Annotated in this window: 57 protein-coding genes and 1 tRNA gene (2 of these 58 running past the window's edge); 16 read left to right on the top strand and 42 right to left on the bottom strand. The window is 41.0% G+C overall.

Going from position 1 to position 57,671, the window contains the following annotated elements; translation table 11 throughout:
• The 20 genes from L1994_RS01385 to L1994_RS01290 form a co-directional block, all read right to left on the bottom strand.
• Nucleotides 1-597, bottom strand: the beginning of a protein-coding gene (locus L1994_RS01385) for a PAS domain S-box protein (protein ID WP_278099914.1). 1,197 nt of this gene lie to the left of the window's left edge; 597 of the gene's 1,794 nt are visible here — the first part of the coding sequence; the start codon lies at nucleotides 595-597; the stop codon falls past the left edge of the window.
• Nucleotides 598-679: 82 nt separating this feature from the next.
• Entirely contained in the window at nucleotides 680-3,337 is a 2,658-nt protein-coding gene (locus tag L1994_RS01380) for a PAS domain S-box protein (protein ID WP_278099913.1), read from the bottom strand.
• A 403-nt stretch (nucleotides 3,338-3,740) separates the two neighbouring features.
• Nucleotides 3,741-5,039, bottom strand: coding sequence for a serpin family protein (locus tag L1994_RS01375; RefSeq protein ID WP_278099912.1), 1,299 nt, complete (start codon nucleotides 5,037-5,039; stop codon nucleotides 3,741-3,743).
• 209 nt (nucleotides 5,040-5,248) lie between these two features.
• A tRNA-Glu gene (locus L1994_RS01370) sits at nucleotides 5,249-5,321 on the bottom strand.
• A gap of 206 nt (nucleotides 5,322-5,527) precedes the next feature.
• On the bottom strand, nucleotides 5,528-6,565 hold the full coding sequence (gene mtrH / locus L1994_RS01365) for a tetrahydromethanopterin S-methyltransferase subunit H (RefSeq protein WP_278099911.1): 1,038 nt from the start codon (nucleotides 6,563-6,565) through the stop codon (nucleotides 5,528-5,530).
• 15 nt (nucleotides 6,566-6,580) lie between these two features.
• Nucleotides 6,581-7,318 carry a tetrahydromethanopterin S-methyltransferase subunit A gene (gene mtrA, locus L1994_RS01360; protein ID WP_278099910.1) on the bottom strand — a complete coding sequence of 246 codons (738 nt, stop codon included), beginning with the start codon at nucleotides 7,316-7,318 and terminating at the stop codon, nucleotides 6,581-6,583.
• 1 nt (nucleotide 7,319) lies between these two features.
• Nucleotides 7,320-7,532: a tetrahydromethanopterin S-methyltransferase subunit F gene (locus L1994_RS01355; protein WP_278099909.1), complete on the bottom strand. Its 213-nt coding sequence runs from the start codon at nucleotides 7,530-7,532 to the stop codon at nucleotides 7,320-7,322.
• Nucleotides 7,533-7,537: 5 nt separating this feature from the next.
• Complete coding sequence (gene mtrA, locus L1994_RS01350; protein WP_278099908.1) at nucleotides 7,538-8,260, bottom strand: tetrahydromethanopterin S-methyltransferase subunit A; 723 nt, start codon at nucleotides 8,258-8,260, stop codon at nucleotides 7,538-7,540.
• A gap of 10 nt (nucleotides 8,261-8,270) precedes the next feature.
• Complete coding sequence (gene mtrB / locus L1994_RS01345; protein ID WP_278099907.1) at nucleotides 8,271-8,555, bottom strand: tetrahydromethanopterin S-methyltransferase subunit MtrB; 285 nt, start codon at nucleotides 8,553-8,555, stop codon at nucleotides 8,271-8,273.
• 3 nt (nucleotides 8,556-8,558) lie between these two features.
• A complete protein-coding gene (gene mtrC / locus L1994_RS01340; protein ID WP_278099906.1) occupies nucleotides 8,559-9,431 on the bottom strand; it encodes a tetrahydromethanopterin S-methyltransferase subunit MtrC in 873 nt (290 codons plus the stop codon).
• 12 nt (nucleotides 9,432-9,443) lie between these two features.
• Nucleotides 9,444-10,277, bottom strand: coding sequence for a tetrahydromethanopterin S-methyltransferase subunit D (gene mtrD / locus L1994_RS01335; RefSeq protein ID WP_278099905.1), 834 nt, complete (start codon nucleotides 10,275-10,277; stop codon nucleotides 9,444-9,446).
• Entirely contained in the window at nucleotides 10,274-11,179 is a 906-nt protein-coding gene (mtrE, locus tag L1994_RS01330; protein WP_278099904.1) for a tetrahydromethanopterin S-methyltransferase subunit E, read from the bottom strand. The genes mtrD and mtrE overlap by 4 nt, the downstream gene beginning before the upstream one ends.
• Nucleotides 11,180-11,381: 202 nt before the next feature.
• Nucleotides 11,382-13,088 (bottom strand): coenzyme-B sulfoethylthiotransferase subunit alpha, encoded by a 1,707-nt coding sequence (gene mcrA / locus L1994_RS01325; protein ID WP_278099903.1) that lies wholly within the window; start codon nucleotides 13,086-13,088, stop codon nucleotides 11,382-11,384.
• Between the two features lie 5 nt (nucleotides 13,089-13,093).
• On the bottom strand, nucleotides 13,094-13,858 hold the full coding sequence (mcrG, locus tag L1994_RS01320) for a coenzyme-B sulfoethylthiotransferase subunit gamma (RefSeq protein WP_278099902.1): 765 nt from the start codon (nucleotides 13,856-13,858) through the stop codon (nucleotides 13,094-13,096).
• Nucleotides 13,859-13,869: 11 nt separating this feature from the next.
• Nucleotides 13,870-14,496 carry a methyl-coenzyme M reductase I operon protein C gene (mcrC, locus tag L1994_RS01315; RefSeq protein WP_278099901.1) on the bottom strand — a complete coding sequence of 209 codons (627 nt, stop codon included), beginning with the start codon at nucleotides 14,494-14,496 and terminating at the stop codon, nucleotides 13,870-13,872.
• Nucleotide 14,497: 1 nt separating this feature from the next.
• Nucleotides 14,498-14,968, bottom strand: a complete 471-nt coding sequence (gene mcrD, locus L1994_RS01310; protein ID WP_278099900.1) for a methyl-coenzyme M reductase operon protein D — start codon at nucleotides 14,966-14,968, stop codon at nucleotides 14,498-14,500.
• A 24-nt stretch (nucleotides 14,969-14,992) separates the two neighbouring features.
• Entirely contained in the window at nucleotides 14,993-16,297 is a 1,305-nt protein-coding gene (mcrB, locus tag L1994_RS01305) for a coenzyme-B sulfoethylthiotransferase subunit beta (protein WP_278099899.1), read from the bottom strand.
• A 579-nt stretch (nucleotides 16,298-16,876) separates the two neighbouring features.
• The gene (locus L1994_RS01300; RefSeq protein ID WP_278099898.1) at nucleotides 16,877-17,005 is read right to left on the bottom strand and encodes a hypothetical protein; all 129 of its coding nucleotides are present in this window, start codon (nucleotides 17,003-17,005) and stop codon (nucleotides 16,877-16,879) included.
• 93 nt (nucleotides 17,006-17,098) lie between these two features.
• Nucleotides 17,099-18,073: a proline iminopeptidase-family hydrolase gene (locus tag L1994_RS01295; protein ID WP_278099897.1), complete on the bottom strand. Its 975-nt coding sequence runs from the start codon at nucleotides 18,071-18,073 to the stop codon at nucleotides 17,099-17,101.
• Between the two features lie 72 nt (nucleotides 18,074-18,145).
• On the bottom strand, nucleotides 18,146-18,952 hold the full coding sequence (locus L1994_RS01290; RefSeq protein WP_278099896.1) for an amino acid kinase family protein: 807 nt from the start codon (nucleotides 18,950-18,952) through the stop codon (nucleotides 18,146-18,148).
• A 98-nt stretch (nucleotides 18,953-19,050) separates the two neighbouring features.
• Here L1994_RS01290 and L1994_RS01285 point away from each other — a divergent pair, with 98 nt between their 5' ends.
• Together L1994_RS01285 and L1994_RS01280 are read left to right on the top strand one after the other, a co-directional pair.
• A complete protein-coding gene (locus tag L1994_RS01285) occupies nucleotides 19,051-19,272 on the top strand; it encodes a hypothetical protein (protein WP_278099895.1) in 222 nt (73 codons plus the stop codon).
• A gap of 35 nt (nucleotides 19,273-19,307) precedes the next feature.
• Nucleotides 19,308-19,643, top strand: a complete 336-nt coding sequence (locus L1994_RS01280) for a hypothetical protein (RefSeq protein ID WP_278099894.1) — start codon at nucleotides 19,308-19,310, stop codon at nucleotides 19,641-19,643.
• Nucleotides 19,644-19,651: 8 nt separating this feature from the next.
• Here L1994_RS01280 and L1994_RS01275 read toward each other — a convergent pair whose 3' ends face one another.
• From L1994_RS01275 to modA, 5 genes are all read right to left on the bottom strand, one after another.
• Nucleotides 19,652-20,710: an ABC transporter ATP-binding protein gene (locus tag L1994_RS01275; RefSeq protein WP_278099893.1), complete on the bottom strand. Its 1,059-nt coding sequence runs from the start codon at nucleotides 20,708-20,710 to the stop codon at nucleotides 19,652-19,654.
• A gap of 18 nt (nucleotides 20,711-20,728) precedes the next feature.
• On the bottom strand, nucleotides 20,729-21,499 hold the full coding sequence (locus L1994_RS01270; protein ID WP_278100860.1) for an ABC transporter permease: 771 nt from the start codon (nucleotides 21,497-21,499) through the stop codon (nucleotides 20,729-20,731).
• Nucleotides 21,500-21,620: 121 nt separating this feature from the next.
• Nucleotides 21,621-23,048 (bottom strand): IS1634 family transposase, encoded by a 1,428-nt coding sequence (locus L1994_RS01265; RefSeq protein WP_278098696.1) that lies wholly within the window; start codon nucleotides 23,046-23,048, stop codon nucleotides 21,621-21,623.
• Between the two features lie 150 nt (nucleotides 23,049-23,198).
• Complete coding sequence (tsaA, locus tag L1994_RS01260) at nucleotides 23,199-23,741, bottom strand: tRNA (N6-threonylcarbamoyladenosine(37)-N6)-methyltransferase TrmO (protein ID WP_278099892.1); 543 nt, start codon at nucleotides 23,739-23,741, stop codon at nucleotides 23,199-23,201.
• A gap of 43 nt (nucleotides 23,742-23,784) precedes the next feature.
• Nucleotides 23,785-24,609: a molybdate ABC transporter substrate-binding protein gene (gene modA, locus L1994_RS01255; RefSeq protein ID WP_278099891.1), complete on the bottom strand. Its 825-nt coding sequence runs from the start codon at nucleotides 24,607-24,609 to the stop codon at nucleotides 23,785-23,787.
• A gap of 229 nt (nucleotides 24,610-24,838) precedes the next feature.
• Between modA and L1994_RS01250 the strand changes: the two genes are divergently transcribed.
• On the top strand, nucleotides 24,839-25,957 hold the full coding sequence (locus L1994_RS01250; RefSeq protein WP_278099890.1) for a putative sulfate/molybdate transporter: 1,119 nt from the start codon (nucleotides 24,839-24,841) through the stop codon (nucleotides 25,955-25,957).
• An 85-nt stretch (nucleotides 25,958-26,042) separates the two neighbouring features.
• Here the strand turns inward: L1994_RS01250 and L1994_RS01245 are convergent, their stop codons facing one another.
• The 7 genes from L1994_RS01245 to L1994_RS01215 all read right to left on the bottom strand — a co-directional run bounded on the left by L1994_RS01245 (nucleotide 26,043) and on the right by L1994_RS01215 (nucleotide 32,769).
• The gene (locus tag L1994_RS01245; RefSeq protein ID WP_278099889.1) at nucleotides 26,043-27,110 is read right to left on the bottom strand and encodes an ATP-binding cassette domain-containing protein; all 1,068 of its coding nucleotides are present in this window, start codon (nucleotides 27,108-27,110) and stop codon (nucleotides 26,043-26,045) included.
• Nucleotides 27,097-27,909, bottom strand: coding sequence for an ABC transporter permease (locus L1994_RS01240; RefSeq protein WP_278099888.1), 813 nt, complete (start codon nucleotides 27,907-27,909; stop codon nucleotides 27,097-27,099). The genes L1994_RS01245 and L1994_RS01240 overlap by 14 nt, the downstream gene beginning before the upstream one ends.
• A 22-nt stretch (nucleotides 27,910-27,931) precedes the next feature.
• Nucleotides 27,932-28,993, bottom strand: a complete 1,062-nt coding sequence (gene wtpA, locus L1994_RS01235; protein ID WP_278099887.1) for a tungstate ABC transporter substrate-binding protein WtpA — start codon at nucleotides 28,991-28,993, stop codon at nucleotides 27,932-27,934.
• 73 nt (nucleotides 28,994-29,066) lie between these two features.
• Nucleotides 29,067-30,182: an ABC transporter ATP-binding protein gene (locus tag L1994_RS01230; protein ID WP_278099886.1), complete on the bottom strand. Its 1,116-nt coding sequence runs from the start codon at nucleotides 30,180-30,182 to the stop codon at nucleotides 29,067-29,069.
• A 5-nt stretch (nucleotides 30,183-30,187) separates the two neighbouring features.
• On the bottom strand, nucleotides 30,188-30,874 hold the full coding sequence (locus tag L1994_RS01225; RefSeq protein ID WP_278099885.1) for an ABC transporter permease: 687 nt from the start codon (nucleotides 30,872-30,874) through the stop codon (nucleotides 30,188-30,190).
• Nucleotides 30,875-30,922: 48 nt separating this feature from the next.
• Nucleotides 30,923-31,921, bottom strand: coding sequence for an ABC transporter substrate-binding protein (locus L1994_RS01220; RefSeq protein ID WP_278099884.1), 999 nt, complete (start codon nucleotides 31,919-31,921; stop codon nucleotides 30,923-30,925).
• Between the two features lie 104 nt (nucleotides 31,922-32,025).
• Nucleotides 32,026-32,769 (bottom strand): PEGA domain-containing protein, encoded by a 744-nt coding sequence (locus L1994_RS01215; RefSeq protein WP_278099883.1) that lies wholly within the window; start codon nucleotides 32,767-32,769, stop codon nucleotides 32,026-32,028.
• Between the two features lie 59 nt (nucleotides 32,770-32,828).
• On the opposite strand from L1994_RS01215, the gene L1994_RS01210 reads away from it, so the two are divergent.
• The 9 genes from L1994_RS01210 to L1994_RS01170 all read left to right on the top strand — a co-directional run bounded on the left by L1994_RS01210 (nucleotide 32,829) and on the right by L1994_RS01170 (nucleotide 43,315).
• Complete coding sequence (locus L1994_RS01210) at nucleotides 32,829-33,824, top strand: hypothetical protein (RefSeq protein WP_278099882.1); 996 nt, start codon at nucleotides 32,829-32,831, stop codon at nucleotides 33,822-33,824.
• A 547-nt stretch (nucleotides 33,825-34,371) separates the two neighbouring features.
• The gene (locus tag L1994_RS01205; RefSeq protein ID WP_278099881.1) at nucleotides 34,372-34,557 is read left to right on the top strand and encodes a hypothetical protein; all 186 of its coding nucleotides are present in this window, start codon (nucleotides 34,372-34,374) and stop codon (nucleotides 34,555-34,557) included.
• A complete protein-coding gene (locus L1994_RS01200; RefSeq protein WP_278099880.1) occupies nucleotides 34,554-35,756 on the top strand; it encodes a molybdopterin molybdotransferase MoeA in 1,203 nt (400 codons plus the stop codon). Before L1994_RS01205 ends, L1994_RS01200 begins: the two co-directional genes overlap by 4 nt.
• A complete protein-coding gene (locus L1994_RS01195; protein WP_341275820.1) occupies nucleotides 35,753-37,603 on the top strand; it encodes a molybdopterin biosynthesis protein in 1,851 nt (616 codons plus the stop codon). The genes L1994_RS01200 and L1994_RS01195 overlap by 4 nt, the downstream gene beginning before the upstream one ends.
• Nucleotides 37,604-38,107: 504 nt before the next feature.
• Complete coding sequence (locus tag L1994_RS01190; RefSeq protein WP_278099878.1) at nucleotides 38,108-38,491, top strand: molybdopterin dinucleotide binding domain-containing protein; 384 nt, start codon at nucleotides 38,108-38,110, stop codon at nucleotides 38,489-38,491.
• Nucleotides 38,488-39,780 carry a formylmethanofuran dehydrogenase subunit B gene (locus tag L1994_RS01185; RefSeq protein WP_278099877.1) on the top strand — a complete coding sequence of 431 codons (1,293 nt, stop codon included), beginning with the start codon at nucleotides 38,488-38,490 and terminating at the stop codon, nucleotides 39,778-39,780. Before L1994_RS01190 ends, L1994_RS01185 begins: the two co-directional genes overlap by 4 nt.
• The gene (locus tag L1994_RS01180; protein ID WP_278099876.1) at nucleotides 39,773-41,476 is read left to right on the top strand and encodes a formylmethanofuran dehydrogenase subunit A; all 1,704 of its coding nucleotides are present in this window, start codon (nucleotides 39,773-39,775) and stop codon (nucleotides 41,474-41,476) included. The genes L1994_RS01185 and L1994_RS01180 overlap by 8 nt, the downstream gene beginning before the upstream one ends.
• Entirely contained in the window at nucleotides 41,473-42,258 is a 786-nt protein-coding gene (locus L1994_RS01175; protein ID WP_278099875.1) for a formylmethanofuran dehydrogenase subunit C, read from the top strand. The genes L1994_RS01180 and L1994_RS01175 overlap by 4 nt, the downstream gene beginning before the upstream one ends.
• A gap of 154 nt (nucleotides 42,259-42,412) precedes the next feature.
• Nucleotides 42,413-43,315, top strand: a complete 903-nt coding sequence (locus tag L1994_RS01170; RefSeq protein ID WP_278100859.1) for a DDE-type integrase/transposase/recombinase — start codon at nucleotides 42,413-42,415, stop codon at nucleotides 43,313-43,315.
• 62 nt (nucleotides 43,316-43,377) lie between these two features.
• On the opposite strand, the gene L1994_RS01165 is transcribed toward L1994_RS01170, so the two are convergent.
• The 10 genes from L1994_RS01165 to L1994_RS01120 are packed head-to-tail and all read right to left on the bottom strand — an operon-like array spanning nucleotide 43,378 to nucleotide 53,087.
• On the bottom strand, nucleotides 43,378-44,178 hold the full coding sequence (locus tag L1994_RS01165; RefSeq protein ID WP_278099874.1) for a formylmethanofuran dehydrogenase subunit C: 801 nt from the start codon (nucleotides 44,176-44,178) through the stop codon (nucleotides 43,378-43,380).
• A 17-nt stretch (nucleotides 44,179-44,195) separates the two neighbouring features.
• Nucleotides 44,196-45,908, bottom strand: coding sequence for a formylmethanofuran dehydrogenase subunit A (locus tag L1994_RS01160; protein WP_278099873.1), 1,713 nt, complete (start codon nucleotides 45,906-45,908; stop codon nucleotides 44,196-44,198).
• A gap of 5 nt (nucleotides 45,909-45,913) precedes the next feature.
• The gene (locus tag L1994_RS01155) at nucleotides 45,914-47,227 is read right to left on the bottom strand and encodes a formylmethanofuran dehydrogenase subunit B (RefSeq protein ID WP_278099872.1); all 1,314 of its coding nucleotides are present in this window, start codon (nucleotides 47,225-47,227) and stop codon (nucleotides 45,914-45,916) included.
• Nucleotides 47,228-47,239: 12 nt separating this feature from the next.
• Nucleotides 47,240-47,638 (bottom strand): molybdopterin dinucleotide binding domain-containing protein, encoded by a 399-nt coding sequence (locus tag L1994_RS01150; protein WP_278099871.1) that lies wholly within the window; start codon nucleotides 47,636-47,638, stop codon nucleotides 47,240-47,242.
• A 26-nt stretch (nucleotides 47,639-47,664) separates the two neighbouring features.
• Complete coding sequence (locus L1994_RS01145; protein WP_278099870.1) at nucleotides 47,665-48,090, bottom strand: hydrogenase iron-sulfur subunit; 426 nt, start codon at nucleotides 48,088-48,090, stop codon at nucleotides 47,665-47,667.
• Nucleotides 48,090-50,117, bottom strand: coding sequence for a CoB--CoM heterodisulfide reductase iron-sulfur subunit A family protein (locus L1994_RS01140; RefSeq protein WP_278099869.1), 2,028 nt, complete (start codon nucleotides 50,115-50,117; stop codon nucleotides 48,090-48,092). Before L1994_RS01140 ends, L1994_RS01145 begins: the two co-directional genes overlap by 1 nt.
• Nucleotides 50,118-50,130: 13 nt before the next feature.
• Nucleotides 50,131-51,036, bottom strand: coding sequence for a CoB--CoM heterodisulfide reductase subunit B (gene hdrB, locus L1994_RS01135; protein WP_278099868.1), 906 nt, complete (start codon nucleotides 51,034-51,036; stop codon nucleotides 50,131-50,133).
• Between the two features lie 8 nt (nucleotides 51,037-51,044).
• Nucleotides 51,045-51,623, bottom strand: a complete 579-nt coding sequence (gene hdrC, locus L1994_RS01130) for a CoB--CoM heterodisulfide reductase subunit C (RefSeq protein ID WP_278099867.1) — start codon at nucleotides 51,621-51,623, stop codon at nucleotides 51,045-51,047.
• A 5-nt stretch (nucleotides 51,624-51,628) separates the two neighbouring features.
• Nucleotides 51,629-52,795, bottom strand: a complete 1,167-nt coding sequence (locus L1994_RS01125; protein ID WP_278099866.1) for a 4Fe-4S binding protein — start codon at nucleotides 52,793-52,795, stop codon at nucleotides 51,629-51,631.
• A gap of 22 nt (nucleotides 52,796-52,817) precedes the next feature.
• On the bottom strand, nucleotides 52,818-53,087 hold the full coding sequence (locus L1994_RS01120) for a 4Fe-4S binding protein (protein ID WP_278099865.1): 270 nt from the start codon (nucleotides 53,085-53,087) through the stop codon (nucleotides 52,818-52,820).
• Between the two features lie 1,021 nt (nucleotides 53,088-54,108).
• Here L1994_RS01120 and fhcD point away from each other — a divergent pair.
• The 4 genes from fhcD to L1994_RS01100 form a co-directional block, all read left to right on the top strand.
• Complete coding sequence (gene fhcD, locus L1994_RS01115; RefSeq protein WP_278099864.1) at nucleotides 54,109-54,993, top strand: formylmethanofuran--tetrahydromethanopterin N-formyltransferase; 885 nt, start codon at nucleotides 54,109-54,111, stop codon at nucleotides 54,991-54,993.
• A gap of 212 nt (nucleotides 54,994-55,205) precedes the next feature.
• Nucleotides 55,206-56,159, top strand: a complete 954-nt coding sequence (locus L1994_RS01110; protein WP_278099863.1) for a tRNA(Ile2) 2-agmatinylcytidine synthetase — start codon at nucleotides 55,206-55,208, stop codon at nucleotides 56,157-56,159.
• 35 nt (nucleotides 56,160-56,194) lie between these two features.
• Nucleotides 56,195-57,139 carry a methanogenesis marker protein 11 gene (mmp11, locus tag L1994_RS01105; RefSeq protein WP_278099862.1) on the top strand — a complete coding sequence of 315 codons (945 nt, stop codon included), beginning with the start codon at nucleotides 56,195-56,197 and terminating at the stop codon, nucleotides 57,137-57,139.
• Nucleotides 57,136-57,671, top strand: partial view of a radical SAM protein gene (locus L1994_RS01100; protein ID WP_278099861.1) — the 5' portion only. Its footprint extends 481 nt past the window's final position; the window shows 536 of its 1,017 coding nt (coding positions 1-536); its start codon is at nucleotides 57,136-57,138; its stop codon lies beyond the right edge, outside the window. Before mmp11 ends, L1994_RS01100 begins: the two co-directional genes overlap by 4 nt.

The following is a 57,671-nucleotide window of genomic DNA, read 5'->3' as shown; positions in this document are numbered from 1 at the left end:
AACCTGCTCTTTTGCCTCACGTTTTCCAATTTCTCCGGCAATGTCAAGAGCAGTCATCCGAAGAAACTCTTCGCGGCTGTAGCCTATACTTTCAGATGCACTGCTGTTAACTTCGATAAAAAGACCGGGGAGTCCGTTTTCATCAATTTTATAAAGAAACAGTGAATCACTTATACTTTCAAAGAGCGTGTGATAGCGATCACAACTTAACGCCAGTTTTTCAATTGTATATTTAAGCTCTTTGTTTTTCTCTCTGACTTTATCATTGGCGTATTTTGTTTTTTCAGAAAGAATTGTAATTATACAGGCGATTCCAATGAAGATGAGAGTCCTTGCAATTCCGTTTCCAAACTCATTAAATCCTGCATAGCCAGTCAGAAGACCTAAATAGACAAATGAGAGGATTACAGAGAATAAAAGCCCCCGTCTGAGATAAAAAATGCATGCAAGAATTATTGGGATATAAAAAAAATTTTGAAAAATGATATAAAATCCGGATGATAAGGAGAAAAAGCTTATGACAATACAGAAAATTGTCATTATTATCAGTGCAAAAGCAGTCTTTTTATCTGCCAAAAATTCACTGTTCAGGCTCACTTTGGATATCTATAAGGCGCTTTTTTTATATAAATTGCTATCAAGACAAAAAAAATAATTTCTGAAAAGTTTTAATATTTATTTAGCGCTCATCTGAGTCTTTAATCTTATATCCACCCATAGGAACAGACATCTCAAATCTTGCACCTTCCCCAAATACTCCGGTTTCACAGATTGTAATTTTGGTTATATCAAGAATTTCTCTTGCCAAAAATAATCCAAACCCTGTGTTTTTGCCATATCCCCTTTTAAAAATCTCTTCTTTTTTTGAGTCCTCAATTCCGGGCCCGTTGTCTTCCCATATAATTACCAGATTTGATTCATCAGTTTTTCTGCAATTTATATCTACCACAGCCGCTCTTTTTGCATGACGAAGTGTATTGTCAAAGAGATTGTAAAAAACCTTCTCAAGCATTGCATCAGCATAGATATAAACCCCTTTGCAATTAAAATTCAAACAAACATTAGCGTCAAAAAGACCTTCAGTGATTTTTTCAAGAGAAATCCACAATGGTTCTTTTACGCCTACCTTTTCATACTCACGGGTAAATTCAATCTGGTGCATAATTGAATGCACTGCTTTTTTCGCTTCATCCAGATAAGGCCTCATATCGGAATTTAATTGATTTTCATCCAGTAAGGATATGAAAATTTCAAGTCCGTTTGTCTTATTTGATATATCATGGCAGGTAATGTATGATAAAAGATTTAATTTTTTGTTAACGCTGATAAGTGCTCTCTCAGAGTTCTTCCATGAAGTTATGTCACGACAGATGCAAAGAATCAATTTTTCTCCTGAAAATATAGCGGCGGTTGTGCTGATATCAACATCAATTTCTGTCCCGTCTTTTCTTATATGCCTGGTTTCGAAGTGATCACCTTTTTCATCAACAATCCTTAGCATCTCAAGAGCAATATAATCAGGACCAGTATTATTCCAGTCCCATACATACATTTTTTTGACATCATCAATGCTGTATCCAAGCATATTTGCAAAACTCTCGTTTACCTCAAAAACACTCCCGTCTTCTCTTAAAACCACTATTCCATCGCGAGACTGATCCTGAAGAATTCTTCTTCTTGTAATTTCATCCTTAAGAGCCATCTCAATTTTTTTGCGACCGGTAATATCTCCTATTGAGATTAAAATTGCAGGACTCCCTTCAAAAGTTATAGCCTTTCCAATGCTTTCTATCCAGCGTTCTTCACCTTTAACAGTATTCAGAAGGTATTGTGCAATATATCCGTCAGTTCCCTGTGAGACCTTTTCGAAATCTAACAAAACATCTTCTCTTGAGGCAGGCGCAATGAAATCCATCACGTTTGCCGAACAGGACACATCAGTGCAATCCTCTGGAAAAACGATTCTTCTGGCACTTTCGTTTGCAAACAAAACATTTCCATTAAAGTCAAGAATTAAAATCCCTCCAAGAGAATATTCAACCAGTGTTCTGAATTTCCTCTCGCTTTCAGATAATTCCTCAAGTGCATGAAGACGCTCTATTTCTCCCGATGCCTTGGAAGAAAAAATATCGATGATTTCTCTGGAATATGGGGGAACTTTAAGTTTTTTTCTCGACAATATGCAGATAACACCTAAGTTTCTGCCATCTTTCGCATACAATACAGAACCCAGATATCCTCTCACACAAAATTTATCAACAATATCCTCTATATAAAATTCAGAGGATTTGCAGTCAGGATTTATACAATATTCTTTTTCTAAAAGTTCTTCACATAATGTTCCCTTAAGGCTGAATGATTTATCTAAAATCAGTTTATTGTCAAGATACATTGATATTGCATTTATCTTTTTGTAGCCGGGCATATACTCTCCAAGTATTACACAGTCTGCATCAAAATAGGTGCTTAGTTCTTTTGTTATCCTGTTAAGAGAAGCCCTGCCGCTTGTACCAGACATTCCTGAAACAAGCATCTGAAAAGATTTTTCTGAAGCTTTTAGTTCAGTTATATCTTCAACTGTTGAGATAACATAAGCCTTTTTTTCAATTGTAATTACTCTTGAAAAAAAGCGGTACATCCTTATCTCCCCTGACTTCATCCGGAATCTAAGTTCAAGCCCTGATATATATCCTTTCTTTCGAAGAGTATGTATCATTGAGTAATAATCATCCATATCGACAAAAAAATCAAAGTCAGGCGGACTTTTGCCAACCACTTCATCCCGGCTATAGCCTGTACTTTTTAAGAAAAGATCATTAACTTCGGCAAAAACGACTTCAGGAAGTGAAATTAATACAAAAGGAACAGGCATGTTGTAAAAGAGTGTTCCTTTTCGTGTTTCAAGATTTAAAACTTCTTTTTGATTTTTTTTAACAAGAAAATTTACTTTTTCAGATAAACTGTCAAACAGAGGATAAGATGTGGAGTCCTTCTTTAGATAATAGTCAAAGCCTGCATTTAATGCTTCAATTATCAGACTTTTATTCTCTGATTTTGTAAATAAAATAAAAGGGGTTTTATCATTATTCTCTCTTGTATTTCTAATAAATTCAATCCATTCCTTATCATCGTCAAAAAAACCGGCAATTACACAATCATATTTTAGAGGCGTATAGATTTTTTTGGCTTCATGAAATCCGGCACAGCTATCAGCAAGGATTGATTTTTGTTTGGCAAATTCTAAGAATTCATCACAAAAAGCTTTGTTTTCATCAACATACAGAACAAAAACCGGTTTTATCTCCATTTCATCATGCCTTTTAAATTTGAAATCCAAACCCCTCACTTTTTTTTATTACAGATTTAAATAACGCTAAATTGTTATTTTTTCTTATTTTCCTGACCTTTTTTTATTTGACTTTTTAACTTTTTTTATCTCTTAAACTATTTTTAATTTATGGACTTTTTTATTCCTTATATTTATTTTCTTTTTTTCTTTTTGTCTTATTTGTGTATTACACATACATAAAACATTCATAAAAAACGTCCATGAAATAATATTTCATGCACCGGTTTCATGTAAGTTACAAAGGAACTTTCATGTAAAACCCGCATGATGAGCTTTTTTTCATCACACAAAAAGTGATGATAAGTCTATCAGGGATTTTGACTTTCATAGCAAAAAATGCTATGAATGATTCGATAAGAACCATTAATTAATTGAAAAAAAGGTTGATTGATTATGATTCCGGATTGCAGATTCTTCCAACAAAGAGAATGTTTCCTGTTTTGTCATCCTGAATAGTAAATATAAATGGATGATCTGCCATAAATACAAATGCCGGGTCTTTTTCAATTACAGATGTGAGCTGCATTACAACAGCGGTTGCGGCGGCGGCCTCTGTTCCTTCTTCATCTACATCAACATACGCTTTGTGAACAACGTAACTTATGCTGAGACTTTTTGTCCCGTCCATCCCTGAAAAGTCAGCAGAAGCAGAAAATGAATCGGTCATTCCCATACTTTTTAAGGTATCAGAAAGAGAATATTTTGTTTCAAGCATAAATTTGGGCAGATACACCATGACTTCTTCTTCTGTCATTGAATCTGTTAAATCACTGTATTTATCAAAGGTCAGATAATCTTCTGCTTTTGAGAGAGTATTATCTTTTGGAAGAAGAATTATCATTGAAAGTCCGTTTGAATCACTGCTTTCATAAGGCATCTTTAAAGCCTGAACAGTTTCTGTTTCAGCATAATCAAACAATGCATCTTCATCTGTCCTCTGCATCATATCGACAGCAACAACTTTTCCTGCCGGAGTTGTAAAGTCAGCTTTTGATGTTTTATTTTTGTCAAACTCTTTTACCCAGTCTCCCTTGAAATAAACTGCATTTGTTATTACAAGGCGGGTCATTGAATCAATCATACCCTGAGGGATTAGGTCTTTTATCTTTTCGTTTGTCTTCACCTCAGTCCATTTGTTGATTTCAAGACGTGAATCCTCTGGCTTTTCAATAAAGTTTAAGTTTTTTGTCTCTGCCGAGTAATACTCCTCTGCTGTTTTCATATACGAATCAAGGAAAGGATGTGTCTTTTCAGCCCAGAGTGCGTTTGCAACGCTTAAATCATATGCTGAGTTTTCTTCGTTTATTGCAGTGTTCAAATCTCTAAAACCCTGTCTTAAAATATCGATGCTCTTTGGGAAGTAAAATACAGAACTTATCTCATCCGCAGTATTTTCCTTTGCTCCCTCATAGACAAGTGCAAATGCTGATGATATTGAATACGGAGAGTAGAATATATTTGAATCAACTTCTGTTTCTTTGGAGATTGCGTCATACAAAGAGAACGCAAAGTTTGTGTTTGCCGATGCCACTGCTTTTTCAGATTCAGTGCTGTTTAATTCAGCACCATGTGTTTTATCTGGTGTTTTGTCCCCGCTGTCTTTATTATCAGGGTCAGAAACTCCTGTGCATCCTGCAAATATTGCACAAAATATAAGAAGTGTTACTGCCGCGAATGTAAATTTTTTCATTCTTTTTTTATTTATGAATTCTTTCATGTAGAACTTTATAGTCACGAAAAGTATTAAGTCCGGCGTTGACTTCAAAAATAGTTGTAACTATAAAGATGATTTCAGGATTATGATGATTTCAGAATTATCATAATCTCATATTATCAGGATTTTTATATTTGTAATTCACAAATCTGGCAATAATGAGAATAATTAAAAATAATAAATTATGCTGATACGGGGATTTGAACCCCGGTCGCAGGAGTGAGAGTCCTGCATGATTGGCCCCTACACTATATCAGCAAAAAGTGCCTTTCTATATTGAAGCGCTACACATTTAAAATTAATTATTTTGAAATAAAAAAACCGGCTGTGACCAAAAAAAAAAAACAAAAATTTCTTTTAAAAAAAATCAGAAAATTCAAAAAATTGCAAAAAAATACGTAAATCAAATAAAAAACCAGAAATCGAAGGAAAACAAAATAAAAAAATTATTTTAGGGTTTTCTCTTATACGAGGTGGAAGAGCGGGTGTGTGTCCACCTGCGGTTCAAGACCGAACTCTTTTGCAGCCTCTGCAAGGACAATATCTGTAAATGCAATAGCGGTTGTTGCCGCCTCACAGTTCTCGATAGGTCCGTACATAATAAGGTCAGCTCCAAGAGTTGCCGCCATGATGTTACATCCAATATCAGGTGCTGTCCATGCTGCCTGCTTTAAGCCTTCAAGTCCACCGGAGTGGTGATGACCCATCTGCTCAGCAAGGAGATCCTTTCCTTCGTACTGCTGAAGAAGCAGTGAAGGATTCTTCTTTGAACCTCTCCAGCGCTTTAACCAGGGCCATGAAACAGTCATGTTGTGGTATGCACCGCCGGTTGGAAGACCGTGAATTGCCTTGCATGCAAGAATCTCACGGAATGAACCGCCTGAACCAAGGCCGAGAGGTGTTGCCGCTGTATCGAGAATAGGACGTGTAATTCCACACTCCTCTGCGATTGCAAGCATTGATTTTTCCTGACCTGCAACTCCGCCTGATGTTAAAACCTGTTCACGACCGCGAACACTTGGGTCACCAGGGTTGAATGCAAGAACAATAGCCGCATCTACATCACTGTTCTTCAAAGCCTCAATATTCTCAGGTCCTATTGAACCGTTGATTGAGTTGTAGATAGCACGGTCTGCAAGACCAACTTCAGTGACATATTCACAAGCATGTGCAAGTGCACCAGGGTTGGATGAATCCATTAAGAATGCAGTCTTGTTGTCGACTGAGTCAAACCACTGGAAGTAGCTTTCAAATGCCTCTGGTGTTTCTGAGATTATCTGGCAGAAGTGCTGAATTCCTGACTGATCAGAAAGTTCCAGACATCTGTTCCAGAGCGCCTCTGCTCTATCCTTGTCTATTATGCCCTTCTCATCATCAATAACTGTTTCATGCTTGTTATAGAAGATAGAAGCGCCAAGCACCCTCGGATACTCTCCGGGCTGCCCACCAATCTTGGTACCGTTGAAATCAAGTACCGTCTGCTCTTTTTCAAATTTGAACATTTTTCGTCACTCCTCCTAGATCATTGCCATAAGTTTTGGGAGTAATACCAATAACATCATAAATACAATCAAACCGGCTGTAAGACCATAAAGAATACCGATATCACGGCCAATTTTACGTCCTACACGCTGGGCAATCTCTGCATCTGCAAATTCAAGTTTTGTCTCAATTTCGTTGAGGCGTGCTTCAATTTCAAGGAACTGCGGGTTTGCGGTTGCAACTACTGCTCCGTCTGCTCCACCTTCCTCTTTGACCTCAACAACCATTGCTTCAGCCTCAAATGCACCTGGATCGCGTGCTGTAAGCTCAGAAATCTTTGCTTTGATAGCACCGACATCCTCGGATTCCATGATATCGATTACTTCGATCTGTTCCTGGAAACGCTTGATTGCTTCTGCATTTAGATTTTCAATGAATGGAATTGCACCCTGTGCTCCGACAATCTTACCGCCTTCAACACCACCGGCATGAAGGGCTTTTAAACACTGACCGGAGAGGTGACCCTTAACTTCTGTTCCGCAAGTAATAAGGAAGCGAATGTTTGGGTTTGCAACTACGTTTGCGACAATCTTCTCAAGACCAAGGTTTTCTGTCTTACAGGAACCGCACATTGCCGCTCCTGCGTCACAGATTCCCTGCTCATCAAGATGTGAACCCATTGTTACAACAACAACAGGGCTGTTTGCATCGCCGGTGTGGTAGTCACCCTGTATCTTTGGCCATCCTGAAGCCGGAGATTTTTTGTCAGCCATATTAAATGCCTCCAATTAAAAATACCGGCAGGAGAACCAGAACAAGTGAAATTGCAACACCAATTCCAAATCCGGTAAGACCTGCACTCATGATACCGGACTCTAATTTGTTTGTCCTTGCCAGGATCTGGCTTTTGAAGCGGATGTCATCAACCATGTCTTCAATTGCTGCCATCCTTATAATTGTCGGACCTGATTTTTCCTCATCTGACATTTATATCACCCCATCAACAGGAAGCCAAGTATGGCAAAAGACATGATAAGACCTATCATGAGTCCTTCAACTTTACCTGAGTAAACACCTGCTGCAAAGCGGTTGCGATAGCCTATATCGGTAACCATCATCTGAATTGCCTTCATTCTTGCATGAATGAGAGCAAGTTCAGCAGACATAGGTGCTTCTTCGCCTTCAGCGCCATCTGCACCGCCGTCTTCTTCTTTAACCTCAACAACCATTGCATCAGCTTCAAATGCACCGGGATCGCGTGCTGTAAGCTCAGAAATCTTTGCTTTGATAGCACCCATATCCTCGGATTCCATGATGTCGACTATTTCGATCTGTTCCTGGAAACGCTGGATTGCATCAGCTGAGAGGTTTTCGATGAACGGAATTGCACCTGTTGCTCCGACAATCTTTCCACCCTCAACACCATTTGCGTGAAGGGCTTTTAAGCACTGACCGGAGAGGTGACCCTTAACTTCAGTTCCACATGTAATGAGGAATCTGATGTTTGGGTTTGCAACTACGTTTGCAACAATTTTTTCGAGACCCAGGTTTTCTGTCTTACAGGAACCGCACATTGCTGCTCCTGCATCACAGATTCCCTGCTCGTCAAGGTGTGAACCCACTGTGACAACTACAACCGGACTGTTTGCATCGCCGGTATGATAGTCGCCCTGAATTTTTGGCCATCCTGAGGCCGGAGATTTTTTATCTGCCATTTTTAACACCTCAGAGTAACGCAAACGCGACTATACCCGCGACAATTAGTCCGACTGCTATACCATACCACATTGCTGTGACGCTTCCTGCATAAACAAGAGACTGCTCTCTGTTCGGGAATGAAGATAAGAACTTGCCTTCACCTGAGAGCATGCCGACAACATCGTCTGCAATTAACTCAAGCTCAGTTACCTGTTCCAGAACCGGTGCTAATGATGCGCCTGCGGTGGTGACAAGACCAACCATAGGATCTGCAACAAGTCCGAATTCCGGAAGTACCTGAATATATCCCATACTTTAGGCCTCCTTCTTCTCAAGGATTGGCTTTGCGTCAAGCCACATGAATGCGTCACGCCTGGACAGCTCAATATATTTGCTGTAAGTGTATGCCCATCCGATTACGGAAATTGCAAATGAAAGAATTGCAGATCCAAAACTGATGAATGCAAATGACATGATTGAAACAACAATCATGCTTAAAAATCCACACTCTGCTGCAAGCATGAGTGTTCTGTCCTGTGACTCGTTTGGTCCGAGACATGCGTTGAATGCGTGCTGAACTGCGATTGCACCAAGCATGAAAATGACTGCTATAACTCCTCCTCCGATTAAGGATGCCTGATAATCAGCAACCTGGATACCGAAGAATGTTGTTGAACCTGTAACAAGGTCTGCAAAAACAAAACTGCCTGCTGCCATTGCAGAAAGACCAAGAATTGTAATTGCTCCGACAATACAAAGCTCTGCGAGTGAAACAATCATTACCGGAATATTCATGTTTACGATATTGTTTGCAATGTATCCAAGAATTGCTCCAAGGATTGCTGCAATTACGACACAGCCAATAGGGATTATCAGAACTGATGAGATAAAGCCCATTGTACTGAGTTTTGTTGCAAGAATCATGGCAATTACACCGGAACCAAGTGCAATCATACCTGCAGACGGAACACCTGTACCAAGACCGTAGCTGCAAAGGTGCTTAATTGTATCCGTACCCCACCAGAGGGCTAATACTGCTGCAATACCACCAAAGAACGAGAAAATTTCTGTTCCGGTGATTACGTTTAAGTATGTAAGATACATGCAGACTAATGCGCCGACAAGACCAATAGCCATCACTTTGTTGTGCGGCATTCCGCCTTCTGAAGCTGTAATTTCTACTGACATATCAAAAACACCTCACATAATCACCATTATTATGGCAAGCAGACCGCATACTGCTGATGCAACTGCACAACCAACTACTGCACGAGGGAATCTCTTGAACTTTGGGTCATGAGGTCCTTCAATTGTACCAGTAATATTGTATGCAGCCAAAACTGCGTTTATCAGGAACATACCTACTGCAAAAATGCCTGCCATTCCAACTGCAAGAGGAAGAATTTGCTCTGCAGATGCGTCAAGCACTGTAGGAAGGTAATGTTCATAGACTGCTAATAGTTCAAGGTAAATGAGCGTACCGCCAAGACCACCAAGCATACCGCCAATTACACCGCCTACATAGGAGATGAATGGTAAACCGTGTCCTTCTGTACCCTGTGACTTGTATGCCTCAAATGTATCGCCTGTAATCGGGTCTTTTGCAACCTTACCTGATGCCGCGGGAATACCCATTGCAAAAACGTAGACTACATTGACCATTAAACAGGTGATTGCCATCATAAGACCGCCACCAATTGCTCCGCCTGCGAGTGCGACACCAAAGCCAAGCTCGGCTGCCCATGCACCGCCAAAGAGACCGGCAAGACCGGCACCAGCGGCAAGCATTGTAACACCGGTAGCAATACCTGGTGACTGACCCATAGCCGCCGGAGCTCCTCCGACAGGAACAAAGTGTACACCAAAACCAATGAGAAGACCACCGATGATTACACCGATTAATGCCATGAAAGCCATGCCGGGTGCGACGTAATACATTACACCAACTGCCAGGATAAGAATTATAATACCAATAACTGCCGCTACCGGATTAATTCCGTCTCCGCCTGCATGTGCTCCTCCAAGTGCGCTCATGCTGAAGCCTCCTCAGTTTTTTCTTCTGTGTACGGGCCGTATGTTCTGCGTGCCCATTTCTCAACCATTCTGTCGATTATCATGAAGATGAGAATCAATACTATACCTGCAATTATTGCACCCCAACCGTTTGCGAACTCTTCGAAGAAGATTGTACGCCACAGTTCAAGGAATACAATAAGACCAAAACAGACACCTGATGCAGGGCCACCCATCTTTGAGGTGAACCATCCGTTGTCAAGTGAACTGCGCTGGCCTGCCTCTGCATATCGGACGATGTTACCGGATGCAGAGATAGGGACACCTGCACCAAACTTCTGAGACTGGTACTGGCGTTCCTTTCCATAGAACGGGTTGCCTGTTGCAGAGCCTGCGGCTCCGAGAGCAATACCCCATACAAGTCCCAGAAGCGGGAGCGGGAAAGGATGTCCGAGTGCGTTTACCATAAGGAAACACATTGATACACATGTGAATATTGCAATAAACGCATGTGCCATGGTCACGGTTGTAACTGACTTAATTAAGTCAATGTAAACCGGCTGTTCAAATTTTGCCAGACTTGCAGTCCTGCCCAGATATGCTGTGGTTGCATATACACCCTGTACAAACACAGCTATAGCCGAACCTAAGACTATAGCAAGAACCGGATTATAGTTAATCGCCATCAGCGCCCATGCAAGGCCAGCTCCTAACGCACACCATAAACCGTATGCAGGGGGTTCACCAGAGATAGCTTTGCTATAAATACGATGAATATACCCCATTTGCGGAGCAAGCTGAACCTGTGAGTTTGGATCACCCTGTGATCCTATATCAGATTCAGTATCCTCCGCAGCACCGGAAACAGTGGCAAGAGCGCCTGCAACAGCGCTTATACCGATGCCAAATAGTAACTCTTCCATTAAGGCATCCTCCTGTGTGCTACATGCACCAGAGATACACGTTTCACGAAACCCTTTTTGGATTCAAAAATAAGTCGTTAAGTAGTTAATTAAAGCTTTCGAAAGGATTGTCCGGAAAAAAACAGATTATCAGACGCCGATTGGGATATAATCAGACTTATACTGATTTTTTTGATCTAAGAAAAAAAATATTGTGTTGATCTTACCTTGCAGGTATGATCAGTGAGCGCTCTCCGGCAGGCATGAACTCGCGGATTGCTCCCTTTGCGAACTCGCGGCGCGGTTCTGCAAAGTCGAATTTCAGTGACGGATCTGCGAATGTAATCTTTACAAGCGGGTTGAAACAGAATGCATCGCCACGGCCGTAGTGAGCCGCAGCGACGATAGCTGCGTATTCTCCCTGGTGTCCTACGTTCATTGCGTAGTTTGGATAGTTTGGTCCACGAAGTTCTCCAATCAGACCGCGGTCAGGCTCCATTGAAAGGGAGTTTGCTGAACCACACTGGTCCTGAAGATCGTATCCGAAGAATCCGAGACGTGACCATCCTTCCTTGTGCATAAGCATTGAAAGGTACCATCCGTTAAGACCTGCATTTGAGTTTCCGGTTGCAATTGAACAGGAGAGACCACATGCTGCCGCCATTACACCGGCACGCTGTGAACCACCAAAGTGGTCTTCCATCATTGTCGGGTACTGTTCGTACTGCTCCATAGCATTGAGGTTTACCTCTGTTGCGATGTCGTTTACAACTTCCTGTGTTGGCTTGACAATCTTTGCGGGGTCTGGGTGAGTGTAGTCTACACCATATTTGTCTTTGATGTAGTCCATACCGTAGTATGTGAACTCGTCGAGGATGTTGTCTGTGTATGCCGCTGTTGCATACTGTGTAAATCCGACACCACCGGACATGTATGATCCGAGCCAGATCTGGTCAAAGAGCATTGTTCCTGCACCGACAACCTCTAAGGATGCCTTTGCCGGGTCTTTTGGATATTTACGGTTTGCCTGAATGATATCAGAGAACAGACCGAATTTAATTCCTCCAGGCTCATTTGGACCACGTGCACGGCGTGCAGGCAGGTGGGAAGCCATCTGAACTACACCAGCGTGTTTTGCTGCGAATGAAAGGTCAGCTACTGCCGCTTCACCGGCACACATTCTGTATGCAGCGATGAATGACATACCGATCTGCATTGCAGACCATCTGGAGGTTGTTCCACCATCACAAGTCCTTGAGACTGTTGTTGGGATGTGGATTGCCTGGTACATTGACTTGCCGACGTTCTTCTTAAGAACTTCTGCCTGCTCTGCAGGGAAGAGTTTTTCTACGTTGATTAAGAACTGTGGCTCGATGTCGTCTGCCATCTCGTCGTCGCCTGTGAAGACTTTGACGTAACAGTCATCGACAAGACCAGGGTGTGTCTCAACCATGTGTTCCTGAACGACAGCTGCGCCAGGCATTGCGTGGTTTAAGATGTGGAGATACTCGTTGATTGTTTCAGGAGTAACTTCCTTTCCAAGACGCTTCTGGAGTGTTGCGTGTGCAAGATCCATTCCGACAATAACAGTTCTTCTGATGTCATCCCAGAACTGCTGCATTGCGGCGTTGTTTACAAAGTGTAAGTCATCTCCCTCTACGAAGACATCTGTTCCGGATACTTCGTAGGTCATGAGCTGTCTCTGACCCATAGGGATACCACCAAGGTGGCAGTGTTCAGGGTCATACATGGAAATTCCACGCTTCATCTCGATGCCCTTTGTTGCTGCCATAAACTCACGCTTACGTGGGGACTGGCGGACACCATTGAAGTTGTAGAATGCGGTCTTTACTGATTCAGGGTCTTCTCCCTGGAACTTCTCTTTAAGTGCGTTAAGGAAAAGCTTCTGTGATCTCTCAATTTTTCCCATTTAAATCACTCCTCCTTTGGCATAAAGCCGTATTTTGTCCTTAGCGCATGGATACGCTGGATATATTCAACGTACTCTGCATCATCACGGTATGAAACACCAACAAGTGAGTGGAAGATTGTTGAGTGTGCTTTTATCCATTCGTCACCCATTGGCTTTCCGACTGCAACCTCACGGTCGAGTGGCTCACCAATCTGGTCTTTTACGTATCTTACGATGCCATCGTCACCGAGGATACAACGCTGGAGCATATCAAACATCATTCCATCTTCTGCAAGACGGAGTGAGTGACCGTGAACTGTTGCACCACGGCATGATACCAGTGCAGGGTCAAACATTTCTGTCTCAATTAAGAATTTTGCGTACTGTTCGAGGTCACGCTCACGGCACTCGACAATCTGACGTCCGGAGAGTGTTCCCGGGTCAATACCACGGAAGCGGTAGCATTCTGAGTATGTACGCTGGTATGGCTGGGATGGTGCGTTGAACATTGAATCAGCGAACTGAATATAACGGACACGGTCTCCTGCCTTTGCTCCTTCGGTTGGTTTTACAATCTTTCTGATTGGACAGTCAGGCTCCTGCTGTTCTGCAAGGGGCGGGTGTGCTGTCGGGTATGCTGAACCTGGTGCACGGTGACCAAGAATGAGAACTATGTCTTCATCTGTCACATCACGAACCTTTTCAAGTTTCTGGGTCGGGTCCATCTGTTTGCGCCTGTTTGCGGCGACAATTGATGTACCTGGACCGTACTGTGGTTTGTATGCCATTTTATTTCACCTTAAATGTTATTTTTCATCACATTCATTACAGCCGAAATTACTTCAGCCAGCTTTTCTCTGGGTGGCGTCTGTCCACGGGTAACCCCGCTTATTATTGCCACAACCCTTCCTTTTGTGCGAATATTTTCCTTGTCAGGATAAACATAGGCAGTTTTTACGCCTACTTTTGCAAGGTCTTCATAGTCTATTGGGGCCTGCGATACCACGATTGCATCGATATTACATTGTGAGAGAATTTTGCGGACTTTTTCCACAACATGGGAACGAACATTTCCATGATGAAGAATTGCCACCTTATGCTGCTCTATCTGGGCAACTTCCTTGTCGCTCACACCGAAATAGGCTCCCAGAACAGAGCCTGCAATCTTTGGTGCATCAGAAGGGACGCCGCTTCCGGCATTAAGCACAAGAGTGCTGACCGAAAATTCGACACCTTCTCTTCTGAGTCCTGATGTGATATCGCATACAGGTTTTGTCACATGTCGTCTTCCAGGAGACATACCTACCACTATGACATCAGGATGGCGGCATTCGGATATTGTGCCACGCTGTGCGAGGCCTCCGCCTTTTCCCATGCCCATACTTTCACGGCAGTCTACTACCTGTGTTACACGACCAAGTGGCATTTTATCTTAAACTCTGTATAATTACAGGACCGTCTTTTTTTCTCGGATCAGAAAGACCAAGTACAGATTCGTCTGCATCAGGACCGTATTTGCAGTAATCTGAAACAGTCGGGCTGGTTTTCATAAACTTGCCCTCCTGGACCTGACATTTGAAATCTTTAAAGAATTCATTACAGACTTCACGGATCTTTTCTATTACAGTCTTGTCTTCAACCTCGAATATTACCATTCCAACCTGAACACGAAGCTCCATTTCAGCATTGCCAACTTTTATGGCACGCCTGTTGGAGTTTTTGTTCTCTTTTCCTCTTGCTGGACCATAAGGTACAAGGGCAGGAAGGGAAGGACCGTTTATGGTCATCCTCCTGATTCCCGGAACCTTAACTACCGCATTTAGAAATTTTTCGGCAGTCACCGGCGACAACATGCGGAGCGGAACTGCCCTGCACTGGGGATACTGGCTTTGTGTCATTCCAATCTGTAAATTTCAATCTATTCAGACGCCGTTTGCGATCTGCTGGATTGGCTTGTTGAACTCTGGGATCTGACCATAGGTCTGGCCCATTACTGCGGATGTTCCCTCAGGTGTGAACATCTGTGTACCTGCATCAAGTGCACAGGCTGCAACAATACATGGGATACCACAGCCGTTTGCGTGGCGTGTTACAACGTGGTTTCCGTTGAAGATACCTGGACCTCCACCACCGTAGATTGAGTGGCTGAAGAATGAGAAACCAACAGCTGTACCCATTACACGACCAAAGTCTGTTGCAGGAAGTCCTGTCTCGTGCTCAAGAAGATCGTTGAAGTAAAGAAGTGTTGAGGATACTGCCTGAGCGAAACGTCCTGCACCACAGTTTACCATGGTTGCTGCAAGTGTACCTGCTGCTGCATATGCGTTCCACATCATTGGATCCTTTGTGTCATAGAACTGGAAGTAGCCGCCCTTCTTTCCAGGAACGATTACCTTGTCCTCAATTGCTTTTGCAACAAGAGACTGTACGACTGTACCGATAGTTCCTGTCTGACCGTTCTCCTTTACGAGTTCGTATACAAGGTTGTTTGCGTTAAGACCCTGGTATGCGTATTGGAGAAGCATGTGGCGCTCGAACGGACCGATTGCACCGCCCATCTCAAACTCTCCTGCTGTCTCAAGGGTTGATGCAAGTGCTGCACCCTGCATTGCATTTCTGCCGGTCATCATAACATAGTGGTTTGCACCAATGTTACGAAGAGCGTATCCAAGACCTTCGTTATTCTGTGGGTTTGAAAGGATTGATGATACAAGTGCTCCTTCCATATCCATTGTGTGGGGGTAAGCACCAAATGTTGCTGCTTTTACTGCAGATGCATCAAACATGCTGACGTTGAACTGGTCAACGATTGCATATGTTGTTGCTGCTGCAACTGATGTAATTGCCGCATCATATGTGGATGCACCATCAATACGTGCCTTTGGCACTTCTACGAGAAGGAGCTGTCCGCCCTTGTACTCGTTTACAACAGTTTCGCCACCTACAACATCAACCATTTCCTTAATCTTGGCAACAATTGCATCCTTGTTGTCCATGATTGGAAGGTCGAGTTCACGGCCCATGATTACGCCGCCTTTTCCAAGCTTGCCGGTCTTGAGTGCTGCCTCAATGCCGCCAAGGTTTACTGCAATGCTTCTCTTTGTAAGATCAATAAGCTTTAATGTTGCCGGATTGACAAGCGGGCTTATTTTCTCGAGAGAAACGTTGCTTTTCAGAACTTTTCCGTCGTCTGAATAAAGATCGATTGTGTCGGAATATTTTGCCATATTTTTTTCCTCCTATACCCATTATGTGCAATGCTTTTCTTTCACTGAATGATGACAGCAGATGCTGTCGTTAATATTGGTAGTCACTACTGCACGTCCCCGCATGGGACAAAGGTACATTATCTTGAACTCAGAATATAAGCATTCCTAATATGAAGCAATATAATTGTAAAAAAATAGTTTGGGTATAAAGGTTAATTTCAAATATCAAAAGCGAATTTGATGTATTTTTGATCTCCGTGTTACGACATCAGGTATAAAGTATTACTCTTTATGACAAAAAATCAGGTGTCTTTTCACATATTTGTGCGCCTTTTTTTAGTGAAATTAAAATTAGAAGATTATAACATTAAATTCAGAATATCTCCAAAAATAAGAACTTATTAATGAAGGCTCAAAATATTTTTGATATTAGTAATATTCATATTTTGCTATCCAAAAAAATCCCCTGCCCCTGTTTGCCACCCACCCCGAAACCCTGTAAATATTTCTGAGTCATAAACCTCCCCCACTCATTGGAAAACGCAGGTGGCATTTCATGGGAAGTTCCATATTTTTTGCAGTTTTGGCCTTCAGATTTCAACAGGTTCGGGGCCATCCACCGTAAACTGTCAGAATTAAGCCTTTTATATCAACACCTGCAATATCACCGCATGAAACATGTATGACCACCTTCCCGCCTGCATCAAACGCCCCCCGGACATCCATCAGCATTTCCAGAAATTTAAATAAATCCCCTTCATCAAATTGGCTCTTCCGCAGGTGCTTTTGGCGCAGGCGTATAATTTGGAAATCTCTTTCTCAATCCAAATCTCCGAGAAACTCTCTTACAGCCTTTACATATTCGTCTGTTTTTTCGATATGGTTCAGATGTGATGCATCTTTTATAATCAGAATCTGTGAATTGTCCACAAAACCTGCGAAATGACTGATTGCCGAAGGTGTTGCCTCGTCGTACTCACCGCAGATGAACAGAACGGGCACACCAATCTCAGAGAGATTTGCTGTTAAATTAAACGACTGAAGTGTTCCCGTGCACGTAAACTCACTTGGCCCCCACATATGCATATAAACAGATATCGAAAGCTTTTCAAGGGAGTCTATAAACAGAGGCGGCCAGGGGTCAAGCCTGCAAAGATGAAGCGAGTAATACTCATTCAGTGCATCCTGATAATCTTCAGAATCATAAACGCCGGTCTCCTCTGCAATACGAACAATCTCCTGAATATTCTCAGGCATCTCTGAGAGGTAAGATTTCTGATCAGAGATCCACCTTTTTGTATCCAGAAGGGGAGATGAAAGAATCAGGCTTTTTACACCCTCCGGTTTTTCTGAAATGAAGTATGCCGCTGCAAGGCCTCCGCCCCACGACTGTCCGAGAATATGAACATCAGAAAGCCCGAGTGCAGACCTTACCTCTCCCACCTCCTTTACGTAGGATTCAACCGAATATTGGGACATATCGCCGGGTTTATCAGAATTCCCGCATCCGAGCGGGTCATAAAAAATAACCGGTCTTTCATCAGAAAGAACCAAAAGCGGCTCAAAATAATCATGTGATACTCCCGGCCCTCCGTTAAGGAGAAGAAGGGGTGTTTTTTTGCTGTTTATTCCGGCGATTTTAAACCAGATCCTGCCGGAGGATGTTTTTATATATCCCTGAGTATCTTCGCCTTTTTCTGTAATATTAACCACTGATGCATCATATTTCACAGGCTGTGCTGTTATGCATAGTGCTGCATATACGAATACAACTGACAAAAATAATAATATCATAAATAATCCTGATATTTTCCCTGATATTATATTATTAAAACTTTTACGGACCGCGATTTAGATTAAATCTAATTATCTTCTTATTATTGTACCGCAGTTTTCATCGTTTAAGGCTTTTTCAATATTGCCTCTCACATGACCATTGACAATCCTGATTTCATGTATATTCTTTGCATTACTAAGAGCTTCCACAGCTTTTTCTTCTAAAACCAGATCTTCGAGATTCATTTCCAGCAGTTCATCGGCTTTTATCTCACGAATCAATTCAGCATCCGGATTCATAAATGGATTTTCCGCGTATAAGCCGTCTACGTTTTTGACAAGTATGCACCTTTTTGCACCGAGTACTTCTGCTGCAAGAAACGCCCCGGTATCTGTCCTGTGCTGGGGAATAGGCCCGACCGGAGATGGAGTTTCATAAAGGCCGAATATGGGAGTTCCTCTCATTACCGGAAGCTGACCCATGTTTATCAGCATGGGAATATCCAGGAGATCATCATTGCTGATATGAACAGCCTTGTATTTTGCCATAACTGTGGCAACCATTATTGCATTCTGTTCACTTACAGTGCCTGAAAGCTCTGCAAGAATTCCTGTAGGCATCCCAAGGTCAATTCCAATATCCATTATATGGCGGACACGAACACCCCCCCCGGTTGCAATTAATATCTGGTGCTTCTTTGAAAGTTCGCCTATCTCATCCAAAAGCGGGAGCACAACTTCGGCACCAAAATCTATCGTTCCGTGCCCGCCTATTTTTATTACATTTAATTCAGGGGCTATTTTTATCTGTTTAACACCGGATCTCTCATGCATCAGGCCTTTCCTGACAAGTGTCTCTCCCTGTAGTTTATTTTGGATTTCAAATCTCTGTTTCATCGTATCACCACAATATTAATATGTAATCAGACTTAAGTATAGATGTCAAACCAGCTGATATAACAGGTGGTTTAAGCAGAATAAAGGGTGTGAATTAAATGAAAATCTACGTTCGAGAAAGGTCAAAAATCAAGGAAGGCGTAAAACAGCCAAGGTTCAGAGTTGTTGCAATAGTTGGCGACAAAGAGGAAAAAGTGAAGATCGCAGCAAATCATTTCCGCAAAATTGAAATTGAGCAGATTGCCAAAGATCTCAGCGCCGAACTCATTTATCTTGAACCGATGCCTGATGAAGAGCACGGCTCAAAGAAAGAACACTAAAGTAAAAATATTCCTTTTTTTAAACCTGTGACTAAATGACCCGGGATGAAATTAATAAAATTCTGAATGCCGCAGCAAGGGTAATAATTCAGAAAGGAAGCATAAACATTCTTTTTGAAAAGGAGAATGTCAAAATAAAACTTCCTACAACAAGAGAACTTGCAAAAGAAATTGGTACCCCGCACTATTATGTATTGCCCGGTTTTTCACGAATGGAAGAGGAAAAATTCGTGACAAGAGAGGAAAGAGTAGGGATCTGGACTACAAACGGAGGAACAAAAATTCTCCTGTCTATACTGGAAACTGAATTTTCAGAAGAGACAAAAAAAATTCTGGGCGCGAATATATTCAATCTGCTCACTGAAAAATGAAAAAAGGTTTATTGAAGTATATGGACTGAATCAAAATCAAAACAGGCATAAGCCGTATCGCCTGCCTTTAACTCTTCGGAGTTAAATGTCTTTTTCATCATAACAGAATTCAGGATAAAACCGGCATAGGCAATGATTTTTACAAAGCTTCCATTATCGATAATATCCAAAATCTTACAGGATATCACATTTGAGTCCATATCTAAACCTTTTTCCTTTGATATTCTGATATTTTCTGATCTTATACATAATTTCGCAGACTCCCCTTCCTTTACTGTCAGGGAATTTTTATGCCTTATATCAATACCAAATATTTCAACAGAAGAAATTCCGTCTCTTAATACAAAAATGCCTTCATATACATTTTCAATTCCGACGAATCCTGCAATAAACCCGGTTGCCGGCCTTTCAAATATATCATCGGGACTACCCGTCTGAAGAATTTCTCCTTCATTCATTAATGCTACCCGGTCTGCAAGCGAAAAAACTTCCTCATAATTGTGGGTTATGTGAATAATTGTCGTTTTGAACAGATCATGAAACTTCCTGAGTTCCGAACGGAGTGTCTCCCTTGTCTGAGTATCAAGGGCACTTAAGGGTTCATCTAAAAGAAGCATAACAGGGTCCATTAAAACCGCCCTGCATATTGCAGTTCTCTGCTTTTCACCGCCGCTCAGTGTGCCGGGAAATCTGTGAAGAAGATGATTTATGCCAAATATCTCCGTAATCTCATCAACACGCTTTTTTATTATATCAGGTGCGGTTTTTTTATTTTTAAGCCCGAATCCTATATTTTTTTCAACATTCATATGTGGAAAAAGCATAAAATCCTGATATACCATTGAAATATTTCTCTCTCTGGGAGGTAATGCTGTAATGTCCCTGTCACCAAAGCAGATATTTCCACAATCAGGAGAATAGATACCTGCAAGAGTTTCAAGAAGTATGGTCTTTCCTGCCCCTGTCGGACCAATAATTACAAGATATTCTCCTTTCGGAATATCCAGACTGACATTTTGAAGTTTAAATTCCCCCAGATCCTTTGAAAGATTGTTTATGTGTATCATTTTTCTTAACCAGATTTATCAGAATTTCGCCGAACCGCCGTATTTTTCAAAAATATATAACGATACTACAGCTATTGCAATCAGAATTGTTGCTGCCGAAATAGCCATCTCAAGCTCTCCGCATGACATGTTCAAAAAAAGTGATATCGGAAGGGTTTCAGTCTTCATTCTTGTGGCACCGGCTAAAATCAAAGCAGCGCCAAATTCACCTATTCCCTTTGCCCATGTAATGACGACTCCTGCAAAAAAACCGTTTAAAGACATAGGAAGTATCACCTGCCGGATTGCCTGTGTCTGAGTGCACCCGAGAGTCTGTGCAACATATTCATATCGGGGATTTATGCCTTCAAATGTGGAACGCATAATCCGAAGCATAAAGGGGAGATTTACAAAGAACTGGGCAATTATAATCCCAAGCGGCGTAAAAACAAAAACAAGCCCTATATTCGCAAGGAAATCACCGAATGTTGTGGTTCCAAAGAATAACAAAAGACCAACACCGGCGACAAGCGGGGGAAGGGCGAGAGGGATGTCGACTATCATATTAACAAAGGTTTTACCCCAGAATTCATATCTTGCAAGTGCATAGGCTGCCGGAACTGCAACACATATGCACAGAATTGTCGATGCAATTGATGTTACCAGACTCAGGTATATTGCAAACTGAATCTCTTTGGTTCCAAGAGAATCCAATATTGCACCCGGAGCCGGATGGGTGACAACCAAAAGCAGGAGAGCAACGATAAATGCAGTGAGAAGAAGACAAAAAGATAAGGTAATTATCTTAATCCCTAACTTTGCCAGTTAGAGTTCAATCCCCCTCAAGATACTGTCCACTATCTCTATTCGATTTTTTCAAATTTTTGTCAGGAAATAGAATTTGACAGTTGGCTATTTTACTACTTTAAAATCATGAAATGCCCCAGTCATAGAGTAAAATCTTCGTATTTATGGAGTCAAAATTCGAGTGAATGTACTTTTTTGTCTTTCTTTTCCACAAATCAATGGTAACTGTCAAATTCGATAATGATTTTTTTATGAATTTTGTAGATGTATGCTTCATTTCCGGGATTTCAAATCGAATCAGTGAAATAAAAAGCTGTGCAATAAATCCGATGATTAACGCACCATAAATGCTGTTATCTGTCCAGACTCTCAATGGTTTAATTTCAATTTCATTCTTTAAAGAGTGGAATATCTTCTCAATCGAGTCTTTTTTTCGATATGTATTTAGGGCCTCAACAAGTGTCAAATTCTTACTTGATTTCAGACAGAAAAATCCTTCTCTGCCAGTGATTAATTTATCTTCAAGGAGTTTTACAGCTTCATCCTCTGAAATTTGAACAAGTTTTGTCTGGATGGAATAATCAACATCAACAAGCAAATTATTTATACGAAACTTCTTAGGGAGTTTTTTATTTTTTTCAATACATTCCTGAATCGTTTTTGCTTCCTTAATCTGTTTCACAACTTTTCTCGCCCTGGATTCAAGTTGTTCTTTCTGAAGTTTCTTTGAAAAATAGAAGTAATTGATGCTGTTTGGTTTCACAATTTTAATGCCGCGAATGCCGGCTTCATCATCAATAATTTCAGGACTATATTCTTCGAATTTTGCAATTATCTTATCATCACTTTTGTTAAGCTTCTTTCCTGTGATATACTGCAGGTTATCGGAGCGAATCATCTGAGTATTATCAATGCTGTTTGCACCTTTGTCAAATATTACTAGAGAATCTTCTTTTAATCTATCTTTTACCTGAAGATACGTCTTTTTGAAATGTTTCTGATCGTTGAGATTTCCGGGTTCAACAGTCATTCCTATCGGAATATTGATTGGATTAGCCAGTTCAGCCAATCCAATAGTTATCTGTTTTTTGTCAGGTCTGTGATCCCGACTATATCCATATTTACCAAGTTCTGCTTTATTTCCGTGAAGAACTATACTGGTCCAGTCCATGTTGATGTCGGTGAGATCAAAATCATACCTATCAAAGATTCTATCCTGAATATCTGAGATGATTTCTTCTCTGTTTGCTCCGATTGTTTCAAGAAGACGATAAATCGTTCTTTCACTGAAAGAAATCAGGTTAAATATCTGCAAAACCTCTAAGCGATTTATCCATCCATGTGAGCGCTTGATGCTGAAATTATCAGTCAGCTTGTAACTGATAAGCGCGATAAGTAAATCATCGATACTTATTCCTTTTTTCTTATGCTTGCCAAAAATTTCTGAAAAATTAAGTATTTCATATAGTGTTTTGACAAGCAGGATGATGCCAATAGGAAAGGATATATTGTCATTAGGCTCAACTACATAGGTTCTTAGTTTTGTTTGCATGTTTGATCATTTGTAACATCACTAAGAACAGTCTTATTTCTTTTTAATTGGATTTTTGAGCTATTTATTCAAATCATTTGATTGGTACTTTATACGTAAGTGGCAAACTTAGGTTAATCCAGTTGTATTGTTTAAATTCAGTCATAAAAATCATAAACTGGTTCTTTCTGTCTTACGCAGACCTTTGGGAGTTGCATTCCACCCTGCGATCTCTCCCACGTGTGTATCATCAACCCAGCCGTTTTTTACTTCCTTGCGGTTGTCAAACTGGTAAACATACGGCTTTATGTCAATTACAGGTGTGCCGTCCAGAATATCAACAGCACCAATTTCAAGAATATTTCCCTTAACAGAATAAAGGTCAACAATTGAAAATCCAATCGGATTTGGCCTGTTAAAATGCCTTATTGAAAAGATACCTCTCTCTTTTTCTTCATCAAGGAAAGGTTTTCTGACGATTTCACTGCCTGTTGACCTGTCAAAATGGTATAAAAGTATCAGATGGGAAAATTTCTCAATATCTTTTAATCCTTCGGCATATTCCTCAAATACTTCAACACTCCCTTTTGACGGATTAAAAATTCCCTGAATGGGAGTATCTTCCTGCACTGTATGTTCGGAATGGATGATTCCTATTGGTTTATAGGTAATCAGGCTTTCCCTGACTTCTCTCTTCTTTTCTTCAGTTGCCATAAACTGGGGACTCCTAAAATCTCAATTCAATTTTAAAAAAAAGTTAAATATTCTGATACTTATCAGACGGATAAGTTTCAAAACCACATTCGCGATAAAATGCCTTTCCTTCATCAGAAGAAACGAAGTCCACAAATTTCATTGCATCTTCGGGATTTTCACTGAATGTAAGTTTTCCTATAGGTACAACTTTAATAAATCCTTCTTCTACCGGAATATCTAAGACATCCATTTTTTCAGGGTCCACAAGATCTTCCCAGATAATTACAGCATCAACCTGGTTCATGTTCAGATAAACAAGAAGTTCATTTACCGTTCCTGACTGAACTGCAATGTTATCCTGTGCATCTTCCCAGAGGTTATTTTTCGTTAGAATATTTTTGGCAGCTGTTCCGACTGCAGGTCCGTCGGGCTCACCGATACCAATCTTTATTCCGTCTTTGGTCAGATCAAAAAGAGTCTGAATATTTTTGGGATTTCCTTTTGGAACGGCAACTGTCAGCACATGATATACGACATCCTGGCTTTCTTCAATAAAGCCTTTTTTTGCCGCTGAATCAATATATGCCTTTGCACCAGGCATGTATACATCCCCTCCCTGAAGTAGTTCCATCTGGGACAGGAGCTGGGCAGAACCTCCATAGGTATACTTTATCTGAATGCCTTCTTTTTCCTCAAAGGCTGCAGCAATTTTCTCCATCGGCTCTCTTAATCCGGCGCCGCAATAAACGACAAGTGACTTTTCAGCATTATCCGTAACAGCCGGCACCTGAACACCTGTTTCCGCTGCATTTGATGTGCATCCCGATACAAGAATTAAACCTGCCAAAAACAGAACAGATAAAAAAACATAACCAAATTTCTTCATGCAGAACAATGTTTCTTAAACCCCGGTTTTAAAGATAGAGATTGTACATACCTTTTGTTAACTACAATAAGTTGATAAAAATCGAATGTTTCATGAGTGAGCGCAACATATAATAAAAAACTTACTTCAGGTGAAAAACAGTCAGGACAATATTTTTAATGCAAAGATCCCAAAACAGTTAAAAAGTCCGTTACTTATTTGAAGAAACTGGCATATTAGAGAGATTTACTTGAATAAAACAGATACACAGGAATCAAAAAAAATTAAGTTTGGTATTAATGAGCTTGCGGGTTCTGTCGGGGATTTCGGTACAATATTTCCGATTATTCTTGGTGTTGCACTGATATCAGATGTCAACCTGAGTACAATATTTCTCTTCTTTGCCATATGGTTCACGATAACAGGATTATACTACAATATGCCAATTCCTGTTGAACCGATGAAGGCAATAGGTGCTGTTGTTATTGCAGAAGGGTTGTCTGCTCCTGAAATAGCTGCATCAGGAATAATAATCGGAATTTTGTTCCTCACTCTTGGATATCTGAAAGGGATGAAGAAAATACAGAGATTTATTCCTGAGAGTGTTATAAGAGGTGTTCAGGCAGGTCTTGCTCTCCTTCTTTTAAAGACCTCATTTCATTTTGTTGTTAATGATCTGACCTTTGCTGTTATATCAGTGGTAATTGTTGTTTTGTTTATGATAATATCTGCAAGAACAAGAATTCCGGATGTCTCAGCCCTGATAGTTATGGGTGTCGGGATTGCGGCAGGGTTTATTGCATACGGCATTCCAACACCGGAGATGATTGCATTACCGTATCTGGTGATTCCTAATCCTGCTGATTTCAGTTTTGCCGCATGGAATCTTGTAATCCCCCAGATACCCTTAACTCTCACAAATGCCATACTTGCAACCTCTCTTCTCGCTTTTGATCTCTTCAAAAAAGAAGCCGAACCCGATAAGCTTGCAAAGACAATAGGTGCGATGAACATTGTATCCTGTCCCCTGGGAGGTTTTCCAATGTGTCACGGTGCAGGAGGTCTTGCCGCCCAGTACAGATTCGGAGCACGTACAGGAGGTTCAAACATTTTTGCAGGGATAATTCTCCTCGGATTCGCATTCTTTTTTGCAACTCCGTCAATGCTATTGATAATTCCGACAGGGATTTTTGCAGGTCTTTTAATATTTGTGGCACTCACTCTCGGACAGTCGGCGGCAAAAACAGATTCATGGCTGGTAACAATTTTAATTGGCATTCTGACTCCTTTTTTGGGGATAACTATTGCATTTATTGTGGGAATGCTGATAGCTTATATAAAAAAATACAAAAAAATGAAAACATTTTAATTTTTATAAGCCTTTTTTCCATTGTTGAAAAATCCCCTATTGAATAATAAAAAGCCTGGCGGAATTAAAACCGCCGCCTTTTTTCCTATGATTCTCTTCCGGTCAGATGAACTGCTGATTCCTCAAAAAAAACACAGACGTTTTGTCCTGCCTCAATCTTCATTGCATCCACCTCTCTTTCTGTCAGAAGCGAGCACAGATGAAATCCGCAGTCAACATAAACCCTGTACAATGAATTGTGAGGAGTTACACTCAAAACTCTGCCGTAAAAAAAATTTTCCACATTTGAACCGGACATATCAGGACTTAAAACGATATCAACCCCTCGCAGATATGCATGAATTTTCTCTCCGCTCTCAAAATCACACGCAGAACGGATTTTAACTCCGTGGATATCAATAATACTGCCCAAACCTCCCGGATTATTCACGACAATTCCATCCAGGACATTTTCAATTCCAACAAATTTTCCGACAATGCAGTTTACAGGTTTCCTGAATACCTCTTCGAGAGTTCCTTCCTGCTCAAGTTTTCCGTTCGATACAACAGCAATCCTGCTGGCAAGGGACCAGGCCTCATCACGGGAATGGGTCACCTGCACAATTGTAATTCCAAAATCTTCATGCAGCCTCCTAAGATCAGACATGAATTTTTCACGAGTTCCCGGATCCATTGCAGACAACGGCTCATCCAAAAGGAGAATTTCGGGTTTTACAACAAGTGAACGTGCAAGTGCAACCCTCTGCTGTTCCCCGCCACTCATTGTCAGAGGATACCTGTCTTTTAAATGGGAAATGCCAAGCCTTTCCATCATCTCAGATACTGCCCCGTATATCTCATCTTTACCTGCCTTTTGCATACAAAGGCCAAAGGCAATATTTTCATAAACAGTCATATGCGGAAATAGGGAATAATCCTGATAAACAAGCGATATCCTTCTCTTTTCCGGTGCCACCAGAGACACATCAGTTCCTCTTATAAAGATCTTTCCGGAATCAGGGCGGTGGAGACCGGCAATTGCCTCAAGAATCACTGTTTTTCCGGCACCTGAAGGGCCTAAAATAAAATAATACTCGCCTTTTGAAATTTCAAACGTCAGGTCTTTCAGACTGAAATCCCCAAGACTTAGTGAAACACAATCAAACTCTATCATCATATCTCCCCACATATTTCATAGCATATCTCAGACCTGCAAAGACTACAAGGCAGACCACTATTACTATAAAGGCTACCGTACTGCTCTCTTTTAAACCGCTCGTTGTAAATTTGTAATAAATCAGCGTTGATATTATCATCGGATAATAGGCAATCATAATTACAGCCGCAAACTCACCTATAGCTCTTCCCCAGGCGAGAATACATCCGTTAAATATGTGCCTTGTACTCAGCGGGAGAACAACTTTCCTGAATGCTGTAAATCTTGTTGCACCAAGTGTCCTTGCAACATTCTCCATATGAACAGGCACTTTTTCAAAGCCTTCCCTTACAGTGTTAATAAAATAGGGCGACGCCACAAACAGCATTGCCATAACAATGCCGGGATAAGCATCTTCGAATACTATTCCCACCGATCCAAGCGGCCCTCCGATAATTCCCCTCCTCATAAAGAGAATATATACCAAAATTCCCGCAACAGTGTGGGGAAGCATCACAGGAAGATCGACAAGACTCTCCACAATTCCCTTACCCCTGAAATCAACCCTCGCAAGAACATATGCAAGCGGAATTCCGGCCAGCATTAAAAGAATAACGGCATTTAATCCCGCAAACATCGTAAGAAGAACAGAGTCAATTACTTTTGTCTCCGATGCAACCGCGATGAGATTTGGTATGTCGCCGGCCTGTGCAATTCCAAGATACAATAATGAGATTAATGTTAAAGATACAATCAGGGCGCCGATAAGCGAAAAAGAGATGATACAACTATCCGGAAGATTCGACTTTTTAAGCATAATAAAAAAAGTTTAGTTTGATTTAGTTTGCAACTGCAAGTGAAGCCAAAAGACCTGCAGGAACATCCAAAAATCCTGTTGCCGGAACAATCGGTGGCTGACCTGCATTATTCATAATGTCCTGACCGGTCTTTCCAACAAGCATCTCAACAAACTTTTCACCATTTTCAGGCTGATCTGCTGTTGTCGGCACAGTTACACCATAAACAATAGGCTTTCCTGTCATCATTCCGCCGGCTGTTTCAACCACTACTTTTGCATATGTATCCTCATAGTCAATTGATGAGAGATCAACTGCTTCCGGAAGTTCAATGTACCTTATGCCTGATTCGGCATTCTGTTCGGCAACACTTCTGTATTCCCATGCATAATCGAGATTACCTGCAGAAAGCCCTGTAATCAGATTTACACTCTTTTCATCAATACTGAGCGGGAAAGTTGGATCCTGTTCAATTGCATGAATGGTTGTTACACCATCTTTTACAGTTGTTGTTATCTTACTGTTCTTTGCAACCAGGTTGTCAAAGATCTGATCGTCATTATAATTTGATTCAGCAAGCTGGATTGTCATTAATGAACGGTATCCGCACGGATCAAGATTTGGATCAGAAAATGCCCATGCAACTCCCTCACGGCCAAGAACTTCGTACCAGTTATCCGCAGTTACTTCGTCTGCGAATTTGCTCTTGTCAGAATAACAGAGAACCATTCTGTTCTTTGCAAATGTTGCATACCATGTGGCAAAGTCAGGGACCATAAGGGATGGTATAAGAGTGTAATCCGCTGATGCAAATACATCGGCAGGCTTTCCGAGCTCAACAATCTCTTTTGCAAGCTTTGTGCTGCCGCCGGAGTAAAGCTGGACATCAATGTCAGAATAATCAGCCTCAAACGCAGCCTCCATCTCTTCCATAGGAGCAGCAAGGCTTCCTGCATGGAATACTTTCAAAACAGTCTTTTCAGCCGCTGCTGTCGGTTGAACCTGTTCCTGAGAAACCTTTTCACCATTACCTGTACAGCCGCATATGAAAACTGCCGCACAGATTAAAGCAAAAACCAGAATAACAGATGAGAATTTTTTCATCAGTTTTAAGTCCTACTTTATTTTAAAAAAACATACCTGTTTGTAATTAAAATGTTAATTAAGTTAATTATATTTATTTAACGGAGTTGATATTCGCCATCTCTGTTTTTTCCATCACATGAACTGATCTCGGTTTAAATGAGAGCATAACCTTATCACCGGTTTTCAGATCAAGCCGCTCATACTGTTCCCAGGTAACAAGGGCGCTTAATAAAAGACCGGACCCGCAGTCCACATCGGCAAAAATCAGTCTCCCCTGCCGCGATATCCCGGATAAATTCCCGTTTATTATGTTTCTCCCTGCAATCATCTCAATTCTTTTATGATGAATCGTAATCTCCTCCGGTCTTATGCATGCCGAGACCGGATCACCTTTCAAAAATACGGTTTTAACAAGAATCTCCACATTCCCGGCCTTTAAAAATGCATGCTCACCCCCTCTTTCATGTTCTGCAATCTCACCGTGAATTATATTACTGATGCCTATAAACCTTGCAACACTCTCATTTGAAGGCCTTGAAAAAACCTCATCAGGTGTCCCTTTCTGATAAAAAGTCCCCTCAATCATAACGCCTATCCTGTCTGCAAGCCTTTGTCCCTGCATGAGATCATGCGTTGACATGATAACCGTGATTCCCTTCTTTTTGTTATAGTAATGAATCAGATCCTCAATCTTTTCAATATTTACAGGATCCAGACTTGCTGTCGGCTCGTCCATAAACAGAATGTCAGGTTCGGTTACAATCGCCCTTGCAAGAGAGACCCTCTGCATCTCACCGCCTGAAAGTGTTGTTGCAAGCCTCTTTTCATACCCTAAAAGACCGATCTCGATAAGTGCTTCTTCCACCTTCTTCTTTATATCCGGCTTTGTAAACCCCCTGTACTTAAGGCCGAGCGCAATGTTTTCAAACACACTCATGTTAAAAGCTGAAGGATTCTGAAATACCATACCCATCCTTCTTTTCATCTCAACAGAGACTTTTCCACCCTCAAACAGATTTTTGCCGTCAAATACAACACTGCCAGATGTGGGTGTTTCAAGAAGGTTCATTATTCTGAGAAATGTTGATTTTCCCTGGCCGGAAGGACCGATTATTGTAAATATCTCCCCCTTTTCTATATCAAGATCAATGCCTTTTAAGACCTCCTTTTCACCAAATTTTTTATGCAGGTTTTTTACTTTCAACATACCTTTCACCTCTGCTGGAAATATGACACAATCATGTTCACTATCAGTGCAATCAAAAGAAGAATTATGCCGAGGGCGATTGATAATGAAAAATTTCCCTGACCGGTTTCAAGAGTAATTGTGGTCGTTAAAATCCTTGTCTGGCCGCGAATATTTCCTCCTATCATTATAGCGGCACCGACTTCTGATATCGCACGGGAAAAACCCATGACAACAGCGGCGAGGATTGCAAAACGGGCTTCTTTTAACATTGAAAGGAAAAACTGCGATACTGTTGCACCAAGTGAACGTGCGGTATCCCTTATACCCGGGTCAAGGTTTGAAAGTGCAGCTATTGTAAGACCTGTAATTATCGGGATTATAAGAACGGTCTGTCCTATTATCATACCTGACGGAGTGAAAAGAAGACCAAATATTCCCAATGGCCCCTTATTTGACAAAAGCATGTACATTAAAAGACCGACAACTACTGTTGGAAGGGCGTACAGGGTCTGAATAAGACTTATTATTGTCTTTTTGCCGAAAAAATTATTAAATGATATATAAAGACCAAGTGGTACCGATATTATTGAGGCGATTAATGTCGCAGTAAATGTAATTGATAAGGTTCTAAGGGTTATATCAACGACTTCAGGATTTAAGGTCGCTATCAGAATAAATGCCTGACTCAGACCCTGCGTAATGTAGTCCATTCTTCCTTCTCAAATAGAATCTGATAATAAAAAAAGGTAATTTAAATTTCAGGCAATAACTGCTGAGATTTCATCCTGTGTAACACCTGATGGTGAAAGGATGGCAATTGCATCCTTTGCAGGGAAGAAGAGCGGCTGACCGTATTCTTTTACACCGAAAACCTGTATCTCTTCCTGAACTCCGTCAGAGGTTAAGAAATTGATCCATTCCTTGCTGAGTTCTACATTGGTTTCAGGATATTTCTCCGGGCTGATGATCATTGCGCCGTAGATATTGATGAGTGAGTCGCCTTCATTTACAAGTTCTACGAGGGAGATTGTCTCATCACCGCTGTATTTCAGGAATGTTCCGATATCACTTAATGAATATGCATTCATCTCGTCAGCCATTGTAAGGGTTGCACCCATACCTGTGCCTGCCTCAACATACCAGTCTTCCTTTACCCAGACAGGCTCATTTTCAGCATAGTCATATCCGGCCGATTTCCACAGGGCTTTTTCCTTTCCGTGTGTGCCTGAACCGTCACCGCGGGAAACAAATTTCACATTTGCATCAGTCTTGCCTTTTTCCATTATTGTTACAAGAGCATCTTCAGGGCTCATTCCCTTAATGCCTGCAGGGTCACTCTCCGGACCAACAATATCAAAGTAGTTGTATGCAAAGACTCTGCGGTCAGTTGCCGAGCCTTCTTTTAGGAAAGCATCCTCGCGTAAGCGGTCGTGGACCATTAGGAGGTCGACATCGCCGTTTGCTCCGAGTTCAAGAGCAGCTCCGGTTCCGACAGCTGTTATCTGAACATCAGTTCCGGTCTTTTCCTCAAACTCTTTTTCGAGTTCTGCCAGAAGCCCTGTTGCATCCAGACTTGTTGTTGTTGCAATTAACAATACCTTGTCCTCAGAGACTGCAGGAGTTTCCTCTGCCGTCTGTGTAACAGCAGGTGTTGCAACTGCATCCCCTGTACTCTGTGTACCGGTACAGCCTGCCATTAAAACAGCCCCTGCCAGTACAATTAACAGAAGAATCAAACCAGATTTCTTAAAATCCATGATTGTAAGTTATGTTCATAACAGTGTTATAAATATTTCGAAAAAAAGAGGAAATGTTAAATAGATATACTTAACTTTTGAACAGATATTTTTAAAATTATGTATTATGACATATCCGACATCGTTAGATTACAGTATACCGGTCCTTTTTTATCAAAAGGAAGAACGGTTACCAGTTCATTCTCCGTTATAGTCCGGTTATACATCAACATCACATCATACGTACCGATTGGCATATATTCAAAGTTATACGGCGTCTTTTTGCCGGTATAGCTTCCTCCCAGATATATGCTACAACCCTCCGGCTGACTGTTTACCGACAAATATCCGTAGGGATATTCATCCAACAGGAATTTAAGCTGATAATCAATGTCCGGACCTGAGTCAACCATGAAAAATTGCTTTTTTTCTGAGTAATATCCATCCTTTGAAACCTGGATGACATGCCACCCTTCAGAAAGGCAATCCAAAACGGCAGGAGTTGTTATTTTTGCATTATAGCCATCCACAAATATTTCCGCTCCGGATGGATTTGAGTCAACACTAACTTTTCCAAAATTTGTGTTCCTTGTAACAATTACATTGTCTCCATCCTCTAAAATTCCAGAGTTATAAGAATAAAATTTTCCATCATCCAAAACTGTTATATATGTTCCGCATCTTTCAGCAGATACTATCGCCGGAAAATCATATTCAGGGTAATTGTCTTTTATTTTAAACTTTAAATTTTTAAAATCGCGTGAATTAATATTTACATTTATTCCTTCAGAATTGCCGATAGTAATTATATTTACAACCGCATTTTCATTGTCAAAAACCCAGACATTCTCCTCATAAGTTTTGGCCATCTCACCTGATGTTTTTACACCAACCTTATGCTTGCCCTCTTTAATACCATATAAAAAATGTGGTGTTAGATAGCCTGATTCCTTACCATCTAAACAGGCAGCTTTTCAGGATAGGAATTTACATACAAAGTGCCTCAGAAGAGATTAAGCGATTAAAAGAAATCAGGGAATCACTATCAGAAGCAGTCATAAGCGACAGTCTTTTCAGAACCGTAAATGAAGCCTTAAAAAGCCAGAATTTCACTGATCAGATTCTAACCGTAATTCCGGATAATGCAGAATCAGGTCAGTTCACAATCGAATACAGATCAAAAACATCCGAGATAATAACGGTAAGCGGGACAATAAAAGACACAGAAGTCATATCAATAACAGAAGAATCAACATGGCCTATAAAGCTGCCTGAAATTCTTCTAGCCAACGAATCTTTCAGAGAAGCTGCAGAATATCTTTCAGAAAAAAATTATGAAAGAACATTTACATCAGTAAATATAACTCAGGGATACGAGCATTTTAAGTTTGAATACAAAAACAGCATCAACCAGGCAAGCATAACGGCGGTAGTAAAAAATGACAGCATAACAGAAGTAATATTAAAAAATGAGCCCATACTTCCATATAACCTGATTGCAGTCATATCTGCAGTATCTGCCCTTATTATTGCCGCCGGTGCATACAGGATTCTTTCAGAAAGAAAAACGGTGGACATCAGGTCACAAAAAATATTGGATGATGAAAAAAACAAAAAATCACCATCAGATATCTTAAAAGACTCGGCAGATCTTTTTGAAAGAGGCCTTAAAAAGGAGGCCTGCATATTGATTTCCCTCTCCATAAGGAAATTTGTTTCTGAAAAATACGGAGCAGGGGATGAAATAACAGACAATGAATGTTTAATGCTTATTAACAGGAAAAATAAGCTTTATGAATCATGCGGGGACATTCTTGAAAAAACCGCAGAAGTCCGTTTCACAGGAACCTGCGAAGATGATATTGACAATATCCGGTTTAAAGGCTTTTTAGACAAGGCACAAGATATTATCTCTGAAAAATAACAGCCGTAAAAAAATAAAAATTTAGGCACGGCTCAGTGCAACATGGTTTAGGATTAAAAGATAAGTGCTGAATTGTTCCTAAATTTAGGTTCAATCAAAGAGCACATTTATAGATAAATTATAGCGGACGGTGATATACAGTGGCTCGCCAATGCAAAAGAGTTAACAATACATAGTTAATTTCTCTTAATTATCAGCAAATAGTAATTAAGATCTTATTAAATATATAATTGATCATTTTTATCAGATAAAAGCATCAATAAAAAAGTCCTGGTCCCTTTTTCGTGAAAATCAGATTTGGTTTTGCTATAAAAGATAAAATCCAGGATATACTTTTATTGTTTTATGTGTGAGGGTTTTGTGTGATGAAAAACGCTCATCATGTGCGTTTTAAATGAAAGTTAATTCACAACTTACATGAAACTGTTTGCATGAAAAAAATTCTCACGCACGTTTTCATTGCAAATCTTACATTCATATTTACATTGCTGAAAAGTTGAAGCAAAATCATAAACACTTTTTATATTTTAGAAACAATCATACAAGTATGAATTCCAAATCAGATATGACACTGGAAGAGATTTTCGCAGAAGAAGGAATAACAAATGAAATTTACTGCGAAAAAGCATTTGAAATCGCAGAAAAATACGGCCTTAAAAAATTAGACATAACAAGACACTGCAACAAAAACAACGTCAAAATCAGGAAATGCCAGCTGGGTTGCTTTAAATGAGTATTTTCCTCTCATTAAAATCAGTACAGGAAGCTAAAGAGGCAATATATTCAATCGCAAAAGCGGCTGAAAAAGAAACAGTAGCTTTAAAGAATTTAAACGGGAGGATTCTCGCCGAAGATATAATCTCAAACGAGAATATCCCGGGATTTACACGCTCAACAGTTGATGGCTACGCAGTTGTCTCCAAAGATACTGTCGGCGCAGGAGAATCAGTTCCTGCAATGCTTGATTATACAGGAAGAGTTGAGATGGGAACACTTTCTGATATCAGCATAAAAACAGGGCAGTGTGCATATGTCCCCACAGGAGGAAATGTACCCAATGGTGCAGACGCGGTCGCAATGATTGAATACTGTGAACAAATAGAAGATGATGTTTTAGTCTACCGCCCGCTTGCAACCGGAGAAAATGTTGTCTTTGCCGATGAGGATTTTGCAGAGGGAAAAAAAATTATTCCTGCAAAAACTATCCTTCGCCCCCAGGAATGCGGTGTTTTAGCCGCACTTGGGATTGTGGAAGCAGAAGTATTTAAAAAACCATTAATTGGTATTATTTCAACAGGAAACGAGCTGGTTGAAATATCAAAAAAGCCTCCATTTGGAAAGGTCAGAGATGTAAACACAACTCTATGCTCATCATTTGTGGAAAATGAAGGGTGTATTCCAAAAGTTTATGGAATTATTCCGGATGAAAAAAATGAACTTTATACTGCAATCAAAAAAGCCGCAGACGAGTGTGATGCAGTTTTAATCTCAGGAGGAAGCTCAAAGGATGCAAGAGACAACACATCAATGATAATTGAGAGTCTTGGAGAACTTCTGATTCACGGAATCTCAATATCGCCAGGCAAACCTACAATAATTGGAACTGTAGGCAATAAACCTGTAATCGGTCTTCCCGGGCATCCATCATCAGCATTTGTAATACTCTCCTTTTTAGTATCCGAACTTCTTTGTGCAATGCAGGGAATAAGAAAAGAATACAGAACAACAATAGCACAACTGACCGAAAACATCCCCTCTGCAGAGGGGAGGGAGGACTATGTCAGGGTTGTTTTCAAAGATGGTTATGCAAAGCCTTTATACAGCAAATCCGGACTTTTAAGCACTCTTGCAGATAGTAAAGGCATCGTGAAAATCCCTGCCGGTCAGGAAGGACTTGAAGCCGGAGAAGAAGTGGAAGTGATCTTTTGGTGAGAAGATACCTTAAAATGAAAAGCCTTGATGAGGCTTTAATAATTCTAAATAATATTTCAGATTTTAAAACTTCAACAAAAATTGCAAAGATAACAGATGCATGTGGAAAAATTACTGCAGAAGCTGTTTTTTCCAAATATTCTGTACCAATGATACACTTATCTGCAATGGACGGATTTGCCGTTAAAAGCACAGATACGCTCTTTGCAATGGAGTCAAACCCTGTTTTTATCAAAGACTCAAAACGGGTTAATACAGGAAATGTTGTTCCTCCTGAATATGACTGTGTAATCATGGTTGAAGATACATGGGAAGAAAATGAAGGATTTATCATAAGAAAACCTGCCACAAAATGGCAAAACATTCGTCCTGTAGGTGAAGACATAGGAGAATCTGAAATGATTCTTTCTTCAAACCACAAAATAAGGCCAAATGACATAGGTGCACTTGCAAGTTACGGGGTAACAGAAATTTCTGTCAAAAACCTTTCTGCCGGAATAATTCCGACAGGCACCGAACTAAAAGAGCCAGGGAATAATTTAGAGCCCGGTGCCGTTATCGACAGCAACACCATAATGGCAGGTGCAATGCTTACTGAGGCAGGAGTTTCATCCACAAGATGTCCAATAATTCCTGACGACAGAGACAAAATCAGAGATGCATTAAACAGGGCAGTATCTGAAAATGATTTCGTTCTCATCTCTGCAGGCTCATCTGCAGGAACAAAAGACTATACTGCATCCATAATAGAGGAACTGGGCGAAGTCTTTGTCCACGGCATTGGAATAAAGCCCGGAAAGCCTGCAATTATTGGAAGAATAGATAAAAAACCTGTGATAGGCCTGCCGGGATACCCGCTTGCATCACTCACAATAATGAGAGAAATTGTGTATCCAATGATAAGGTTGTATGGATTTGAAACACCTTACATGCACAAAATTGACATTGAACTTGCATCATCCCTGACATCACCCATAGGAACTGATGAATTTGTAATGATGTCAGTTGGAAAAGTTGGAGACAGATTTGTAGGAATTGCCCAGTCGCGTGGTTCAGGTGTTCAGATGAGTGCAGTTCGTGCAAACGCAATTCTTAGAATTTCAAAAGAAGAAGAAGGAATTGTGGCAGGAAAAACAACACAGGCCTCACTTATCGTTCAAAAATCCCGGGTTGAAAACTCTCTCTTAATTGTCGGCAGTCACGACCCCTGTATTGATTATTTAACAGACATGGCATCTATTAATAATATTGATATCCACTCTGCACATGTTGGAAGCATGGGCGGCATTCTTGCTCTTAAAAAGAAAACCTGCCATGTAGCACCAATGCACCTTCTATCCGATGACGGCGGATATAACATATCTTACATAAAAAAATACCTGCCCGACAAAGACATTTCTTTATTATGTGTTGCAGAAAGAGAGCAGGGAATTGCATCAAAAACAGGAATAAGTCTTCAAAATCTTGCTGATCATTCATTCATAAACCGACAGAAAGGCTCAGGAACAAGAATACTGCTTGATTATATGCTCAAAAAAGAAGGAATTGATTCCTCATCAATCAAAGGATATGATTTAGAGAGGACAACACATCTTGATGTTTCTCTCGCAGTCAAAAATGACGAGGCTGATTCCGGAATGTGTATTTATAGCGCCGCAAAACTGCTTGGACTTGAATTTGTACCGGTAATCAAAGAAAGATACGAGATTGCATTTTATGATGAAATGGCAGATGATAAAAGAATAAAAACATTAATTGAAAGTATAAATTCTGACTTATTCAAATCAAAACTTAACAAAACCGGCGGATATGATACAGCACACACAGGTGAGATGCGAAAAGTATAACAACAAAACAGACTTAACCGGATTAATTTCGCACCTGCGCAACAATTTATAAAAAATAATTTTTTAAAAACATTGATACCGCAATTACCACTCCACAATTATACCTCCCCATAGTTATGCCCTGGCCGGCTATGCTTTTTCTGACCTGCAATACTGCTTTAAATGATGAATTTTACTGATTTAAATTATGGGATAAAAAAATAAACTTATAAGACACTATTGTCAGAAAACAAAAATTAATTAGCAACACAAAGGAAAAGGCAGGCGAAATCTCAGGAGAATCCAATAGCACCGGATGAAATGCTTTTTGAACTAAAAGAAATAAAAAAATAAAAGAAATATTGAAGAACAGACTTTAATCATCCGAAATAGTAAACAGCATAACCCGCTTTTTTAATGTAAAATCACAAACCATTAATTAAATGAGACGACAAGTAATTTTAATTAGGGATCTCATTAACATGATAATTTTTTGTTATCATTTCCCAAAAGGAAGATATCCAAATGAAATTTGAGATGATAACCGGCAGAACAATCAGGCAGGGTGAATTTGTTGAACATAAACTATCAGCAGAATATTCAAAAGAAACTTCATCATGCCACATTAATCCAGTTGATATGATGATATTAGGCATCAGCAATGATGACAATGTTCTTTTAAAAAGCACACATGACGAAATTGTCATGAGTGCAGTTGAAGATTCAAATATAAAGCGTGGAACAATCTTTGTTCCCTATGGCCCATACTGTAACAAAATAATTCCTTATGAAACACATGGAACAGGAATGCCTGATTATAAATCATCAGTTGTCGAGATAACCCATACAGACAAACAAATTTCACCGGTTTTTGATCTCTTCAGGGAAATTGGAGGGCAGGAAATATGATGAAAAAAAATGTTATCTGCCCTTTCTGCGGATGTCTGTGTGATGATCTTGGAATTACAATTGAAGATGGAAAAATAACAGGAGTTGACAATGGCTGTTCACTTGCAAAAGCCAAATTTTTAAGGAAAGAAAGACTGCAAAGTCCGGTAATTAGGAGGGGAAATGAAACAATACAGACAGGATATGAAGAAGCCGTTACTTATGCAGCTGAAATTTTAAATAATGCACAAAGACCTCTTTTTTTCGGTTGGAGCGGAACACAGGGAGAAGCTCAGGCAAAAGGTGTTCATCTCTGCATGCTTCTTGGCGGTGTTATTGACAATACATCATCCCTCTGCCACGGGCCCTCAATTATGGGAATTCAGGAGGTGGGACATCCGGGATGCACACTTGGCCAGGTTAAAAACCGGGCTGATCTTATTATCTACTGGGGATGCAACCCTCTTGAAAGTCATCCAAGACATATGAGCCGTTACACCACATATGCGGACGGATTCTTTTTAAAAAATGCATTCAGGGAAAGAAAACTGATAGTTGTTGATGTAAGAAAGACGATGTCATCCGATATCGCCGATGAGTTCATTCAAATAGAACAAGGCGGGGATTATGCAGTTTTGTCAGCTCTAAGAGCAATGGTCAGAGGAGAAGATGAAATCATTCCCGACATGGTGTCAGGGGTCTCCAAATCACAACTCAAAAGAATTGTTGAAATGTGTAAAGGGGCAAAGTTTGGAGCTTTATTCTTCGGTCTTGGCCTTACAATGAGCAGACACAAATACAAGAATATCAGAAATGCCGTTGAATTAACAGAAGAGCTTTCACGGCACACAAAATTCACAATCAGCCCTATGCGTGGACACTGGAATGTTTACGGGGCAAACGAAGTATTCACATGGATGACAGGGTATCCCTATGCAGTTGATTTTGCAAAAGGAATACCATTCTATAACCCCGGAGAGACAACAGCGGCCGACATCCTTTTTAGAAAAGAATGTGACGCATTAATGATTGTATCAAGTGATCCGGCGGCACATATGCCAAAAAAATGTGTAGAGCACATGGCAAACATTCCTGTAATTCATATTGACCCCCATAAAAACTGCACATCATTCTTCAGCGACATTCAGATTCCTGTTGCAATAACAGGAATAGAAGCGTCAGGGACTGCCTATCGTATGGATGGTGTTCCATTAAGAACTAAAAAAATAATTGAGACTGATTTTCCAACCGATACTGACATAATAAGCAGGATATATGAAAAAATTCAGGAGATGAGAAACAGTGTCTGAACTGCTTGTAAAAAATGCCTATGTCATCGACCCGATTAATGACATAAAAGGCGAGATCATGGATATCGCAATCAGAGACAAAATGATTGTCGAATCTGTCGGAAGTTCAGCTGAGGTCGTTGATGCAAAAGGCTGTCTTACACTTCCGGGGGGGGTAGATTCCCACACACATATCTGCGGTACAAAAGTGAATTTCGGCAGATATATGAGTCCTGAAGATATGCGGGCAGGACGCGGCCGGGCACAGCCTTATATGTATCCCGTTTCTGGATACAGTGTCCCGACTGTTTATGCAAATACATACAGATACAGTGCTCTTGGTTATACAACAGTACTTGAAGGTGCAATGGCACCACTTGAAGCAAGGCACACTCATGAAGAATTTTTCTTTACATCTCTTCAGGACACAATGGCAAACACCCTCTTTGACGGAAACTGGTCAGTAATGGAGGCTGTTGCTGATAAAGACCTAAAACGTGTTGCGGCAGTTGTCGGCTGGACACTTGCGGCCGTAAAAGGATTTGGTGTTAAAGTTACAAATCCCGGCGGGACAGAGATGTGGGGCTGGGGAAAGGATGTCGGGTGCATCCATCAGAAAATTGACCACTTCGGAATCACACCTGCTGAAATAATCGATTATCTGATACAGGCAAACGAACTTTTAAATCTTCCACATTCTGTTCATCTTCACTGTAACAATCTTGGAAAACCCGGCAACTACAAATGCACTCTTGAGACAATGCAGAGAACTCCTGATTTAAATGACAAGCGCCAGACGCTTTACATGACGCATGTACAGTTTCACTCATACGGTGGAACAAAATGGAGCGATTTCTGCTCAAAATCAGACGATGTTGCTTGGATGCTGAACAGAAAACCACAGATTGCAATTGATATGGGTCAGGTCATGTTTGGAAAGACAACAACAATGACTGCTGATGGTCCAATGGAATTTAACCTGTTCAGGTTATACAACAATAAATGGAGTAATCATGACGTTGAGCTTGAAACAGGCTCAGGTATTATTCCTGTACTTTATTCAAGGAAAAATCTTGTAAATTCCATCATGTGGTCTATCGGGCTTGAACTAGCTCTTATGGCTAAAAACCCCTGGCAATGTATGCTTGCAACAGACAATCCAAACGGTGCGCCATTTGTCAAATATCCTGAAATTATTGCACTTTTGATGAGTAGCAGATACAGAAATGAAGAATTTTCAAAGGTTCATCCGAATACAGAAAACAGAGTTCACCTCCCGTCACTTGACAGAGAAATGGACTTTTATGAAATTGCTGTGATGACCAGAGCCGCACAGGCAAAAGCTCTTGGAATAACAGGAATTGGAAAGGGACATCTTGGCGAAGGTGCATACGGCGATATTGCAATATATCCGATAAAAACTGATGATATTGACCCGGCAGCAGAATATGAAAAAATTATCAAAGGATTTTCCTCAACAGACTATACAATAAAAAGCGGAAGAGTAATTTCAAGAGATGGGAATTGCCTCTTAAACGGAAACAACAGGACAATCTGGGTGAAACCAAAAATTCCTGATGAATATGACATGTCAAAAGACCCTGAATTCATAAAGAAATTCGAGCGCTATTATTCTGTCTCAATGGAAAATTACCCTGTTGAAGAGGCATACTTGAATCAGCGTAATATCTGCATTGAAACGGAGACGAAATTATGAAAATTGAGCTGACTCTTAAACCCAGAAAAAATCCATTTATTCCGGTTGAAGCTGAAGCCATAACACCTGTCACCTTTCTTGAAAAAGAAGCAGAGGAGATAAAGATATGGGGTGGAAACAGGGAAAAGAATATTTCGGAAATTTTTGAAGTTAAAACATCAGGTAAAGCAGATTCTGAAAAAGATGTTGAAATTGAAATTAATGGTAACTGTTTTTTTGTGAAGCGTGTCGGCGAATACATGAAGGATGGAAAAATTACTGTCAACGGAAATATCGGAATGCACTGCGGAAATTTCATGAGCGGCGGTGTTATTGAAATCAGCGGGAATTCCGATTCATGGCTTGGCCGTGAGATGAAAGGCGGTGAGATTATATGCAGGAGAAATACCGGCCATTATTGCGGCTCAGGATACAGAGGAGAAAAAACAGGTATTCTTGGGGGAAAAATTACAGTTGAAGGTAATGCAGGTGATTTCATAGGAGAGTTCATGGCAGGAGGAGAAATTATCTGTAAAGGCAGTGCAGGCAGTATGCCAGGTGCCGAAATGCTAAAAGGAGGATTAACCATATATGGCAATACCGATACACCCTGTGCAAACATGAGAGGAGGAACATGCTATATTTTAGGAGAGGCAAAAGATATTCTTCCGACTTTTAAAAAGACAGAATCTGTATTTAACCCTGATTTCAAAAAAGAGTTCATAGTCTACGAAGGAGATTATGCAAACAGAAGCCATAAAGGCAAAATATTTGTTGCAAAACAGGACCGAAAAACTAAATAATACCTAAATATTCTTTTTTTCCAGTTGATACTTCACCCAGTATTTACCATACTCACATTCTGATTTCTTAAAATATCATTATCAAAAAAGTTTTTGCATTAGTTACGTCAGTATGGTATCCCGAAATAATTTGACACCAGATTTATATATTGATGTGGGCAAATTATCCGAACGAGATATACGTGGGATCATTCGTCAATGGAAAAAAGGGAAACCTGTCAGGGAACTTGCAGAATATCATAGCGTAACCAGACAAAGAATTTATCAAATTATCAGCTCTTACGAGAAAACAGGACAATATCCATATCCAAAAACTCCTGGAAGAAAACCAGGAGAAATTCCCTATGAGATTGAAAATCTCATTCTTTCATATCATGACAAATATTCTGTTGGTCCCTGTCATTTAGAGAACAAGATTGAAAAGGAGACTAAAATCCATATTCCCCATAACACAATCTATAGAGTTCTCCTGAATCATGGAAGGGTTGAGATTTGTATGAAAAAACGTCGTCAGAGAAAATGGGTTAGATATGAGAGAGAACATTCAATGTCTCTATGGCAGGGTGACTGGAAACTGGTTAAATTGAATAATAATGATTACTGGTTAGTTGCATTTATTGATGATTCTTCCCGTCTGGTCACCTGTTATGGAGTATTTGACAGGCCAACAACAATGAATGCCATCAAAGTTCTTGAAACAGGATTTGAGCAATATGGAATTCCAAGAGAAATTTTAACAGATAATGGAACACAGTTTGTCTCTGCAAGAAATTCTGAAACAGCAGATCATAATTTTAAGAAATTCCTTGAATTTCACGGCATTAAACAGATTAGAGCCATAGTTCATCATTCTCAGACAAATGGAAAGAGAGAGAGATTCTTTGGTGAAGTTGAAGGAAGAGTTGAAAAATTTGGCTCTATAGATGCTGTAGTTAGTTGGCATAATGAATTAAAGCCTCATAGCAGTCTGGATTATGATCAGCCTGCAAACGTCTTCTTCTACAGACTTCCTCCTGAAAGAATTATGAACTATGCACAGAGGTGGATGTATGCGTAAGGTTAATATATGTAAAATGAATTCGGGATACTACAAAGATAAAAAACATCAAAAAAAAAGATTTATTGTTTTATGTATAACTGACCGTAAACTACCTGTCCTTTTGATTTTGGATGTCTCTCGCCGAGATCACCCTCAAAGCGCTTAAAGGTAGCCTTGGTGCCATCTACTTCCAGATCGACATTATCGCGGTGCACAAATCCGGGCATCATGACATCAATGGTTCCAAATACAATTATTTCTCCCTTCACCATCTGTCCGCCGACTTTGCTCTTCAGATTGCCTTTAACAACAATCTTTCCGCCTTCCTGGTGAGTTCCTACATGGACATCTGTGTTTCCGCCGATGATAATTTCACCGCCACGCATGAATGTTCCAACGTCTGAACCTGCATCGCCGTCTACACGAAGAATGCCGCCTTGCATTCCACGCCAGTCACCACGGTATGCTGCACCAAGATAGTTGCCTGCATTGCCTGTAACATGAAGTTCTCCTCCGGTCATACCAAGTCCGGTGAAATGACCCGCATTTCCTTTAACGAGAATTTTTCCGCCTGCCATGAAAGCACCTGCATACATATCCATGTTGCTTTCGACAACAACCTCTCCGGCTGTCATCTTTGTGCCAATCCATTTTACGCGTTCAAGATTGCCTTTAACAATAATCTTAGTATCTGCAGCTGTCTCTCCGGCTGATCCTGCAACTGTGAAGAAATCTCCAAGTTTATGAATTGCATTTCCCTCATAAACATTGAGCGCCATTATGTCATCGGCTGATTTTCCTGCAAATACATCAGGGGTGATATTGTCTGCTTCAAGATAAAGTTCCGGCTGCTTTTTAATGGTTAATTCTACTTTGTTCATTTATTTAACCTCCAAAATTATACAGCTTTTACCTCAATCTCATACGGGTTTGGCATATAATGATGCTCTTTTACCTCGTAGTTGTTCTGTGTAACAGTGTAGTACTTCTTAAAGCGCTCTGTTACATCACGCTCAACCTGAGATGTAAGCTCCATTCCCGGGTTGACCCAGAATGTGCGCTTGTTACCATTGCTGATTATCTCTCCTTCGTTGATGATGAGCTCTCCTCTCTTTATGAAGTATCTTGCATTGCCAAATGCCTGCTCGATCTTTTCAGGGTCGTCATCAGTTTCAGGGTTGTACGCATAAACAGACACGTCTCCTTCCATACCAGGTTTGAGTGAACCAAACATGCTGGAAAGACCAAGACATTTTGAAGCTCCTACACGTGTCATCAGTGCAATCTCATAAAGTGAAAGTTCACGATCAATTTCACCAATGTAACACTGTGAGCGTACTGAGTCCCCGTATTTGCAGTCATCCAGGATCTGTTCACGTGCTTTAGAGCTCATAAGCCATTTAATTACACGCGGATAGCGCTGAATAGGACCTGCATTTGGTGCATCTGTTGTAACATAACACTTTGTCATGTCCTTACAATATAATGCAAGTTCAAGACCTATTGCCCACTGCGCAACACCAATAAATGAGTTTGGGTTGTAAATGAACGGAACAATACCAGCGGCTGTTTCCAGCTCAACATCCTTGTTTGCCCATTTCAGGTTGTTCATATGTGAAAGATGATACTCAAATGGACCATCAGCAGTCATTGTTGTGGTCTCATCAAGTGTGACCTGACCCATATCAAATGTCAGATTATCTGTTGTGTTGACGTAGTCCATTACTTCTTTTGATTTTGACTCAAAAGACTTTGATGCATATGATTCGCCACCGTATGAATGGAACTGCAGGTGTGTATGGTGCAGAACCTGATCACGGCCAAAGTCATTATCTGCTTTAATTCCCTCAGCACACTTCAATGATTCAATTGTGATCTGGTAATTTCCAGGCTCACCCAGTGAATTTGAATGAAGGTGCATTGAATGCGGAAGTCTGAGATACTCATTTGCCTCAATTAAGCCTCTTATGATCTCTTTAGGAGTTACATCAAAGTATGGAACAGGATCATTAGGTGTGATACAGTTCATACCCCATCCCCATGCTTCAGTTCCGCCAGGGTTGACGCACTTTATACCATATCCTTTTGTCACACGAAGGAGCCATGCAATATAACTTGCAGTGTTCTCAATTTCGTGATTCTTGAGATACTCCATTACAAACCAGTTGTTTCCAAGAACAGGAAGAGCACCCTCATCAATAATTGGTGTGTCTCTTATCTCCTCATGAACATGTCTTGCATAAAGAGGAGGCATTGCTGCTTCCATTGCAAAGCCGTAACCCATCTTTGCAAATGTGTAGCCGGACGAAAAAGTAGTCGGTACGGAAAAACCAGACTCCATACGTTTTACGCCTTTCTTTGCAGTGTAATAATTGAGTTTGTCTTCCGGACGGAAATTTCTTCCAACATTAACCTTAGGACCTGCTGAATGGGAGTGAACATCAACTGCGCCTGCCATTACAACCATGCCGGAGGCATCAATTGTCTTGGGGCTTTTTACTTCAGAAGCATCTACAATCTTACCGTTCTTTACGGCAACATCCATCTTTTCACAGTTGACACCAAGTGACGGGTCAACAACAAATCCGTTTTTAATAATATAATCAGCCATGGATATCACACTCCCTTGATCTTCTGAAGGCGTTCAAGAACCATTTTCAAAAACTCCTCATCTGTAATCATTCCTTCAGGAGCGTCAACCACTTTCTTTGTCTCAATAGGAACACTGTCCATTCTATATGCACAGCCGCCTACCTCAACGCCGACAAAAGCTACAGGAACGTGAAGATCTGCAACAACTGTTGTCGGGGTAATATGCGGATCAACACAGACACATGGAATCTCGTTCATCTTCTTTACAGATCCGAACGGGAAGTGTGCACCAGGATCACTTCCAATAATGAATGCTGAGTCAAGCTCTCCTCTAACCAGCAGGTCATTGGAAGAAGACTCACCCGGATTATAACGTGCAAAACCTCTTGAAAGATCTACACAGAAAGGGAACCCGAACTGCCATCCCCATACCTCTCCGGAGCCGGTAACATTGTAATGGCCACGCATTGGCATAATGCAGAACTTTGTGTATTCATTAAGGTCACGTGTTACCTGAATTGCAATATCAATGTTATGATTCTTTGAGAGAGTCTGTGTTACACCCATTCCAAAGAAAATTACACCAAATCTTGCGACCTTCATCTTTTCTGCAACTTCGTAGATCTTCTCTTTGGGTATTCCTGCAACAAAGTCTGGTAAAACCTCGCCGCGGAAGGCAACACGAAGTGCACTTAAAAGTTCGTAATCTCTTCCCTGCTCAACTTTAAGATGGATATCTGCAAGACTTGCAGAGTCTGTGTCTCTTGGATCAACTACAACAAGGGTTCTTCCTCTGTGTCCTTTTGCTGTGAAAAAACCACGCGGATACATTGAATATCTGCTCATGTGTCTTGGATGTGCATGCGCAGGGTTTCCTCCCCAGTAGATAATCATATCAGCACGGTTTTTTACCTCACCTAAAGTACAGCTTGGTACACCGACATCCTGTACAGCAATTAAAGTTGTACCGTGACATACTGTCGCAGTGTTGTCCATCTGTGCGCCAATAAGTTCTCCAATTGTTGAACCAACACTCTGGGCTTCACAGTTTGTTGAACTCCACCCGTACATAAGAGGCTTTTTTGAGTTTGCAAGCATATTTGCTGTAAAATCAGCGGCCTCTTCATAGGATACGTCCCTCCATGAACCATCCTCATTTCTCATACGCGGCTTTGTCAAACGATCTTCTGCCTGGGAATGGAGGAATTTCATGGCACCGATTGCACACGCATTGCTTACGTCAATAAGTTTCTTGCCGTCATCTGATACAGTGACTTCAAGATCATCACAAAGCGTGCCGCAAAACGGACATACCACATCGGTTATTATTTTTGACATATTTACATCACCTTATAGAGCAAGCCCTTCCTCAATTACTTCCAGTGAACTGAGTACCTTTCCACTTGGTTCAGGTGTGACACTGACCATCACACCTTTGAATGTCGGCATGCCTGTTGAGTAGGTATTTGGGTTGATTACACGGTTGGCCCACGGGCCCATAGGGATCCAGCCCATACCTTCGTCAACCTTCTGTAATCCTTCAATTGCCTTTACTACAACTGTACCATACAGACTTGTAACACGGACATTTGATCCCTGCCATATGCCAAGTTTTTTGATATCAGCAGCGTTTAGCTCAATAATACCACAGGCATCACGGTAGGCCGGCTTTTCCTTGCCTGCCTCCATAGATACTCCCTGCTGAATAGTCCTGCCCGATATAAGGTTTAATTCAATTTTTTCTGCCACAATTATCACCTAAAAAATTATTGAGATTAGTCCTTTCTCTCGGTCAGCGGGCTTGGACCCAGTTCATTTACAGTCTTTACGACATCTTCCATAACATGACCCCATTTTGCACCTTCTGATGCTGAAACGAATGTCATTCTAAGTCTCTTATCGTCAATACCGATATTTTTGAGAACATTTTTGACAAGGAACATGCGTTTTGCGCATTTGTAATTTCCTTCAAGGTAATGGCAGTCACCGAAGTGGCATCCGGATACTAAGACTCCGTCTGCTCCATCCTGAAATGCTTTCATGATGAAAAGGGGATCTACACGTCCGGTACACATTACACGTATTGCACGGATATCCGGCGGGTACTGGATACGTGCTCCACCTGCAAGATCTGCACCGGCGTATGAACACCAGTTACATATAATTGCAATAATCTTAGGTCTCCAATCTCCTTCTGCCATTACTGTTCACCTCCGCGTCCGCCAAGTAAAAATGCATCAATCTGTGCAACAATCTGGGGACTTGTGAAGTGCTGCATACGAATTGCTCCACCTGGGCAGAATCCTCCGCATGTACCGCATCCTTTGCATTTTGCTTCGGTTACTGTCATAACCTGTCTTCCGTCTTTTTCAATTAATGATAGGGCACTGTATGGACATTGTGGAACACACATTCCACATCCTGCACAAAGCTCCTCTACACACTGTGCAAAGTAAGGCTCAAGCTGAACTTCACCCTGGTGAATAGGAATGCTTGCCGCAGATGCCGCTCCTTCTGCCTGTGCTACTGTGTCAGGGATATCCTTTGGTCCCTGGCATACACCTGCAAGGAAAATACCTGCTGTTGTTGTACCGCAAGGGTTTAATTTCGGGTGTGCCTCAAGGTACCATCCGTCCTGGGACTTTGAAATACCAAACATCTGGCGAATACGCTCTGCATCAGGCTTTGGCTGAATTGCTGCCGCAAGGACTACCATATCACATTCTACTGTGACCGGCCTTCCAAGTAATGTGTCTTCTGTCAACACAGATACATTCTTTGTGACAGGATCTTCTCTGATAGATGAAACACGTCCGCGGATGAATTTACATCCCTCATTCTGGATACGATAGTAGAACTCTTCGTACATCTTTCCAAAGGATCTGATATCCATATAGAAGATGTATGGCTGACATCCCGGAATCTTCTCCATTACCTGGTGAGCATGCTTTAGTGAATACATGCAACAGAATCTGGAACAGTATGGTTTTGCAACTCCGCCGGTGTTGTCTCTTGAACCTGCACAAAGTACAAATCCGACTTTCATCGGTGTGACTCCGTCAGACGGGCGTATTAAGTGTCCGCCTGTCGGCCCAGATGCACAGATTAAACGCTCAAATTCAAGACCGGTGATTACGTTTTCGTATCTCTTGTAACCCCATTCAGTCTTGTCTTCGATTGGAATCAAATCATATCCTGTTGCAAGAATGACACATCCTACCTTTACTTTTTCAAGTTCATCTGCCATATCCAGATTGATTGCATTCTTCTCCGGACCACAGATCTCTTTACAAAGACCACATTTTACACACGATTCAAAGTCAATTGTGTACTGAAGCGGCATAACCTGCGGGTGGTATATGTAAATTGCCTTTCTTGGCGCCATTCCCATCTCGAAGGGATTTGGCTTGATTACAGGGCATACCTCTGCACAGTCACCACAGCCGTTACATCCGGAACCTTCGATTCCGGCCGCCTTCATCTCAGCACCGTCGTATGTACCACGTGCTTTTTTACGGAGGGTTATCTCAAAGTTTCCAATGTATCCTTCTACATTTTCAACTTCTGTGTAGGTCTTTAAGATGATGTTTGGGTGACGTCCTGCATCCACCATCTTTGGTGTTAAGATACACTGTGAACAGTCAAGTGTCGGGAAAGTCTTGTCAAGCTGTGACATTCTTCCACCGATTGTCGGATCTTTTTCTACAAGATATGTCTTGATTCCTGCGTTTGCAAGGTCAAGCGCCGCCTGCATACCGCCGACACCTGCACCGACAACCAATGCCGCGTGCTCGACAGGCACACTTTTTGGCTGAAGGTCTTCTAAGAGTCTTGCTTTTGCAACTGCAATTCTGACCTGATCTTTAGCCTTTTCTGTTGAACCTTCCCAGTCATGCATGTGAACCCATGAGTTCTGATCACGGATGTTTGCCATCTCAAAGCGGAATTTGTTAAGACCACCTTCAGCTGTTGCAGTTCTGAATGTAGGTTCGTGCAAACGAGGGGAACATGCGGCTACAACAATTCCGTTTAAGTCATGCTCTTTGATTGCATCGATGATTTTGTTCTGACCAGGTGTTGAACACATATACTGGTACTGGTCAGCAACTACAACATCAGGGAGGCTTTTTGCGTATTCCATTACATCATCTATTGATAACGAACCTGCGATGTTTGTACCGCAGTGGCAAAGGAATACACCAATTCTTGGTTTCTGATTTTCTGCCATATATTAGTCCTCCTTATATTATCTTCTCCAAAAACGGTTTGCAGTCAATTGCATGAAGATCAAGTGCGAGTTCCTGAGGAGTCATGCCCTGTGCAAGACCTAAGAGCTCATTGAAGTGAAGAACAGGCAGATTGTAGACTTGTCCGAAGTTCTGCTGGATCTCAATCTGACCGCGGTCAAACTGAAGCTGACAGAACGGACAGACTTCTGTTAATGCATCTGCGCCTGCTTCACGAAGATTGATCATCTTCTCGTTTGTGATGTCAAGGGAGTGTAAAATATCATATCCTCTGACACCGCCGCCGGCACCACAGCACTGCATCTTGTTTCTGTACTGGACAGGCTCTGCACCAAGTGCTCCTACAAGCTCTTCCATCCACATTGGATTTTCGGTGTCTCCAAAATGACGCTCCTTTCCGGGCTTCATTAAGTGGCATCCATAGTGGACTGCAACCTTTGTTCCGGTAAGAGGTCTTATGACGCTGTCTGCAAGTTTTTTAACACCACAGATCTTTTCGTCATAATATAGTTCAGCAAGATGCCAGACATCGACTGAACCTTTAAATTCCATATCAATTTCTGAGAGGACCTCATTTACACCGTCACGAAGTTCATCGTTGTGCTTTAATTTGTGGTTTACTTCCCAGATTGATTTGTAGCAGCCGTTGCAGATGAGTGCAATATCTTTATTCATCTCCTCTGCCAGACAGAGGTTTCTTGCCGCCATTGCATACCATACATTAAGGTCAATAGAGCCAAACGCACCAGGGGCAGGACAACAGCTCGCTCCTTTCAAAGGAAGAAGCTCAATTCCTACTTTTTCACTTGTCCTGATTGCTGAAGCCTCACAGCCGGGATAGCGGTTTGGAGCAATGCAGCCAAGGAAGAATGCATATGAGTGTTCAAATTTTTTAGCCATTTATATACTCACTCCTCCGAAAGAATGCGGTCAGCGTTCTCTTTTAACTTATAATGATCCATAATCTTCCTGATTCCGTCAAGATATTCCGGATATGAATCTGTTGTCGGTGGATTTCTTGGAAGTCCAAGTTTTTCACGTGCAGCACGGTTGACATCGTTGTTTGGAACTCCATGTCCGGTCTTATAAATAAGCTGGACAGTCTGGAGGAAGTTTCTTGGAACAATGTCTCTCTTGAATGCAAGATTCCTCATTGCCATTATGACATCGGTTGGTGCAATGTCACGCGGACAGCGGTCTGTGCAGGAGTAGCATGTTGTACAGAGCCAGAGATCAGGATCTGTTAATGCCTCTTCCTCAAGGCCTAAGACTGCTCTTCTCATAAATACACGAATACGGTATGAGCTTCTTGGTGCTGACGGGCATGAGCCTGTACATGTACCGCACTGGTAACACATATGTGAAATTGTACCGCTTATTTTCTTCACTTCAGCACTGAAGTCCTTGCTGGAGTCAGATGTGTAATAATACCTGTCCTTAAGCTTATTTTCAAGTTCAGGATTTCCATAATTTTTCTCTACTGCCATTTAAATCACACCGTCTTTTTAAGCTCAACTTCGCCTGTTTCTACAGATTCTTTGACTTTTGAAGTCCTTTCTGTAAGCAATTTCTCTTTAATCCTAAGGAACAGGTCAGTCTCTTTGCCTTTTACTTTAATGCCGGTTCTCTTCATGACAATTATATCCTCACCAGGGCATGCATTAACACATACTCCACAGAGTATGCAGAAATCCTTATTGACAGCAATATTTGCCTCAATTTCTCCATGCATATCTCCAGGGGACTTTGGTGAAGGCATATAGATAGCATTTGCAGGGCAAATATCCATACAGGTAGAACATCCTCCAGGACATTTCTCTGCGTGGAATTCAATATCTCCTTCAAAAATCTTTTCAACTGTAATTGCTTCTGTTGGACAGTTAACTGCACACCAACGGCATGTACAGCAGGGACCATTGTCAATAGATACACTGCCTTTGTTGCCAAGCTTCTTTGCAACTTCGCCACGCTGGACCTCAATTGCCTCTGAAGGACAAATCTCAACACACAGCAGACATCCGTCACAAAGATCCTTATTCCATTTGACTTCTCCGTCAAGAACGCCGCTTTCAGCTGAAAATGGCTTTCTGACAACATCTATTGCGGCACAAATTTCACCACAAAGGCCACAATAGGTGCATTTATCTTCGTTGTATTTGAATTCGTTGTTGACTGCAAGAGCCTGTGCCTTTTTAAGGCCAGATTTATCTTTTCCTTCAAATACAGGTACATCACGGATAATTGCATCACGTGGACATACGTCTTCACAGGTAGTACACTGTACACATTTTTCTCCGTTAATTTCGGCTACTTTATCATATACAGGGAAACCTTCATTCTCAGCGATTGGTAATCTGGACTCGCCATCAATTTTAAGATCAAGTGCACCAAATGGACACATTATGACACATACGCCACAATATGAACACTGTTTCTCGTCAACTGATATTGACTGACCATACTCAATAGAACCTCTGCGGACTGCACCAACAGGGCCAATACTTATTGCCTCTTCAGGACAGGAATCGTAACAGATACCACAGCCTGTACACTTGTCATTGTCAAGAATAAGGTTGTTTACCTGTTTTAAGAGCTTCTGCTCCATTGTTATAATGTTGCCTTCCTGCCTTCGGGAGTATTTTGGAAAAAGCGTATTCATTTACTATAACACTCCTCTAGAATTATACCGTTCCTGGAACCTGAATCATGTCTTTCCAGCGCCCCTCAAGTCTAATTACGCCATACGGGCATGCCTCGATGCAGACTCCGCATCCGGCACACAAGTGGTGGTCAACGTCAAGCACAAGAGCTTTTCCATTAACAACTTTGTAAATCTTGTCTGTTGTGACAGGATCTACAGTGTAAAGCTCAAGTGCATTGACAGGACATGCGACCACACAGTTGTTGCACCCAGTACAACGTTCCATATTTACATGAACTGCAAATGCCATTTTTTTTCACGCACCGCTATATCGATCATTAATCGATCAGTAAGAGTTGGGAAAAAAAAATAGATAAATGTTCTGAAGTTATGCAAGAAAATATCCAATAAAATTTAATATTTTCAAATATCTCTGATTAACTCTGCACATAGGTTAATCAAAACAAATTAATATGCCTTTGATTTTATGATGCGTTCAAAAAATCAAATAGAAAGCCATATAATAGAGTCAAACGGCTTTAAACAATTTTTAATTATTAAAATCCAAGCATTAACTTTTTTTAGAAAAAAAAAAGGCAGATTATGCAATGAACCGACATTAGCTAACATACGCACAAAGAGAAAAATAATTGACAAAACATATTAAATTAACATAAAAAACCATTCTTTGAATTTTTTGGGTCCTTGTCTTTGTAGTATTAACTTCATTTCTTCAATGTTACAGATACAATATATTACAAATACGGCATATTAAAAATATAATAAATTACACATGGAATATATCACAAATACAATATATCCCGATTGCAACATATCACAAATGTATCATAACACAAATGCAATGCATCAGTACACTATAATGCATCAATATACTATGTTTGCATGAGCCTGCATATACCTAAATTTAATGCCTGCCAGTTTTATCAGACAGGAGTTATCCAATATCTGTATTTTTTAACCTTTCTTTGCAGGAATTATCAGAAATAAATTAAAAAAAGAGAGATCTGTAGATCCTCAGATTCTCCGGAAAAAAAGAAATAATATTTTACCTTACAAGAGTGAAATATGACTGTTATAAAACTTTGATGCCGCCTGAAACGGGGGCGTGAAATGTTTGAAAAAACGTTGCTGAAATTAATTTTACATGAAAGTTACTTCGTAACTTACATGAATCCGGTGCATGAAATATAATTTCATGGACTTTTTCATGCAACAACTGTCATGAAAATCAGATTTGATTTTTGTGGTAAACGGCTGAATAGTCATTCTGGTTTTCAGAGATTTTTTCAGCCACATTTGAGGTTATATCTATGGAATTAAACGGAGTTACAATTGAAAACGAATATGCAGAAGCATTTCCAAACTGGGCATGCAGAGTAATTATTACCGCAATCAACGAAAAATGGGCATTTCAGGCCGCAACAGAGGCCACCGGATTTGCAACATCAGCAATCGGCTGTCCCTGTGAGGCAGGAATTGAAATGTTTCTCTCAGCAGAGGAGACACCTGACGGAAGGCCGGGAGTTGCAGTATTATTCTTTGCAGGCGGAAAGAAGAAGTTAAAAGAGCAGGTCGTAGAGCGCCTTGCGGAGTGCGTTTTAACACAGCCAACAACAGCAGTCTTTGACGGTATGCCTGACGCAGAAGAGAGAATTGATGTAAAGCTTCACTTCTTCGGTGACGGATATGAATACCAAAAGGAAGTCGGCGGGCGCAAGTGCTGGGCAATCCCCATCATGAACGGCGAATATATCGGTGAAGAGAGTTTCGGCATCGTAAAGGGTGTTGCAGGCGGAAACTTCTTTATAATGGGTGAAAACCAGCCCGCAGCGCTTATGGCGGCAGACGCAGCAGTAGATGCAATCTCCGGAGTTCCGGGATGTATGTGCTCATTCCCTGTTGTTGCATCAGGCTCAAAAGTAGGCTCTAACAAGTACAAATTCATGGTTGCGACAACAAACGAGAAGTACTGCCCGACAATACGTGACAAGGTAGCAGACACAAAAGTTCCTGAAGGCGTAAAAGCAGTTTACGAAATCGTTATTGATGGTGTCGATGAAGAGTCAATAAGTGAGGCCACAAGAGCAGGTATTATGGCGGCATCAATGATACCGGGCATCAAACTGATTTCAGCAGGAAACTTCGGCGGAAACTTAGGCCCGTTCAAGTTCCACCTTCATGAGATTCTTCAGTAACTGAAAAATCAAAAATCAAAAATCAATTTTTATTGGGTTGTTTAGTATTTTTTAACTCTGCATATAGTTGTTTATTCATTCGTTTTGGACTATTTATGCAGTTTCAATCCATATTTCATGACATCTCTGTCAGGCATAATTTACACTCAATCAAACAGATTAAATATCATGCCGCCGAAATTTCTGTCAACGAAATTTTCGGTGACAAAGTAATGATTACACTAACACCCTCTGAAGTCAAAGAACGCTATGGACAGATGTTTTGCAAAAAATTCCTCGTAATTGTAGATGAAGATGCAAAAAAAGCAGAAATAATAGAACAGTGCTGTCACAGAGGTGCAATTGAATGGGATGTCATGAACAGGAGGCGTGCAGGAGGTGCAGTTGAGGCAATCACTGTTGAAGGCGCTTCGATGACAATTTCAGCAAAACTTGGAACCTATCCGATAAATTTTGGTGCGGCAGGAGAACATATCGGCGGACAGGCGCTTGAAAGTGTCGAAGTCGAAGGTGATTTTGTAACAACCGGATGGGCAGGAATTGCCGGTGCGGGTGTAGGTATTGCAGTCTGCCTCCCTCAGGCACCGGGAGTTTTAAAAACAGTTTATCCAACAGAAGAGGACTTAAAAGCAGGAGGGGCAAGAACATGCCGGACAAAAATTACAAGCCCAAAATATGTCAAAATTTCAATAGGAATTGATGACACCGATACAAAAGAATCCGGTGCAACCTGGGTTTTAGCCTCCAAATGTGCAGAGGCCTGCAAAATTGAAGGTGTTGAATACCTAAACATGCGTCTTATTCAGCTAAACCCGAAAGTTCCGAACAAAACAACAAACTGCGTGGGATCAGCCCTTAACTTTGCAGTAAGACCGGACAGGGTTGACGAACTTTTAATATTTGTCAGAGACTTCATAGAAGAAAATGCTGTAAGCAAAGACACCGGAATTGCGGTTATAAGAGGACTTTCCCTTCCTGAGTCACCCTTCCTTGAAAAAATAAAAACTGAAATTCTGACAAGAGAAGAGTGCGAAAAAGAAGCCGAAAGACTTGGCATAGAGTACATCGACTCTGCAAAAAGTAAGGGCAGAATAGGTGCACTCGGAGCAGTTCTCTGGGCAAACAGAGGTATTGAGGCCGCAGGGCTTTTTGGCGAACATCTCTGACTGATAAAAAAGAAAAAAAAGAGAAGAAGAAAATCATGTCTTCAATTAAAAACCCGGACAGAAAAATTGATTCCGGAGAAGCAGGGAAAAAAGGCGGCAATGGAGAAATATATCTTAAAAACCCCTACACAGTCACATATCCTGAAATTATCGGAATTGCATCAGAAGACGGGGCTTTTGCTGAAATTATTGAGAGATTTGACTGTATTGGAGGTGCAATGTGGACAAACAAACACTATACAAAAAGCCCTCTTGTGAAATCGTCAAAATTCATTGGAAATACACAGAGGTTCATGTGTAAAACAGGAAAAGCAGTACTTGACCTTCAGGGTTCATATTTTCCTGCCGGAATTAGCAGTGTTTCTGTAGAAGATGATGAAATCTCTGTCACATATATTGGAATGGGAGGCGGCGGTGTCGGTGCAAGCATCTGCAGATCATCTGCAGGAGGTGTCCTAAGGCACAAAAGTGATCCCTGCGGTGGTGGAAAAGTTGCAGGCTCAACAATATGGCTTCCCCGGATGAAGAGAGTTGTAATCGGCCTTGATGACACCGATACTCCTGAAGAAGGTGCAACATGGACTCTTGCACATAACATATCAAAAGCTGTTGAAGATAAAAAATCAAGATATCTGTCGCATACAATAACACAGCTTTTTCCGGTTCCATACAGGACAAAAAACTGCGTTGCAATAGCATGCGAGTTCGCATCCGCTGATCCAAAAAGTCTTATTGACAGATTTGAAGCATATGTCTCAAAATACACACTCTCTGAAAAGACAGGCCTTTGCGCCTACATCGGATTTGACACATCGCCTCTTTTAAATTACGGAAAAGCAGTAAAAAAAGGCGAAGTGACACTTCAGGATTTTGAAAAGATAAGAGAATTCTTGGAGATTAGAATTGAAGGCCGCGGAATAATCGGAGCGGCGGCTGCAATTTCCTATTACACAAATTACGAAGAGGCCCTATTAATATGAGTCTTGCACTCCTAAAACCAAAGCTTCTTGAAGCCGGAACGGCGAGGCTTACCGGAGAGATTACTGACTTTGGCAGGGAGTCGCATGCAGGGCCGGGGGCTGGAAAATCCAAATCAGTCTTCTTCTCAGATGGCAGAACAAGAATCAGGCTTTTGGTTTCTGATGAAAGTGATGAAAGTGATGAAAGCCCTGTTGAGATACACGTTTTTGGAAAGAATCCGGCAGGCGGATTTAAAGCAGAACTTATTTTTGAGGATTTTGTTGTGCAGGGCAAAATCGAAGAGGAGGGTCTGCACTGTCCAAAGCAGGCATATATTACAGTCAGTGAAGGCTGTATTTTCAGGTGCAGATTCTGCAATGTTCCCAATCAGGAAAAACACATTAAAAGTCCTGAAGAGGTTTACAGGCTCATAGAGCCGGTAAAAGACTCAGTTGAGTGTATATCTGTAACAAGCGGGGTTATTGGAAGTGTAAAAGAAGATGAGGAAAGGGTACTGGAGGTTGTAAAAAAGCTTTCTTCATTTAATCTTCC

The organism is Methanomicrobium antiquum, from assembly GCF_029633915.1.
In the GTDB taxonomy this organism is placed as follows: Archaea; Halobacteriota; Methanomicrobia; order Methanomicrobiales; family Methanomicrobiaceae; genus Methanomicrobium; species Methanomicrobium antiquum.
The sequence above is the reverse complement of the archived record's forward strand: the minus strand, read 5'-3'. Positions and strand labels throughout refer to the sequence as shown.

Coding starts and splice junctions, on each gene's coding strand:
- L1994_RS01205 (WP_278099881.1), top strand. CDS start 34,372: ATGAATTCCAAATCAGATATGACACTGGAAGAGATTTTCGCAGAAGAA.
- L1994_RS01225 (WP_278099885.1), bottom strand. CDS start 30,874: ATGGACTACATTACGCAGGGTCTGAGTCAGGCATTTATTCTGATAGCG.
- L1994_RS01280 (WP_278099894.1), top strand. CDS start 19,308: ATGACCCGGGATGAAATTAATAAAATTCTGAATGCCGCAGCAAGGGTA.
- mtrE (WP_278099904.1), bottom strand. CDS start 11,179: ATGGAAGAGTTACTATTTGGCATCGGTATAAGCGCTGTTGCAGGCGCT.
- L1994_RS01275 (WP_278099893.1), bottom strand. CDS start 20,710: ATGATACACATAAACAATCTTTCAAAGGATCTGGGGGAATTTAAACTT.
- hdrB (WP_278099868.1), bottom strand. CDS start 51,036: ATGGCTAAAAAATTTGAACACTCATATGCATTCTTCCTTGGCTGCATT.
- mcrC (WP_278099901.1), bottom strand. CDS start 14,496: ATGCCACTTGGTCGTGTAACACAGGTAGTAGACTGCCGTGAAAGTATG.
- L1994_RS01145 (WP_278099870.1), bottom strand. CDS start 48,090: ATGGCAGAAGGAGATTGGAGACCTAAGATTATTGCAATTATATGTAAC.
- fhcD (WP_278099864.1), top strand. CDS start 54,109: ATGGAATTAAACGGAGTTACAATTGAAAACGAATATGCAGAAGCATTT.
- L1994_RS01200 (WP_278099880.1), top strand. CDS start 34,554: ATGAGTATTTTCCTCTCATTAAAATCAGTACAGGAAGCTAAAGAGGCA.
- L1994_RS01155 (WP_278099872.1), bottom strand. CDS start 47,227: ATGTCAAAAATAATAACCGATGTGGTATGTCCGTTTTGCGGCACGCTT.
- mtrA (WP_278099910.1), bottom strand. CDS start 7,318: ATGGCTGACAAAAAATCTCCGGCTTCAGGATGGCCAAAGATACAGGGT.
- L1994_RS01190 (WP_278099878.1), top strand. CDS start 38,108: ATGAAATTTGAGATGATAACCGGCAGAACAATCAGGCAGGGTGAATTT.
- L1994_RS01240 (WP_278099888.1), bottom strand. CDS start 27,909: ATGCTTAAAAAGTCGAATCTTCCGGATAGTTGTATCATCTCTTTTTCG.
- L1994_RS01295 (WP_278099897.1), bottom strand. CDS start 18,073: ATGATATTATTATTTTTGTCAGTTGTATTCGTATATGCAGCACTATGC.
- L1994_RS01375 (WP_278099912.1), bottom strand. CDS start 5,039: ATGAAAAAATTTACATTCGCGGCAGTAACACTTCTTATATTTTGTGCA.
- L1994_RS01300 (WP_278099898.1), bottom strand. CDS start 17,005: ATGGATGTCCGGGGGGCGTTTGATGCAGGCGGGAAGGTGGTCATACAT.
- L1994_RS01245 (WP_278099889.1), bottom strand. CDS start 27,110: ATGATAGAGTTTGATTGTGTTTCACTAAGTCTTGGGGATTTCAGTCTG.
- L1994_RS01140 (WP_278099869.1), bottom strand. CDS start 50,117: ATGGCAGAAAATCAGAAACCAAGAATTGGTGTATTCCTTTGCCACTGC.
- L1994_RS01125 (WP_278099866.1), bottom strand. CDS start 52,795: ATGAATACGCTTTTTCCAAAATACTCCCGAAGGCAGGAAGGCAACATT.
- mtrC (WP_278099906.1), bottom strand. CDS start 9,431: ATGTCAGTAGAAATTACAGCTTCAGAAGGCGGAATGCCGCACAACAAA.
- L1994_RS01290 (WP_278099896.1), bottom strand. CDS start 18,952: ATGAAACAGAGATTTGAAATCCAAAATAAACTACAGGGAGAGACACTT.
- modA (WP_278099891.1), bottom strand. CDS start 24,609: ATGAAGAAATTTGGTTATGTTTTTTTATCTGTTCTGTTTTTGGCAGGT.
- wtpA (WP_278099887.1), bottom strand. CDS start 28,993: ATGAAAAAATTCTCATCTGTTATTCTGGTTTTTGCTTTAATCTGTGCG.
- mcrG (WP_278099902.1), bottom strand. CDS start 13,858: ATGGCATACAAACCACAGTACGGTCCAGGTACATCAATTGTCGCCGCA.
- L1994_RS01355 (WP_278099909.1), bottom strand. CDS start 7,532: ATGTCAGATGAGGAAAAATCAGGTCCGACAATTATAAGGATGGCAGCA.
- mcrB (WP_278099899.1), bottom strand. CDS start 16,297: ATGGCAAAATATTCCGACACAATCGATCTTTATTCAGACGACGGAAAA.
- mcrD (WP_278099900.1), bottom strand. CDS start 14,968: ATGACACAAAGCCAGTATCCCCAGTGCAGGGCAGTTCCGCTCCGCATG.
- mtrH (WP_278099911.1), bottom strand. CDS start 6,565: ATGTTCAAATTTGAAAAAGAGCAGACGGTACTTGATTTCAACGGTACC.
- mcrA (WP_278099903.1), bottom strand. CDS start 13,088: ATGGGAAAAATTGAGAGATCACAGAAGCTTTTCCTTAACGCACTTAAA.
- L1994_RS01230 (WP_278099886.1), bottom strand. CDS start 30,182: ATGTTGAAAGTAAAAAACCTGCATAAAAAATTTGGTGAAAAGGAGGTC.
- L1994_RS01120 (WP_278099865.1), bottom strand. CDS start 53,087: ATGGCATTTGCAGTTCATGTAAATATGGAACGTTGTACTGGGTGCAAC.
- L1994_RS01110 (WP_278099863.1), top strand. CDS start 55,206: ATGATTACACTAACACCCTCTGAAGTCAAAGAACGCTATGGACAGATG.
- mmp11 (WP_278099862.1), top strand. CDS start 56,195: ATGTCTTCAATTAAAAACCCGGACAGAAAAATTGATTCCGGAGAAGCA.
- L1994_RS01165 (WP_278099874.1), bottom strand. CDS start 44,178: ATGAACAAAGTAGAATTAACCATTAAAAAGCAGCCGGAACTTTATCTT.
- L1994_RS01220 (WP_278099884.1), bottom strand. CDS start 31,921: ATGGATTTTAAGAAATCTGGTTTGATTCTTCTGTTAATTGTACTGGCA.
- L1994_RS01265 (WP_278098696.1), bottom strand. CDS start 23,048: ATGCAAACAAAACTAAGAACCTATGTAGTTGAGCCTAATGACAATATA.
- L1994_RS01285 (WP_278099895.1), top strand. CDS start 19,051: ATGAAAATCTACGTTCGAGAAAGGTCAAAAATCAAGGAAGGCGTAAAA.
- L1994_RS01185 (WP_278099877.1), top strand. CDS start 38,488: ATGATGAAAAAAAATGTTATCTGCCCTTTCTGCGGATGTCTGTGTGAT.
- mtrB (WP_278099907.1), bottom strand. CDS start 8,555: ATGGGATATATTCAGGTACTTCCGGAATTCGGACTTGTTGCAGATCCT.
- mtrD (WP_278099905.1), bottom strand. CDS start 10,277: ATGAGCGCACTTGGAGGAGCACATGCAGGCGGAGACGGAATTAATCCG.
- mtrA (WP_278099908.1), bottom strand. CDS start 8,260: ATGGCAGATAAAAAATCTCCGGCCTCAGGATGGCCAAAAATTCAGGGC.
- L1994_RS01160 (WP_278099873.1), bottom strand. CDS start 45,908: ATGGCTGATTATATTATTAAAAACGGATTTGTTGTTGACCCGTCACTT.
- hdrC (WP_278099867.1), bottom strand. CDS start 51,623: ATGGCAGTAGAGAAAAATTATGGAAATCCTGAACTTGAAAATAAGCTT.
- L1994_RS01215 (WP_278099883.1), bottom strand. CDS start 32,769: ATGGCCAAAACTTATGAGGAGAATGTCTGGGTTTTTGACAATGAAAAT.
- tsaA (WP_278099892.1), bottom strand. CDS start 23,741: ATGGCAACTGAAGAAAAGAAGAGAGAAGTCAGGGAAAGCCTGATTACC.
- L1994_RS01175 (WP_278099875.1), top strand. CDS start 41,473: ATGAAAATTGAGCTGACTCTTAAACCCAGAAAAAATCCATTTATTCCG.